The 57104-nt window shown below is 40.2% G+C and carries 55 protein-coding genes, 1 tRNA gene and 1 pseudogene (2 of these 57 running past the window's edge); 34 read left to right on the plus strand and 23 right to left on the minus strand.

Annotation, left to right across the window (positions count from 1 at the left end; all coding sequences use genetic code 11):
• Positions 1 to 1429, plus strand: the 3' portion of a protein-coding gene (locus AC07UV_RS13310) for an ABC transporter ATP-binding protein (protein ID WP_495184110.1). The gene continues 335 nt to the left of window position 1, outside the view; only the last 1429 of its 1764 coding nucleotides appear in the window; the start codon falls outside the window, past its left edge; its stop codon occupies positions 1427 to 1429.
• A 3-nt stretch (positions 1430 to 1432) separates the two neighbouring features.
• On the opposite strand, the gene AC07UV_RS13315 is transcribed toward AC07UV_RS13310, so the two are convergent.
• A complete protein-coding gene (locus AC07UV_RS13315; RefSeq protein ID WP_495184111.1) occupies positions 1433 to 1951 on the minus strand; it encodes a PglD-related sugar-binding protein in 519 nt (172 codons plus the stop codon).
• 282 nt (positions 1952 to 2233) lie between these two features.
• Between AC07UV_RS13315 and AC07UV_RS13320 the strand changes: the two genes are divergently transcribed.
• Together AC07UV_RS13320 and AC07UV_RS13325 are read left to right on the plus strand one after the other, a co-directional pair.
• A complete protein-coding gene (locus AC07UV_RS13320) occupies positions 2234 to 2716 on the plus strand; it encodes a DUF4293 domain-containing protein (RefSeq protein ID WP_120260439.1) in 483 nt (160 codons plus the stop codon).
• 66 nt (positions 2717 to 2782) lie between these two features.
• A complete protein-coding gene (locus AC07UV_RS13325) occupies positions 2783 to 3250 on the plus strand; it encodes a hypothetical protein (protein WP_495184112.1) in 468 nt (155 codons plus the stop codon).
• A gap of 85 nt (positions 3251 to 3335) precedes the next feature.
• Here AC07UV_RS13325 and AC07UV_RS13330 read toward each other — a convergent pair whose 3' ends face one another.
• On the minus strand, positions 3336 to 3875 hold the full coding sequence (locus AC07UV_RS13330; RefSeq protein WP_077437270.1) for a tetratricopeptide repeat protein: 540 nt from the start codon (positions 3873 to 3875) through the stop codon (positions 3336 to 3338).
• 232 nt (positions 3876 to 4107) lie between these two features.
• Between AC07UV_RS13330 and ung the strand changes: the two genes are divergently transcribed.
• Entirely contained in the window at positions 4108 to 4782 is a 675-nt protein-coding gene (gene ung, locus AC07UV_RS13335; protein ID WP_495184113.1) for a uracil-DNA glycosylase, read from the plus strand.
• Positions 4783 to 4903: 121 nt separating this feature from the next.
• Here the strand turns inward: ung and AC07UV_RS13340 are convergent, their stop codons facing one another.
• Positions 4904 to 5374 carry an Lrp/AsnC family transcriptional regulator gene (locus tag AC07UV_RS13340; protein ID WP_028071042.1) on the minus strand — a complete coding sequence of 157 codons (471 nt, stop codon included), beginning with the start codon at positions 5372 to 5374 and terminating at the stop codon, positions 4904 to 4906.
• Between the two features lie 333 nt (positions 5375 to 5707).
• Between AC07UV_RS13340 and sufB the strand changes: the two genes are divergently transcribed.
• From sufB to AC07UV_RS13360, 4 genes are all read left to right on the plus strand, one after another.
• Positions 5708 to 7159, plus strand: a complete 1452-nt coding sequence (gene sufB, locus AC07UV_RS13345) for a Fe-S cluster assembly protein SufB (RefSeq protein WP_259179594.1) — start codon at positions 5708 to 5710, stop codon at positions 7157 to 7159.
• Positions 7160 to 7222: 63 nt separating this feature from the next.
• Complete coding sequence (gene sufC, locus AC07UV_RS13350; RefSeq protein ID WP_104383566.1) at positions 7223 to 7981, plus strand: Fe-S cluster assembly ATPase SufC; 759 nt, start codon at positions 7223 to 7225, stop codon at positions 7979 to 7981.
• 60 nt (positions 7982 to 8041) lie between these two features.
• Positions 8042 to 9349 carry a Fe-S cluster assembly protein SufD gene (sufD, locus tag AC07UV_RS13355; RefSeq protein WP_120260434.1) on the plus strand — a complete coding sequence of 436 codons (1308 nt, stop codon included), beginning with the start codon at positions 8042 to 8044 and terminating at the stop codon, positions 9347 to 9349.
• 380 nt (positions 9350 to 9729) lie between these two features.
• The gene (locus tag AC07UV_RS13360) at positions 9730 to 10959 is read left to right on the plus strand and encodes an MFS transporter (RefSeq protein WP_495184114.1); all 1230 of its coding nucleotides are present in this window, start codon (positions 9730 to 9732) and stop codon (positions 10957 to 10959) included.
• Positions 10960 to 11005: 46 nt separating this feature from the next.
• Here AC07UV_RS13360 and AC07UV_RS13365 read toward each other — a convergent pair.
• Both AC07UV_RS13365 and AC07UV_RS13370 read right to left on the minus strand, forming a co-directional pair.
• Positions 11006 to 11081 (minus strand) — tRNA-Gly (locus AC07UV_RS13365).
• A gap of 59 nt (positions 11082 to 11140) precedes the next feature.
• Positions 11141 to 12685: an NAD(P)/FAD-dependent oxidoreductase gene (locus AC07UV_RS13370; protein WP_495184115.1), complete on the minus strand. Its 1545-nt coding sequence runs from the start codon at positions 12683 to 12685 to the stop codon at positions 11141 to 11143.
• A 166-nt stretch (positions 12686 to 12851) separates the two neighbouring features.
• On the opposite strand from AC07UV_RS13370, the gene AC07UV_RS13375 reads away from it, so the two are divergent.
• From AC07UV_RS13375 to AC07UV_RS13395, 5 genes are all read left to right on the plus strand, one after another.
• Positions 12852 to 13430, plus strand: coding sequence for a LemA family protein (locus tag AC07UV_RS13375; RefSeq protein WP_120260560.1), 579 nt, complete (start codon positions 12852 to 12854; stop codon positions 13428 to 13430).
• 158 nt (positions 13431 to 13588) lie between these two features.
• Positions 13589 to 14017: a TPM domain-containing protein gene (locus tag AC07UV_RS13380; RefSeq protein ID WP_310446286.1), complete on the plus strand. Its 429-nt coding sequence runs from the start codon at positions 13589 to 13591 to the stop codon at positions 14015 to 14017.
• A 20-nt stretch (positions 14018 to 14037) separates the two neighbouring features.
• Positions 14038 to 14829 (plus strand): TPM domain-containing protein, encoded by a 792-nt coding sequence (locus AC07UV_RS13385; protein WP_282251669.1) that lies wholly within the window; start codon positions 14038 to 14040, stop codon positions 14827 to 14829.
• A gap of 74 nt (positions 14830 to 14903) precedes the next feature.
• Positions 14904 to 16043 carry a redoxin domain-containing protein gene (locus AC07UV_RS13390; protein ID WP_495184116.1) on the plus strand — a complete coding sequence of 380 codons (1140 nt, stop codon included), beginning with the start codon at positions 14904 to 14906 and terminating at the stop codon, positions 16041 to 16043.
• Between the two features lie 375 nt (positions 16044 to 16418).
• Complete coding sequence (locus AC07UV_RS13395; RefSeq protein WP_495184117.1) at positions 16419 to 16865, plus strand: hypothetical protein; 447 nt, start codon at positions 16419 to 16421, stop codon at positions 16863 to 16865.
• Positions 16866 to 17082: 217 nt separating this feature from the next.
• Here the strand turns inward: AC07UV_RS13395 and pfkA are convergent, their stop codons facing one another.
• From pfkA to AC07UV_RS13415, 4 genes are all read right to left on the minus strand, one after another.
• Positions 17083 to 18057: a 6-phosphofructokinase gene (gene pfkA, locus AC07UV_RS13400; protein ID WP_120260428.1), complete on the minus strand. Its 975-nt coding sequence runs from the start codon at positions 18055 to 18057 to the stop codon at positions 17083 to 17085.
• A gap of 196 nt (positions 18058 to 18253) precedes the next feature.
• Entirely contained in the window at positions 18254 to 19960 is a 1707-nt protein-coding gene (locus AC07UV_RS13405) for a protein-disulfide reductase DsbD family protein (RefSeq protein WP_495184118.1), read from the minus strand.
• Between the two features lie 86 nt (positions 19961 to 20046).
• On the minus strand, positions 20047 to 20496 hold the full coding sequence (locus tag AC07UV_RS13410) for a protein-disulfide reductase DsbD domain-containing protein (RefSeq protein ID WP_259179608.1): 450 nt from the start codon (positions 20494 to 20496) through the stop codon (positions 20047 to 20049).
• Positions 20497 to 20619: 123 nt separating this feature from the next.
• Complete coding sequence (locus AC07UV_RS13415; RefSeq protein ID WP_495184119.1) at positions 20620 to 21390, minus strand: biotin--[acetyl-CoA-carboxylase] ligase; 771 nt, start codon at positions 21388 to 21390, stop codon at positions 20620 to 20622.
• Between the two features lie 47 nt (positions 21391 to 21437).
• On the opposite strand from AC07UV_RS13415, the gene rsfS reads away from it, so the two are divergent.
• Genes rsfS through AC07UV_RS13435 form a run of 4 tightly spaced genes read left to right on the plus strand, consistent with a single transcriptional unit; the run spans position 21438 to position 25276 of the window.
• A complete protein-coding gene (gene rsfS / locus AC07UV_RS13420; protein WP_104383576.1) occupies positions 21438 to 21812 on the plus strand; it encodes a ribosome silencing factor in 375 nt (124 codons plus the stop codon).
• 48 nt (positions 21813 to 21860) lie between these two features.
• On the plus strand, positions 21861 to 23945 hold the full coding sequence (ftsH, locus tag AC07UV_RS13425; RefSeq protein WP_495184120.1) for an ATP-dependent zinc metalloprotease FtsH: 2085 nt from the start codon (positions 21861 to 21863) through the stop codon (positions 23943 to 23945).
• Between the two features lie 57 nt (positions 23946 to 24002).
• Positions 24003 to 24650 (plus strand): LutC/YkgG family protein, encoded by a 648-nt coding sequence (locus tag AC07UV_RS13430; RefSeq protein WP_282251678.1) that lies wholly within the window; start codon positions 24003 to 24005, stop codon positions 24648 to 24650.
• A 2-nt stretch (positions 24651 to 24652) separates the two neighbouring features.
• A complete protein-coding gene (locus AC07UV_RS13435) occupies positions 24653 to 25276 on the plus strand; it encodes a rhomboid family intramembrane serine protease (protein WP_282251679.1) in 624 nt (207 codons plus the stop codon).
• Here the strand turns inward: AC07UV_RS13435 and AC07UV_RS13440 are convergent.
• Positions 25273 to 25797, minus strand: a complete 525-nt coding sequence (locus AC07UV_RS13440; protein ID WP_495184121.1) for a magnesium chelatase subunit ChlI family protein — start codon at positions 25795 to 25797, stop codon at positions 25273 to 25275. The genes AC07UV_RS13435 and AC07UV_RS13440 overlap by 4 nt on opposite strands.
• A 37-nt stretch (positions 25798 to 25834) precedes the next feature.
• Here AC07UV_RS13440 and AC07UV_RS13445 point away from each other — a divergent pair, with 37 nt between their 5' ends.
• Positions 25835 to 26041 carry a hypothetical protein gene (locus AC07UV_RS13445; protein ID WP_495184122.1) on the plus strand — a complete coding sequence of 69 codons (207 nt, stop codon included), beginning with the start codon at positions 25835 to 25837 and terminating at the stop codon, positions 26039 to 26041.
• 180 nt (positions 26042 to 26221) lie between these two features.
• Here the strand turns inward: AC07UV_RS13445 and AC07UV_RS13450 are convergent, their stop codons facing one another.
• Positions 26222 to 26890 (minus strand): hypothetical protein, encoded by a 669-nt coding sequence (locus tag AC07UV_RS13450; RefSeq protein WP_495184123.1) that lies wholly within the window; start codon positions 26888 to 26890, stop codon positions 26222 to 26224.
• 1 nt (position 26891) lies between these two features.
• Complete coding sequence (locus AC07UV_RS13455; protein WP_495184124.1) at positions 26892 to 29822, minus strand: HsdM family class I SAM-dependent methyltransferase; 2931 nt, start codon at positions 29820 to 29822, stop codon at positions 26892 to 26894.
• Between the two features lie 265 nt (positions 29823 to 30087).
• Between AC07UV_RS13455 and AC07UV_RS13460 the strand changes: the two genes are divergently transcribed.
• The 4 genes from AC07UV_RS13460 (at position 30088) to AC07UV_RS13475 (ending at position 33002) form a co-directional block, all read left to right on the plus strand.
• On the plus strand, positions 30088 to 30345 hold the full coding sequence (locus AC07UV_RS13460; protein ID WP_495184125.1) for a hypothetical protein: 258 nt from the start codon (positions 30088 to 30090) through the stop codon (positions 30343 to 30345).
• Positions 30346 to 30567: 222 nt separating this feature from the next.
• On the plus strand, positions 30568 to 31272 hold the full coding sequence (locus AC07UV_RS13465) for a DUF3800 domain-containing protein (RefSeq protein ID WP_495184126.1): 705 nt from the start codon (positions 30568 to 30570) through the stop codon (positions 31270 to 31272).
• Positions 31272 to 31772, plus strand: a complete 501-nt coding sequence (locus AC07UV_RS13470) for a hypothetical protein (RefSeq protein ID WP_495184127.1) — start codon at positions 31272 to 31274, stop codon at positions 31770 to 31772. Before AC07UV_RS13465 ends, AC07UV_RS13470 begins: the two co-directional genes overlap by 1 nt.
• A gap of 900 nt (positions 31773 to 32672) precedes the next feature.
• Positions 32673 to 33002: a ubiquitination-like system serine protease family protein gene (locus AC07UV_RS13475; protein WP_495184128.1), complete on the plus strand. Its 330-nt coding sequence runs from the start codon at positions 32673 to 32675 to the stop codon at positions 33000 to 33002.
• 301 nt (positions 33003 to 33303) lie between these two features.
• On the opposite strand, the gene AC07UV_RS13480 is transcribed toward AC07UV_RS13475, so the two are convergent.
• Complete coding sequence (locus AC07UV_RS13480; RefSeq protein WP_495184129.1) at positions 33304 to 33561, minus strand: helix-turn-helix domain-containing protein; 258 nt, start codon at positions 33559 to 33561, stop codon at positions 33304 to 33306.
• A gap of 722 nt (positions 33562 to 34283) precedes the next feature.
• Here AC07UV_RS13480 and AC07UV_RS13485 point away from each other — a divergent pair.
• From AC07UV_RS13485 to AC07UV_RS13495, 3 genes are read left to right on the plus strand one after another with little or no spacing between them, the layout of a single operon-like run.
• On the plus strand, positions 34284 to 35591 hold the full coding sequence (locus AC07UV_RS13485) for a TlpA family protein disulfide reductase (RefSeq protein WP_495184130.1): 1308 nt from the start codon (positions 34284 to 34286) through the stop codon (positions 35589 to 35591).
• Positions 35588 to 38674: a SusC/RagA family TonB-linked outer membrane protein gene (locus tag AC07UV_RS13490; protein ID WP_495184131.1), complete on the plus strand. Its 3087-nt coding sequence runs from the start codon at positions 35588 to 35590 to the stop codon at positions 38672 to 38674. The genes AC07UV_RS13485 and AC07UV_RS13490 overlap by 4 nt, the downstream gene beginning before the upstream one ends.
• Positions 38675 to 38702: 28 nt before the next feature.
• Positions 38703 to 40076: a RagB/SusD family nutrient uptake outer membrane protein gene (locus AC07UV_RS13495; protein ID WP_495184132.1), complete on the plus strand. Its 1374-nt coding sequence runs from the start codon at positions 38703 to 38705 to the stop codon at positions 40074 to 40076.
• A gap of 86 nt (positions 40077 to 40162) precedes the next feature.
• On the opposite strand, the gene AC07UV_RS13500 is transcribed toward AC07UV_RS13495, so the two are convergent.
• The 4 genes from AC07UV_RS13500 to AC07UV_RS13515 all read right to left on the minus strand — a co-directional run bounded on the left by AC07UV_RS13500 (position 40163) and on the right by AC07UV_RS13515 (position 43035).
• On the minus strand, positions 40163 to 40525 hold the full coding sequence (locus tag AC07UV_RS13500; RefSeq protein ID WP_495184133.1) for a hypothetical protein: 363 nt from the start codon (positions 40523 to 40525) through the stop codon (positions 40163 to 40165).
• A 194-nt stretch (positions 40526 to 40719) separates the two neighbouring features.
• A complete protein-coding gene (locus AC07UV_RS13505; protein WP_495184134.1) occupies positions 40720 to 41313 on the minus strand; it encodes a Crp/Fnr family transcriptional regulator in 594 nt (197 codons plus the stop codon).
• Between the two features lie 82 nt (positions 41314 to 41395).
• Positions 41396 to 42106 (minus strand): ATP/GTP-binding protein, encoded by a 711-nt coding sequence (locus AC07UV_RS13510; RefSeq protein ID WP_495184135.1) that lies wholly within the window; start codon positions 42104 to 42106, stop codon positions 41396 to 41398.
• Entirely contained in the window at positions 42103 to 43035 is a 933-nt protein-coding gene (locus AC07UV_RS13515) for an AvrD family protein (RefSeq protein WP_495184136.1), read from the minus strand. Before AC07UV_RS13515 ends, AC07UV_RS13510 begins: the two co-directional genes overlap by 4 nt.
• A gap of 283 nt (positions 43036 to 43318) precedes the next feature.
• Between AC07UV_RS13515 and AC07UV_RS13520 the strand changes: the two genes are divergently transcribed.
• From AC07UV_RS13520 to AC07UV_RS13540, 5 genes are all read left to right on the plus strand, one after another.
• The gene (locus AC07UV_RS13520) at positions 43319 to 44302 is read left to right on the plus strand and encodes a hypothetical protein (RefSeq protein ID WP_495184137.1); all 984 of its coding nucleotides are present in this window, start codon (positions 43319 to 43321) and stop codon (positions 44300 to 44302) included.
• Positions 44303 to 44433: 131 nt separating this feature from the next.
• Positions 44434 to 44829, plus strand: coding sequence for a hypothetical protein (locus AC07UV_RS13525; RefSeq protein ID WP_495184138.1), 396 nt, complete (start codon positions 44434 to 44436; stop codon positions 44827 to 44829).
• 483 nt (positions 44830 to 45312) lie between these two features.
• On the plus strand, positions 45313 to 46014 hold the full coding sequence (locus AC07UV_RS13530) for a fibronectin type III domain-containing protein (protein WP_495184139.1): 702 nt from the start codon (positions 45313 to 45315) through the stop codon (positions 46012 to 46014).
• Positions 46011 to 46457: a DUF5675 family protein gene (locus AC07UV_RS13535; RefSeq protein ID WP_495184140.1), complete on the plus strand. Its 447-nt coding sequence runs from the start codon at positions 46011 to 46013 to the stop codon at positions 46455 to 46457. The genes AC07UV_RS13530 and AC07UV_RS13535 overlap by 4 nt, the downstream gene beginning before the upstream one ends.
• An 11-nt stretch (positions 46458 to 46468) precedes the next feature.
• Positions 46469 to 46657 carry a hypothetical protein gene (locus AC07UV_RS13540; RefSeq protein ID WP_495184141.1) on the plus strand — a complete coding sequence of 63 codons (189 nt, stop codon included), beginning with the start codon at positions 46469 to 46471 and terminating at the stop codon, positions 46655 to 46657.
• Positions 46658 to 47039: 382 nt separating this feature from the next.
• Here AC07UV_RS13540 and AC07UV_RS13545 read toward each other — a convergent pair.
• The 4 genes and pseudogenes from AC07UV_RS13545 to AC07UV_RS13560 form a co-directional block, all read right to left on the minus strand.
• Positions 47040 to 47105, minus strand: a pseudogene (locus tag AC07UV_RS13545) (hypothetical protein); the annotation flags it as partial.
• A 262-nt stretch (positions 47106 to 47367) separates the two neighbouring features.
• Positions 47368 to 48816 (minus strand): fimbrillin family protein, encoded by a 1449-nt coding sequence (locus tag AC07UV_RS13550; RefSeq protein WP_495184142.1) that lies wholly within the window; start codon positions 48814 to 48816, stop codon positions 47368 to 47370.
• Between the two features lie 18 nt (positions 48817 to 48834).
• On the minus strand, positions 48835 to 50481 hold the full coding sequence (locus AC07UV_RS13555) for a fimbrillin family protein (protein ID WP_495184143.1): 1647 nt from the start codon (positions 50479 to 50481) through the stop codon (positions 48835 to 48837).
• A 480-nt stretch (positions 50482 to 50961) separates the two neighbouring features.
• Positions 50962 to 52506, minus strand: coding sequence for a YifB family Mg chelatase-like AAA ATPase (locus AC07UV_RS13560; RefSeq protein ID WP_495184144.1), 1545 nt, complete (start codon positions 52504 to 52506; stop codon positions 50962 to 50964).
• Positions 52507 to 52744: 238 nt separating this feature from the next.
• On the opposite strand from AC07UV_RS13560, the gene AC07UV_RS13565 reads away from it, so the two are divergent.
• From AC07UV_RS13565 to AC07UV_RS13575, 3 genes are all read left to right on the plus strand, one after another.
• The gene (locus AC07UV_RS13565; RefSeq protein WP_259179617.1) at positions 52745 to 53014 is read left to right on the plus strand and encodes a YtxH domain-containing protein; all 270 of its coding nucleotides are present in this window, start codon (positions 52745 to 52747) and stop codon (positions 53012 to 53014) included.
• Positions 53015 to 53144: 130 nt separating this feature from the next.
• Positions 53145 to 53564: a hypothetical protein gene (locus tag AC07UV_RS13570; RefSeq protein WP_495184145.1), complete on the plus strand. Its 420-nt coding sequence runs from the start codon at positions 53145 to 53147 to the stop codon at positions 53562 to 53564.
• Complete coding sequence (locus tag AC07UV_RS13575; RefSeq protein WP_282251681.1) at positions 53557 to 54060, plus strand: hypothetical protein; 504 nt, start codon at positions 53557 to 53559, stop codon at positions 54058 to 54060. Before AC07UV_RS13570 ends, AC07UV_RS13575 begins: the two co-directional genes overlap by 8 nt.
• Here the strand turns inward: AC07UV_RS13575 and fcl are convergent.
• Entirely contained in the window at positions 54057 to 54995 is a 939-nt protein-coding gene (gene fcl, locus AC07UV_RS13580) for a GDP-L-fucose synthase (RefSeq protein ID WP_495184146.1), read from the minus strand. The two genes, AC07UV_RS13575 and fcl, sit on opposite strands and share 4 nt — an antisense overlap.
• 57 nt (positions 54996 to 55052) lie before the next feature.
• On the opposite strand from fcl, the gene trmB reads away from it, so the two are divergent.
• The gene (gene trmB / locus AC07UV_RS13585) at positions 55053 to 55709 is read left to right on the plus strand and encodes a tRNA (guanosine(46)-N7)-methyltransferase TrmB (protein ID WP_104383585.1); all 657 of its coding nucleotides are present in this window, start codon (positions 55053 to 55055) and stop codon (positions 55707 to 55709) included.
• A gap of 80 nt (positions 55710 to 55789) precedes the next feature.
• Here the strand turns inward: trmB and AC07UV_RS13590 are convergent, their stop codons facing one another.
• Positions 55790 to 57104, minus strand: partial view of a beta-barrel domain-containing protein gene (locus tag AC07UV_RS13590; protein ID WP_495184147.1) — the 3' portion only. It continues 17 nt past the right edge of the window; the window shows 1315 of its 1332 coding nt (coding positions 18-1332); its start codon lies beyond the right edge, outside the window; it ends in the stop codon at positions 55790 to 55792.

Genomic DNA, 57104 nt, shown 5'->3' on the forward strand with positions numbered 1-57104 from the left:
GCAGTTGCGCCTTAAGTATTTTGATCGAACAGCCTTAGGGAAGCTGATTACACGGACGATATCCGATCTGGAAACACTTTCCAATATCTTCTCCGAGGGATTGATTCAGATTATTGGTGATCTATTGCAACTGGCTGTGATATTGGGGGTCATGTTCTATTCGGATTGGAAATTGACACTGATCGTGCTTATTCCAATGCCTTTGATGGTCGCCGCAACCTATGTATTTAAAGAAGCGATGAAAGCCGCCTTTATAGATGTCAGGAAATGGGTGTCTAATTTAAATACGTTTTTGCAGGAACATATCACAGGAGTTGGGATTATCCAATATTTTGCACGCGAAAAGCAGGAGATGGATAAATTTAAGGAGATCAATGCGCAGCATAGGAATGCTCATATCCGTACGAACTGGTACTTCTCTATCTTTTTCCCTGTTCTGGAAATCATCATGGCTATTTCACTTGGCCTGTTGGTCTGGTTTGGAGCCAAACAGATTATGGGTGACGTGATTTCACCGGGAGTGGTCGTCGCCTTTATCATGTATATCAACATGATTTTTAGGCCTATTCGTGAGCTTATCGATAAATTCAATACACTTCAAATGGGTATGGTTAGTGCTGAACGTATTTTTGAGGTTCTGGATACAGACGAGATGACGCCTAATCTGGGGACATTGAAGCCTGATCATATCAAAGGAGAAATTGCTTTTAAGCATGTTTGGTTTGCCTATAATGATGAGAGTTGGGTGTTAAGAGATGTGAATTTTAGCATACAACCTGGTGAAACATTGGCTTTAGTTGGAGCCACTGGAGCCGGAAAATCATCAACTATTAATATCCTAAGCCGATTTTACGAAGTCAATAAGGGTGAGATCTTACTAGATGGTGTAAATATTCGCGATTATGATCTTGATTATTTAAGAAATACCATTGCAACGGTGTTACAAGATGTGTTTCTGTTCTCAGATACTGTTATCAATAATATTACATTAGGTGATCCTTCAATTTCTAGGGAACAGGTCATCGAGGCAGCGAAAGAAGTGGGAGCACATGATTTTATTATGCGACTTCCTGGTGGATACGATTATGATGTCAGGGAAAGGGGAGCTACACTGTCAGCAGGGCAGGCGCAATTAATTTCCTTTATTCGGGCATTGGTGCATGATCCTAGAATTCTGGTCTTGGATGAAGCGACCTCTTCCGTTGATACTGAAACCGAGGAAATGATCCAGAGCGCAATTGACAATTTAATGCGGGGACGAACATCCATTGTCATTGCCCACCGCTTGTCCACCATTCAAAAGGCAGACAAGATCATCGTATTGGATAAAGGTGAAATTAAGGAAATCGGAACACATCAAGAGCTTTTGTCTTTTGATGGTTACTATAAAAAGCTATACGATCTACAGTTCCATTCCGCAGGAATTTAGTCGTTAAACGACACTCTCTTTGGGGATGGTTTCTTCGTCTTCAATATGTGTATTCGCTTTGATTTCTGATCCTCGACCTACGAGTACATTGGCCCCAATAGAGACGTTTGGCCCAACATTCACAAAGTCCTCAATGATGGTGTTGCTTTCAATGACCGCCGAACCCGAAATGATACAATGATTGCCAATCTGTACATCTGGGGCTATCGTTGCTCCAGGAAGAATGATACAGCCTTCGCCGATTTCAGCTCTTTTTGAAACATAGGCTTTAGGGTGGATTAAGGATTGAAAATTCCATGCTGGATTTTCAGAGACAATTCTTTCGCGGAGCCCAGGGTTTTTAACGGCAACAAAGAAATTTTCTGCAGCATCTTTAACCTGATGGTGGAGTTGGACCTCATAGTCAAATACATCCTCTATCAACAAAGATTTGTCAATAAGGCCACCGATTTCGATATCTAAATCCTCCGCAACATCTACCGCAGTTTTTGCATGTGCCGTTGCTCCATATATGTATAGCATGATCTTTTAATTTTGTGCAAAGATAGTGCTTTCTGAAAAGAACTCCATGAGCTAGCTCGTATCAATATTGGAATAGTGAATCGGGGCCAGTATTGGATTCGTGCACCGTATAGTGGGCATTCCGCTGCCACAAAGAATGAGTCTGGAGTAAATACAAGTGACTTAAAGATCAAAGGGCATGTTTTATCTACCAAAAGTTGCAACAAAATAGCCCTTTCGATTGTTCTGATTTCTAAATAGAAAGAAAGCTTATTATATTTGTTGATATACAAAAATTAAAATATGATTCAACGTATCCAAACTGTTTATTTATTAGTGGCAGGATTAGTTATATTCGGCTTGTTTTTATTCCCTTATGTAAATTACAGTGATTTAGTCGGTTTGGGAAAGAATGTGAAGGTGACAGGTGTTTATGGTGTTGCGGCCGGACAGCCGGTGCATGAAGGTGGTTTTGGTTATATCCTACAGACCATCGTGACAGCCCTATTGGGATTGCTCCCGATCTTCACGATCTTCAAATTTAAACAGCGTAAGGTACAGCTTCTGCTGATATGGGTAGAGATTGTTGCGATTATCTTTTTCGCGATTTGGCTCTATTCTTCGGCAAGTACACATCTCACTACTGTTAATCAATTTTTGGGAGCAGGTAATATTGGGGTAGGTTTCTTTTTGCTGCCGATATCAATTATTTTCTGTGCGCTAGCATTAGGTGGAGTGCGTCGGGATGAAAAATTGATTCGCTCAGCTGATCGTTTGCGTGCATAATTTTATTTAAATAGATTTTTAATATGGAAAGCCACGGTTAGCGTGGCTTTTTAAATAGTATAATATATGAAGGTATTTTTTCGTTGCGCTGCCACCCTGCTTTTTCTTTGCTTTGTGGGCGGTGCGGTAAAGGCCCAGTCGGCAGATTCATTGCTGGTGGTTGATGATATTCAGTTTGATGTAAAGGAATATCATGTCGATAAGACTACAAATGAACTGATTATTAATTTGTTCGCAATATCCTATAGTAAAGATCCTCGGGAGTTTAAAATGAATACATTCTCCACACAGATTTTAGATCAAAAGAAACATCCTCACTTTTTCTCTTCGATTCAGATGGGAAATGTCCAGATAAGATTTGAGGACAAACAGAACTATTTGCATTACTTGCTTGAGGAGGATAAACCTGTAGATATTCAGGTAATCGTGAAAGACTGGAAGAAAACGGATAAACCTGCTAGTATTAAGCTTGTTTTTGAGAGTAGCGAGGAGGAAGGTAAATTTTTGGATGTCCCTATCTTGCTGAATAAATAGTTGATCGGAACTGGGTAAAATAAAAAAGCGCTGTAATCTTCATAGATCACAGCGCTTTTTTTAGTCTTTAGCAATTTGCCTCAACCTATCGGTTGTATCGGATCTGTTGTTTGTCCAGCATGCCCATCTGATCTTTCATCATTTTGATCTGGTCAGCCAACAATTTATTCTTGTCTGCTTTTTTTGCTTCTTGAAGTAATTTTTCTGCTTCGCGCTTATTGCGTTTTGCCATGGCAACACCTGCTAAGCTCAATTTTGCCAATGCAATATTGTGGTCCATGTGGAGTCCTAGTGCCAGTGCTTTTTTGAAATATTTTTCGGATTGCATCGGAGCACGTTGAGACTCGATCAATCCAATCAACATATTGTAATAACCGTGTTGTTGTGGGATCAATTGTTTTTCATAATTCGTGATTTTCCTCAACCATTTTTCGGCGCTAGCCATATCTTGTTTGCGCATATACCATTGCGCGATGAGCATGTATTCATGAAAAAATACAGTGACAAAACCTAGGATAGTGATCAAGATGCCTAGAATTCCCCATCCCCAATTTCCAGTCCAAAATAAGGCAACTGTTCCAATCAGCAATGCACTGCAAATGATGATTCTAACGAGATTTGACATAAATCTTTGTTTAAAAAATATTTGTGTTCAATTTAATTCTGCAAATATCCGTTAATTTCGTCGTTTAAGCAACTCGTTCAAGTGGTTATTTTGTAAAATTATGTTTTTAACGTAGATGCTGACTACCAAAGATCCCTTATGGTAGCCGATCATGGTACCGTTATAAATGCTTTGTGAGCAGATGCAAGTGAAAAAATTTGTCATTACATACAACTTTATCTAAGTTTGGTTTATGGAAAAGCTATATGATGATTCTTGGGCATCGGTGCTGAAACCTTTGTTCAGCCATCCCTATATGAAACAATTGTCTGCCTTTGTGCAAGAGGAACGGCAGCGGACAAAGGTGTTTCCGCCTGCTGATCTGGTGATGAATGCTTTTAAGCTTACGCCGATCCAAGATGTTAAGGTTGTTATTCTGGGACAGGATCCATATCATAACGATGGTCAGGCACATGGTTTGTCTTTTTCTGTGCCAGAAGGGATTGCTTTACCTCCCTCGCTAAAAAATATTTTTAAGGAATTACAAGACGATATTGAAGGGTTTGTAGAACCTCGCTCTGGAGATCTGACGTCCTGGGCCAAACAGGGGGTATTATTACTCAATGCAACGTTGACTGTGCAGGCACATTTAGCCGGATCACATCAAAAAAGGGGTTGGGAAGTTTTTACTGATAGTATCATACATGCTATTTCGGAACAGTGTGAGCATGTGGTTTTTCTGCTTTGGGGGAGTTATGCGCAAAAGAAAAGCGTATTAATTGATGCCCGGAAACATCTTATTTTGACATCGGTGCATCCATCACCACTTTCTGTGTATAGGGGTTTTTTTGGGAGCAAACACTTTTCAAAGGCAAATAAATATTTGGTGGAACATGGTAAGGCTCCGATTGACTGGCGTTTGTCTTAGGGCTGTTATTATTTTTTAGAAAACATCATCCATATTTCGTTGATACGTATTGTGGCATCAACTTGGGTGAGTAAGACCGTGAGCCTTTGGTACCCGGATGATGTTTTCGTAAATATTTCTTTTAGTATTCCAATGGGATGATCGGTTCCTTTTTACTGGTAGACATGATCATCATTGTCTGGAATGTTTTTACAAATGGAATTTTGGCAATCTTCTCCATGATAACGCCCTCGTAGGCCTTTATGTCTTTCACGTAGACTTTGAGAATAAAATCACAATTGCCGGTGACGTGATGACATTCGGTGACCTCGGGGATCATTTTTACGGCAGCAACAAATTCGGGAATTGCATTGTGTGTATGGAAGTCCAGTGAGATCTGTATAAAGGATTTGATGCCAAGGCCTAGTTTTTCTTCGTCAACAAAAGCATGATAACTCTTGATGAAGCCCGAATTTTCAAGTTTTCTTACACGTTCCAATGTTGGTGCAGGAGAAAGTCCAATACTTGATGCTAATTGCAAATTGGTAATGCGGCCATTCTCTTGTAATAGCTTAAGAATTTTTAAATCTGTTTTGTCTGGTGCAAACGGCATATCTTAGAGTCTTAATAATCAATAGTATTTGTAAATATACAAAATTATATTTGGAAATTTAAAAATATACAAAATTATTGGTGATTAATAGATTTTAACTATACAATTGTTTTTCCTTTATAGATTTAATTGATTCAAAATCATTTGACTGTCATAATCGTTTGAAATGTGCGCATTTCAATGAAATGGAGTGATAAATGTCATTTTTTTATTAAAAATACCTGTTTGAGGGTACATAAAATGTATTTTATTGGCTTTGAAATTGTAACTTTGCAGTTCGATAGTTGCGGAGGCTAGACCCCTCCCGAATTATTTAAACCGTGAGAGCGCAATATGAGTACTAAAGACGACGATTTATTAAAAGAGCTGGAGCTCGAAGAATATAAATACGGGTTCACGACAGATATCGAAATGGAAATTGCAGCCAAAGGCCTTACAGAGGATACGGTGCGTTTTATTTCGGCAAAAAAGAATGAGCCTGAATGGTTATTGGAGTGGAGATTGAAAGCTTTTCGTCATTTTTTGACGTTAAAGATGCCTACTTGGCAAAATTTCAGAGCTCCAGAGATTGATTTTCAAGATCTATCTTATTATGCTGCCCCTAAAGCAAAACCACAAGTAAATTCCATGGATGAAGTTGATCCTGAATTGATTGCGACTTTTGAAAAGTTGGGTATTCCTTTGGATGAGCAAAAGATTTTGGCAGGTGTGGTTGCTGTCGATGCTGTTTTTGATTCTGTATCGGTAAAAACAACTTTTCGCGAGAAGCTGAAAGAACAAGGGGTGATCTTCTGTTCATTTGGTGAAGCTGTGCAAGAGCATCCTGATCTCGTCAAGAAATACTTGGGAACAGTAGTTCCTCAAACAGATAATATCTACGCGGCATTAAACTCTGCTGTTTTTTCGGATGGATCATTTGTTTATGTTCCAAAAGGAGTGCGGTGTCCAATGGAGTTATCAACTTACTTCCGTATTAATGCACAAAATACAGGTCAGTTCGAACGTACATTAATTGTTGCAGATGAAGGCGCTTATGTGTCCTATTTGGAAGGTTGTACTGCACCTATGCGTGATGAAAATCAACTGCACGCTGCTGTGGTGGAATTGATTGCTGAACGCGATGCGGAGATTAAATACTCTACCGTGCAGAACTGGTATCCTGGTGACAAAGATGGTAAAGGTGGTATTTTTAACTTTGTGACGAAACGTGGTATTTGTCGAGGGGATAACAGCAAGATTTCATGGACTCAGGTAGAGACTGGATCTGCAATTACCTGGAAGTATCCAGGTGTAATCCTAAAAGGAGATAATTCAATCGGTGAATTTTATTCGGTTGCAATGACCCGTAACTACCAAGTTGCTGATACGGGGACAAAAATGATCCACTTAGGTAAAAACACGAAGTCTAAAATTGTTTCAAAAGGAATTTCTGCTGGAAAAAGCCATAATAGCTACAGAGGTTTGGTGAAAATCGGACCTAATGCGGATAACTCCCGAAACTTTACCCAATGTGATTCCTTATTGATCGGTGATAGATGTGGTGCACATACTTTCCCATATATCGAAAACCGGAATAAGACCGCAAAATTAGAGCACGAAGCAACTACGTCAAAAATTGGTGAAGATCAGGTGTTTTATCTGAATCAACGTGGTATAGACTCTGAAAAAGCGGTGGGATTAATTGTTAATGGTTATGCCAAAGAGGTGTTAAATCAGCTGCCAATGGAATTTGCTGTTGAGGCACAGAAATTATTGGCGATTTCTTTAGAAGGTTCAGTAGGATAGATAAAAAATAATTGAGCAAGCTAGCTAATACTGGCCTATCGTTCAATACTCAATAAGAATAAAATGTTAAGCATTAAAAATTTACATGCGTCTGTAGAAGACAAACAAATATTAAAGGGATTAAACCTAGAAGTTAAAGCAGGGGAAGTCCACGCTATTATGGGACCTAATGGAGCTGGAAAAAGTACTTTAGGTAATGTATTGGCTGGACGTGAATCATACGAAGTGAGTGAAGGTTCTGCTTTATTGGATGGAGTAGATCTATTGGATCTTTCTCCAGAAGACCGTGCTCGTGAGGGTTTGTTCCTAGCGTTCCAATATCCTGTTGAAATCCCTGGTGTATCGAATATCAATTTCCTGAAGACAGCAGTGAATGATATCCGTGAATATAAAGGTTTACCTCCGATGGAAGCGAAAGAGTTCTTACAAATGGTAAAAGACAAGCAAAAGCTGGTTGAATTTTCAGCCAACTTAGCTAACCGTTCGCTGAATGAAGGATTTTCTGGTGGTGAGAAAAAACGTAACGAGATTTTTCAGCTGGCGATGTTAAATCCTAAATTGTCAATTTTGGATGAGACAGATTCAGGCTTGGATATCGATGCACTTCGCATTGTCGCAAATGGTGTGAATGAGTTGCGTTCTAAAGACAATGCTTTTATTGTCATCACACACTACCAACGTTTATTGGATTATATCGTTCCAGATTTTGTTCACGTATTATACAATGGTCGTATCGTGAAATCAGGCCCTAAAGAATTAGCTTTAGAGCTAGAAGAAAAAGGATACGATTGGTTAAAAGAATATGATACACAAAACGCCTAATCTTTTACACCGGTAAAATAGGAGTGGAAGAGAATTTTGGCGATTTGATTAAAAAATAACATGAGTACATTAGTTTCAGAATCATTACTTCAACAAGTGTTGGGAGCTTTTAAAGAGCAAGGTGTTTCAGACGAACCTGCTTTCTTTACAGAGGCACGTCAACAAGCATTCGAACGTTTCGAAGCAGCAGGCTTTCCCACAGTTAAGAATGAAGAATGGAAATATACAAACATCCACAGTATTATCAATAAGCCCTATGCGCTTGATGTAGATGTGGATATCGAGGGCTTGGATTTTAGTGCGGGAGAGATTCCAAATTTGGATGCGTACCGTATTATTCTGGTTAATGGCCAGTACGTATTGGCGGTGAGTGAGCTGGAAAAGGTAAAAGGACTTGTTGTTATTCCAATGGATGACGCTGTTGCTGAACCTGCATTTCAAGCGCATTTTGCGAAGTACGCTGATAAATCTGATAATATCATGGTGGCGCTTAACACAGCTGCTTTTACCAATGGTGTATTCATACATTTGAAAAAAGGTGTTGTACTTGATAAGCCTATACAGATTATTCACGTCGCTACAGGAACAGAAGATTTCTTTGCGCAAACACGGAATTTGGTTGTTGTTGAAGCTAACGCTGAACTTGAATTGATCGAAAGCTTTATCACTGCAGATGGTGCCGCAAGCAATGTGCATAATAAAGTTTCAGAGATTGTCGTAAAAGAGAATGCTAAAGTTCAACATTACTATCTTCAAGTGGCTCAATCTGTAAGCCGTTACTTTAATCATACGGAAGTATACCAAGAGAAATACAGTCTTTATAATAACTACAACTGTAATTTCCCAGGTGCATCTTTTATCCGTAACAATATTAATGTGCGTCTGGATGCAGAAAATGTAGAAAGTCATTTGTACGGTATTAACCTGACCGCAGGAGATCAATTGGTCGATAATCACACTGTCGTAGATCATCTTAAACCACATTGTGAATCATACGAATGGTATAAAAATATCACGCAAGATAAATCTACAGCTGTTTTCAACGGAAAAATCTTTGTTCGGGAGGATGCACAAAAAACTAATGCTTTCCAACAGAACAATAATATGTTGATGTCCGATAGTTCAGCGGTTTATACAAAGCCCCAACTGGAGATTTTTGCAGATGATGTGAAATGTTCACACGGATGTACGATCGGTCAGTTTGATAATGAAGCTTTGTTTTATTTGAGAGCACGCGGAATTGGTGAGGAGTCAGCACGTATTCTTCTTGTGCATGCTTTCGCATTTGACGTAACAACTCGTTTTTCAAATGAGGTTGTTCGGAGATATGTGGAAGAATTGGTCGAAGAAAGTTTAAGAACGAACTAAACTAAATCACACAAACTATAAATAGGATAAGGCGTTTACTGATTCGGTAAACGCCTTATTTTTTTGATAAAGATTCCTTTTTTGGTCTTTTTCTTTTACTTTTGTAGTGCTATGTACAAGTCTTTATATACAACTTACGCTTATAAACCTTGGGTTTTATAGCTCATTTACGTTTTTAAAATCTTAATAGAACGCATCCGTTCACGAAACGAATGGCTTGTTTCATACTGAGATATCAAAAAGCCAGCTTTAACTGATTTGATATTCGGGAAAGAGCTTCCTTCTATTTTCCTTCGTTGGTTCGGCGTGCGTAATAACGTTTTATTTCAATGTGTTGGTCATTCTTGATCATACACCTGTTGTATTTTATATAAAATTTTATGGGAAAAAATAACTGGTTTCGCACCTATAGTTATATATGGACTGGGCAATTTATCTCTTTGCTGTCTAGTTCAGCTGTCAACTTTTCGATCATGATATGGTTGAGTTTAACGCACAAGTCTGCTGAAGTATTGGCTTTTGCTGCTATCGCAGGCTTATTGCCACAAGCGATCATCGGGCCATTTGCTGGTGTCTATATTGATCGATGGGATAGAAAGAAAGTCATGATCTTTGCAGATGGCTTTATTGCACTCTGTACATTAGGTATGACCTTTGTACTCAAAAGTGATGGTGCCAATATGTTTCTGATTTATCTGTTAATGGCCTGTCGTTCGATCGGTTCAGCATTTCACTCGCCAGCCATGCAGGCAATTGCGCCACTTCTCGTTCCGGAAGATAAATTATTGCGTGTTTCAGGTATTAATCAGATGCTACAGTCGGTAAGTAGTATTGCAGGTCCCGCATTGGGAACATTGGCTATTAGCTATTTTCCTATTTCGAGTGTCTTGTATCTGGATGTTATCGGTGCCGCAGTAGCTATTACATCTTTGCTCTTTGTGACTATCCCACACTTGTCCCGTTCTGATGTGAAACCTACTATTGCTGCCGTTTTGGATGATCTTAAACAGGGAATGCGTGCTATCTATCATAATAAAGGGCTGAAAATGTTGTTTCTATATGCCATGGTGGCGACTTTCTGTATTATGCCTGTTGCCATTATGTTTCCTTTGCTGACGATTGGTCATTATAGCGGTGGCAAGTGGGAGATGAGTATTATTGAGATTATTTGGGGAATAGGTATGCTTATTGGAGGCAGTTTTTTGGGACTTGCAAAAGTGTCTCTATCAAAAGTAGTATTAGTAAACAGCATGCATATTGTATTGGGGATAACCTTTGCGCTATCGGGTTGGTTTCCTTCGACCTGGTTTATTCCATTTGTCATCATGACGGGTTTAGGCGGAGTCTCCATGTCTATCTTCTCGGCATCATTTATGACAATTATTCAAGAGCAGGTTCCAGTAGAAATGTTGGGGCGTGTTTTCTCGCTTTATTTTAGCATAGCAATATTACCGAGTATGATAGGACTTCTTTTTACAGGCTTTATCGCAGACGCAATCGGAGTGGCAACAGCTTTTATTATTGCAGGTCTTATTGTTGTATTGGTGGGCTTGTTGTCTTTTTTCAACAGCTCAATTATGAGCTTGGGGGAAGGGCGTAAATTAAGCTAAAAGAATAAATAAAAAAAGCTTCCAAATTTTGGAAGCTTTTTTTATTTGGAGCGAAAGACGAGATTCGAACTCGCGACCCCAACCTTGGCAAGGTTGTGCTCTACCAACTGAGCTACTTTCGCATTGATGCTACAAAAGTAAGGCATTTCTTCTTATTCTGCAAGAGAAAAAGTAAAAAATCTTAACATAAATCAATTGCATCGACACAATTAATTCCATCTATAGCCGCCGAAATAATACCCCCTGCATAGCCTGCTCCCTCCCCGCAAGGGTAAAGTCCTTTGACCTGAGGATGTTGCAGATTTTCTTTGTTTCGAGGTATACGTATGGGTGAAGATGTCCTCGATTCTACACCGACCAAAATCGCATCATTTGTATAATACCCTTTCATCTTTTTTCCAAATATTGGTAAGGCACCACGAAGAGCTTCATGCACAAAAGCTGGTAAAACCTCCCTCAAGTCTGCCGAAGATGTCCCTGGTTTGTACGAATTCTCGGGTAGGTCCATCGAGACCCTTCCCTCCACGAAGTCAACCATTCGTTGTGCGGGGGCAACAAGACTTCCTCCACCAACCTCGAAAGCTTTGCGTTCAATTTGCTTCTGAAAATCAAGTAAAGCAAAGGGATCATTTAGTGCATTAGGTACATCTTCGAGATTGATCTGAATAACGGTGCCTGAATTGGCATGTGGATTATTACGTTTGGAAGGAGACCATCCGTTGACCACGATTTCATTACGGTCTGTTGCACAAGGAGCGATAACGCCACCAGGGCACATACAGAATGAGAATACACCACGATCATTAACCTGTTCGACCAGACTATAATAGGCTGGGGGTAAATGCACACTTCTGACCTGGCAATGGTATTGTGCCTGATCGATAATAGCCTGTGGGTGTTCTATGCGGACGCCTAGCGCAAAGGCTTTTGCTTCGATCAGCCAGTTGTTGCGATGAAACAGTTCAAAAATATCCCTTGCGGAGTGGCCTGTCGCCACGATAACATGATCAGCTTTGATTTCCTCCCCACTGGCTAATTTTACACCACGGACCTGACCAAAGGATTCCAAAATATTATCTACACGTTTGTCGAAAAGAAATTCCCCGCCAAATTCGACCACACTTTCCCGCATCGCCTCAATAATATGAGGAAGCTTGTTTGTGCCGATATGGGGGCGGGCATTTACTAAGATGTCTGTTGTCGCTCCATGAGATACAAAAAGCTTAAGAACTTTGTCTACGTCCCCCCGTTTATTGGAGCGGGTATAAAGCTTCCCGTCTGAATAAGTTCCTGCACCACCTTCTCCAAAACAGTAGTTTGATTCAGGGTTTACAATACCTTCGCGGTTCAGTTTCGCAAGGTCACGTCTTCGGTCCTGTACTTTTTTTCCTCTTTCGATGACAATCGGTCTGAGCCCACGTTCAATACAACGAATTGCCGCAAATAAGCCAGCAGGGCCAGCACCAACGATAATGACCGGTTTGCCATCCTGTACAGATTTAAAGTGGTTTTCATAAATCTCGGGTAGCGGGAGCTCGTCGATATAATAAATGACCCTTGCTCGATAGACCACCTGTTTACTGCGGGCATCGATAGAACGTTTACGGATTTTATAACCTTTGACCTGTTGTGGTTTCAGACGTAAGGCTTTTACGCCTTGTTGTAGAATATATTGCTCATCTTCGATTTTTTCGGGAAGGATAGCAATCTCAATTTCTTTTTGCATAAAATAAAGGGCTGGGTTTTTATCCCAAAACCGCGACAAAGTTACGGAATATTGGCTGTTTGCCGATTTGGAAATAAAAATATTCTTATCTTAGTAAGAGCTTGGTATATGCTTTGATAGTATAACCGTATAATTTGAATAGTATTTAATTCTTTGAACAATGAAAATGAAAAGATTTTTAGTAGCCCTATGCGGTTTATTTGCATTAGTATCATTAAACTCATGTGGTTACAATACGATGGTTTCTCAAGATGAGAACGTCAAAGGGAAATGGGCACAGGTTGAAAATGCTTACCAGCGCCGCGCTGATTTGGTGCCAAACTTGGTGAATACTGTCAAAGGTGCAGCAAAACACGAAGAGAGCACATTGACGGCAGTGGTTGAAGCGAGAGCTAAGGCAACATCTGTTACAATTAATGCAGATGACTTAACAGAAGAGAATATTGCGAAGTTTCAAAAAGTCCAAGATCAATTCAGTGGTTCTTTGAGCCGTCTATTGGCTTCGGTAGAGGCATATCCAGACTTGAAGGCAAATCAAAACTTCTTGGAATTACAGGCTCAATTGGAAGGTACAGAAAACCGTATCTCGACCGAACGCAGATCATATAACGAGGCTGTACAGCAATTTAATACGACTGTACGTAGCTTCCCAAATAATTTAATGGCTGGTATGTTTGGATTTAAAGCTAAGGGAACATTTACTGCTGCTCCCGGCTCAGACAAAGCACCAACCGTATCATTCTAATAATACCCTTGTTAGAAATACACGATATAATGGATGATGCGGCTTGCGTATGGGCCCTTCATCCATTTTTTATACAGAATGTTTTATAGGTAAGTGTTTGCCAGATGGCTTAGTCAGACAGACGAATGTGCTAGTGCGAACATAAATGAAGATATATTATGGCTTTAAATGCTGAGGAACAAGAAAGAGTCGTCCATGCCATCAATGTGGCTGAAAACGAGACATCGGGAGAAATTCGTGTTGTGATAGAAAATCATTGTCCCGATGAGGTTCACGATCGTGCAACGTACTATTTTTCCAAATTGGGCATGCATAAAACCGTGCTAAAAAATGGCGTGCTTATTTACATCGCATTGGAGGATCATAAATTTTCTATTATTGGTGATAAAGGTATCAACCAACGGGTGGAAAGCGACTTTTGGAATTGTACGAAAGATCTTATGGTCGAAGAATTCCGTATGGATAAAATTGTTGAAGGCCTAGTGAAGGGAATTGAACATGCGGGCAAACAATTAGCGAAATTTTTTCCCAGGGAACATGATGATATCAATGAACTTCCAAATGATATTGTTTTCGGTGATCGCTAGTCAATAAAAAAATATAACTTATGTCGAAATTATTTTCTCGGGTTCGGATTCCAGTCATGGTGATGGTGCTGTGGGCACTGACCCTCATGACTGCAATAGGGCAGGATTTTCCAGAGACACCCAATAAACTTGTCAACGATTATACAAACACATTGACAGCCAGTCAAAAACAGCAACTGGAGCAAAAATTGTTGGCATTTGAGGATTCTACTTCTACACAGATAGCTGTTGTTGTGATGAACTCTACCGGAGGTTATGATATCTCAGATTATGCGGTCCGGCTGGCGAAGAAGTGGGGTGTCGGTAATAAAAAATACAGTAATGGTATTTTATTATTAGCGGCATTGGGCGACCGGGCTGTTACCATTCAGACTGGTTACGGGATTGAAGGAGCTGTCCCAGATGCGATAGCCTATCGTATTATTGAAAATGATATCAAGCCAGCGTTTCGTCAGGGTGATTATTATGGTGGAGTTGACAAAGCGACGAATTCCCTGATTTCGTATGCAAAAGGAGAATATAAAGCTGATCCTAAACAGCCTAGTGGTGGTGGATCGGGATCAATTATATTTGTCATCATTGTCGTAATATTTCTTGTTGTGCTATTTTCAAATCGAGGTGGAGGAGGAAAGGGCGGTGGTCGTGTGATGAATGGTCGTGGCTCGTCCGATATTTTCTGGTGGACCTTGCTTAATGGTCTTGGTGGTGGCGGCCGAGGCGGTGACGGCGGATTCGGTGGTGGATCTGGAGGTGGATTCGGTGGATTTGGCGGCGGCGATTTCGGAGGCGGTGGTGCTTCAGGACGTTGGTAACAACTTTGCTAAATAATGTTAAATAGCATGTCAGTGCAAAGGAAATGTTTTACATTTATGGGAAGTATATAATTATGAAAAAGGGAATATTAATGGGTTTAAGCTTTTTACCAGCCTTATTGATGGCACAAGAAAGCTATACGGTAACAGGAAAAGTGAATGCAGCTTCTGACAAAGCCAAAGTATTTTTGCAGTATCCTAATAATGGTACACGTCAGTTGGATTCAGCAGCTGTCGTTAAAGGTGAATTTAAATTCAACGGTCAGGTAGCTTCACCAACTAAAGGTGTAATGATTTATTCTCCTGATGGACTTTCTTTTGGAGAACTAAGAGGTGCTCAAAAGCAACCTGAAACAGCACAATTGTATTTATCTAAAGGTGTGATCAAAGTTGATGCATCCAAAGGATTTAAAGATGCTTCGGTAACAGGTACAGCAATCAATGATGATTTTACCCAATACAAAACTTTTGTAAAACCTCATACAGATGCATACGAGGCATTAAACCAACAATATTTTGCGGCATCTGAAGTTCAGAAACAAGATCCAAAATTTATTGAGGGATTGCAAAAGCAAGCTGGTGAGATTTCTGAAAAGATGGAAAAAGCTGACGCAGAATTTATCAATAAGAACCCAAAAAGCTGGTATACATTGGATCTATTGGCGGAAAATGTAAGTGGTGAAAATGTGAATGAATATGTGGCTTCTTTTGAGAAATTGACTCCTGAGCTGAAAAATTCGGAGAAAGGTAAAGAACTTGCTGAACGTATTCAAAAATTGAAAGCAGTTGCTGTTGGTTCGCTAGCGCCAGATTTTACATTGCCTGATACGACCGGTAATAATGTTTCTTTATCTTCATTGAGAGGAAAGTATGTGTTGTTGGATTTCTGGGCAAGCTGGTGTGGACCTTGTCGTCATGAAAACCCGAATGTTGTTGCAGCATTCAATAAATTTAAAGACAAAGGATTTACAGTTTTTGGTGTTTCCTTAGACAATCCAGGTAAGAAAGATGCATGGGTGAAAGCGATCCATGATGATAATTTGCAGCAATGGCCGCATGTATCCGATTTACAAGGTTGGAAATCTGCTCCTGTTAAGTTATATGAGGTGCGTGGAATTCCGCAAAACTTCTTAATTGATCCTTCAGGCAAAATTGTCGCTTCAAATCTAAGAGGAGAAGCTTTGGAAGCTAAATTAGCAGAATTGTTGAAATAGTCTGATTTTACAGTCTAAGACTGCGCTATTCAAAAACACTTATTTAAAATCTTTTATTTATGAGAGATTTTAAATAAGTGTTTTTTGTTAAGGGTTTGCCTACATATCTTTTCTTTAACTTTGTTTAAGAAATTGATTTGGGCTTCTCCCCTTTAAGCTGTTGAGGGGCGAATGGATGCTTTGGAGGGAACCGATCAAGTAAGAGACAAGAGGGATGATTTTTTTGCGATTGTCGATTTACATCTGTCAGGCGATCGAATTTGGGTGATTTGTAGGGATGAAATCGAGCAGGAAATAATCTTGACCCGAGAATAACTACTCAGGTCTTCATAAGTAATCAAACCGGGTGTAGTAGTACACTCAGACAATAATAAAATGAGAAAGAAACTGACTGTGGTGATGGCTTTGGCTATATGTGCTGTTGCCTGTAATTCGAAGAAAGAAAATGGCGTCCCTGTGGTTAACCTGGAAGCGCTCAGTGCAATTCCATTAGATCATTCTATTGATACACTGGCTAAAGGAACAGCATTTATAGATGTGACATTACCCCCCAATGCACGTATAGATGAGTTGTCGCAACAGGAACTAGGCTTGTTGAAGGCTGCTGCCTATCGCTTCTATCATCATGTAACGTTAACGGACAACCAGTATAAGGTTAATATCAAAGACTCGAAATCCTTACATATTTCCGATCAGGTTGTCAAAGCCTATGAGCAGGCAATTCTAAATACCAATCATTTTGCCGATTCAATGGCTAAGGTTGGACAGACCATTCAATTACCTGTTGTAAATGAAGAATATCTAAATAATTTGCTGAAATAGTTGTCTCAAAAGAAGATAAAAAAGATATTGAGACGGGAGTATAGTACTAAGAATTCATAAAAAAACGGTGTATCCAAGCTTGTTGGACACACCGTTTTTTTCTTTAGTTTTATTTGTATCTCCTACAGTTGGTTTTCAGATATTCAACTTTTACAGGAAGTACTTCTATTTTTTTGCAGCTTCGTTTTCTTATATCCCAATTTGGAAACCTGTCTTTTTATAGCGATAGAATCTCAATGATACGGAGTAGATCCTCATTAAGTTTGACGTTATGTTTAATAGCGCTCTTAAAGGGAGTGAATCTGATTTCACTACAGATTAGTCCAGCCATTTCACCTCTACGGCCTGCGACAAGCGCTTCTACTGCGGCAACACCAAGTCTGCTTGCCAGTACACGGTCCATACATGTTGGGCTACCACCACGTTGGATGTGACCTAAAATAGAAAGCCTTACATCATAATGCGGGAAATTTTCTTTTATTTTTTCCGAAACGATCATTCCACCTTCTTTGTCCCCTTCAGCAACGATAATAATACGCGAAGATTTGTTCTTACGGCTCTTATCCAATCTTTTCATGATTGCATCGTAATCTACCTCAAATTCAGGAACCAATACCGCTTCGGCTCCGGTACTTATACCAGAACGGATGGCGATCAAGCCAGAGTCACGTCCCATAACCTCTATAATAAAAACACGATCGTGAGATTCCGCAGTGTCACGGATCTTATCTACCGCTTGAATAACGGTGTTTATTGCTGTATCATAGCCAATGGTAAAATCAGTTCCGGCCAGATCATTGTCGATTGTACCTGGTAGACCGATAATTGGGAAGTCAAACTCGTCAATGAATTTTGATGCACCTGTAAATGTTCCGTCACCACCGATGACCACCATAGCATCAATTTCATGGCTACGTAAGTTATCATAAGCTTGTTTACGGCCTTCTATAGTCTTGAAAGCCTCACTGCGCGCAGTTTTTAGGATTGTGCCGCCGCGTTGTATGATATTGGCCACGGATTTGGCATCCATAGGGAAAATTTCTCCATTTACCAAACCATCATAGCCCCTGCGTACACCAAATACCTCAAGATTGTTAAAGATACCCGCTCTTACTACAGCGCGAATACCGGCATTCATTCCTGGAGCATCTCCTCCAGATGTCAAAACAGCAATTTTTTTAATGTTACTCATACGTACTCAAACTTAGCTATTTTTGTGCTTATATACAATTATATTTCCGTTATAAAAAGTTCTGAATAGCTTAAAAGTGCTTAGATTAATTGCCTTCTGCTGTGCAATTAATCTAAGCGAGTAGCAAACTTCATGTAAACTTTACAATAGCCTTTTACATTTAAATGAGCTATTTCCAGTTGTTATGTCAGCGAGCTTATTTTTTAGCTTTAAAAGTGTCAATTCCGCTTTGTAAAAAGGCCTTGTATTGTTCAATATTATAGTTAGCACCAGTTTGTGGTACTAATACCTTACCAGAGGCGTCTACAATGACATATAAAGGCTGCGAGTTGCTATTGAACGTCGATGCCTGAAAATCGCTGTTTTTATTGCCGATTGTTTTAATTTTCTTGCCGCTATACTTTGAAATGGATTGTTCGTTTGCAGGTAATTCTGTTTTATCATCAACAAATAGCTCGGCCATAACAAATTCCTCTTTCAATAACTTCGCAACAGCAGGATCCGTCCATACATTTGCCTCCATTTTTCGGCAATTGACACAGTTCCATCCTGTAAAATCTATTAATACAGGTTTGTTCAGCTCTTTTGCAGCTTCCAATGCTTGATCATAGTCGTAGTATGGATCAAATCCTTTTGGAGTACCACGCTCATGGAAGATTTCCGCATATTTTTTTACTTTGCCATCACTGTGAGCTGCTGTGCTTGCGACTCCAGCCGAAAGGTCGAAGTCCTGTGTCGCAGAAGGCGGTAAGAAAGCGGAGATCGATTTCAATGGTGCCCCCCATAGACCTGGAACCATATAAACGACAAAGGAGAATACAATGATTGCCAGTAAAGTTCGCGGTACAGAAAGGAATTTCAGTTCACTATCATGCGAAAACTTGATCTTCCCAATAAGATACAGGCCCATGAGGCCAAATATGGCAATCCACAAGGATAGGAATACTTCACGATCCAACCAATTCCAGTGATAAGCCAGGTCTACATTGGACAAAAACTTTAAGGCCAAGGCAAGCTCTAAAAATCCAAGAACTACTTTGACCGAATTGAGCCATCCACCCGATTTGGGCAATGACTTTAACATGGAAGGAAACATCGCGAATAGACCGAAAGGAATCGCTAATGCAATAGAAAAACCCAACATACCGATGGCTGGGCCTAAACGTTCACCTTTTGATGCGGCCTCAACAAGCAAGGTGCCGATGATCGGACCTGTACAGGAAAAGGATACAAGCGATAGGCTGAATGCCATAAAGAAAAGTCCAATAAGGCCCCCTTTATCTGATTTGGCATCCATTTTATTAACAAAAGAACTTGGTAATGTGATTTCGAAAGCACCAAAGAATGATGCCGCAAAAACGACGAGCAATAGAAAAAATAGGAAATTGAATATCCCATTGGTCGATAAGGCGTTAAGCGCATCCGAGCCAAAAGCAATTGTGATAATCATTCCGAGCGCCACATAGATCACAATGATAAAAAGACCATAGAGTAGCGCTTTGCTAATACCGCTCGCGCGAGTACCGGATTGTTTGGTGAAGTAGCTCACTGTCAGCGGTAACATCGGGAATATACATGGCATCAGGAGTGCGGCAAAACCGCCAATTAATCCTGCGATAAAAATACTCCAAAGAGATTTTTTTCCAGTATCTGAATTACCGGATGGAATATTTGTTACTGCCTTATCCAATTTGCTGCTATCTTGACTCAGGGTTGTATCTGGAGCATCTGAAAAAGCCAGGTCGTCAGGTACAGCCTCCACTGTAGGTGTAGTATCAGGTGAAGATTCAAATTGAAGCCCTTCTGTACTCGTTAGACTGTCTTGTTGAAATGCAAAAGCCGTCGTTGTAAGCGAGAGGCTGAAAAAAGCAATTAAAAGTAGAATAAATGTGTTTTTTAACATGCGTATCTGTTTCTGATGTCAGTTTCAAAAATAAAAAAAGGCGATGAGAATCGCCTTATTATTTTATCCGTGTATGATCATTTTTACTATTTGATTGTCACAGCAAAAGCATATTCGTCAGGAGGAAGACATTGTGATGCATCACAAGCTTGCCATTCGACGGTACCTTTGACTGTTGCTGTACCTTTATTCAATTTTACTTTTTGTTGAAAGATCACTTCATTTGTAAAGTAACCAACGTCCATTTTAAACACTTCCTCGTGCTTTACTTTTGGTTTTGGCTCAGCAGTTTTACCAACTAATGCGTATTCAGCAGCTTTTGTGAAATTGAAAGAAGTTGGAATAGGTCCACCATCTTTTACATTTTGAGAATAAATGTGCCAACCGTTTTGGATTGTTCCTTTGACATAGACAACAGCTTCGTTGTTGTTCAGTTTCTTGCTGGCTACAGTCCATTTTACAGGTTTGTGAATTTGAGCGAAGGCTCCAGTAACTGCAAAAATCACCGCAGTTATTAACAATACTAATTTTTTCATTTTCCTAAATAATTATTGCAGTTCGTTATACACCTTTGATCACTAAAGTTGATAAAGGTTTAATTTATCCACTTTACAAAAGTAGCATATTCTAAAATGGTTTATCTGTATTTAGTGTAAAGATTAGGATATAAGGTGACTTATCTCTTTGATGTTAAACTTCTGCAACTTGTTGTCAATAAGCACTTGTAATTGACCATCAATTCCCACTGCTTTAATTATCCCAGTTTTTTTCTCACCTGCAACTAAAAATGGGCGTTCCTGATTTCTCCAAAATAGTGACTCATTGTAACGGTCTAATATAGGCTGCCAGGAATGGGTGAAGAGGTTGTTGTATTCCTTTTGGATACTTTCAAAAAGCTCGACGGCCAGGTCCTTTATGACATAATCGGCTTTGTTTGTAAGAACAGCTAAGGAAGTAATTGTTGTTGCTGTGTCAAAATTGACCTGATTAATATTAATGCCGATTCCGACAATAGACGCTTCAATTTTATTTCCCTTTAATTTATTTTCAATAAGGATGCCTACTATTTTTTTGTTTCCGACATAAATGTCATTTGGCCATTTTACGGTCACATCCTGCTCAGTCTTGCGTTTAAGCCAGTTGACTACAGCGATTGCAACTGTCGCTGAGAGCGCAAATTGTTGTACTATTGATAAGAAATGCGGTTTTAAAAGAATTGATGTGGTCAGGTTTTTCCCTGGTTCGCTGACCCAGGTGCTCCCTCGTTGCCCTTTTCCCTGAAACTGTTCTCCTGCTAAAATGGCAGTGCCCTCTGCGAGTGGCTTGAAATTTGACAATAAATCTCTTAAATAATCGTTTGTAGAGGCAACTTTGTCAAGATATATTGTATTTTGACCGATGATAAGTCCCGAAATATTGTTATTTTGCAAACTGAAAGTATTAAATAAATATTAAGTCAAAACTATCATATTTTTTAATGAGTAAAAATAAAAGTTCAGAATTGTCGCAACGTCTATCAGAAATTATCGTTCATGGTATGCAGGAAAAGAAAGCAAACGAGATTGTTCGTTTGGATTTAAGAGATCTTCACAGTTCTGTTTCTGATTATTTTGTGATTTGCCATGCCGACTCCAACATTCAGGTTAACGCTATTGCCAAGAGTGTAGAGGAGGAAGTCTATAAGGCTTTTGGTCAAGAACCCCAATATAAAGAAGGACAATCAAACGGAGAGTGGTTGATTTTGGATTTTGTGGATGTGGTTGTGCATATCTTTAAGACCGAAAAAAGAGCGCATTATGCAATCGAGGATTTGTGGGGAGATGCACAAGTTCAGCATTTCCAAAGTGCTTAATAACAGCCTCAATTCAATAATTTATACAGAAAATATAATTACGATATAATGAAAAAAATCCCAAGTAGTAAGGTAAGCCCGAAACCGCCAAAATTCAATTTTGTGTGGCTTATGATTGCCATGTTTTTAGGTTTTTTTGCCTTGCAATATGTTTTTGGAGAAAACCCGGCTAAGGAAATTAGCTATAGTGATTTTGAAACACGCATGTTAAAAACCGGCGCTGTTGAGCGTCTGGAAGCATATAAGAAAAATGATCTTGTCGAGGTAGAAGTCTATCTAAAGAAGGGCTGGAAAGATAATCCCAATTTTAAAGACGTAACCAAGAGTAATGATCCAATTCCAAGTCTTGCTGGTCAAGAGGAAACAGGTCCGCAGTATATCTTCAAGGATGCCTCAGCAGAGGTTCTAGAAAAGAAATTAGCTGCATCCCAGGCTGAACTGGCGCCAGGAACACCTAAAGTGCAATTAAAATATGCCGATCGTTCTAATCCTTGGGCGAGCTGGTTTGTGACATTTATGTTGCCGTTGTTAGTATTGGCAGCAATCTGGATCTTCTTGATGCGCCGTATGGGCGGTGGTGCTGGTGGTGGCGGTGGTGCGATATTTAATATCGGCAAATCCAAAGCACAGTTATTCGATAAAGAATCACAAATCAATATCACCTTTAATGATGTCGCAGGTTTAGAAGAAGCAAAACAAGAGGTAATGGAAATTGTGGATTTCTTGAAAAATCCGCGTAAGTACACGAATTTAGGGGGTAAAATCCCAAAAGGAGCATTACTGGTAGGCCCTCCGGGAACAGGTAAGACCTTATTGGCAAAAGCTGTTGCAGGTGAAGCACAGGTGCCTTTTTTCTCACTATCTGGTTCAGACTTCGTAGAGATGTTTGTCGGTGTGGGCGCTTCACGTGTCCGTGATTTGTTCAAACAAGCCAAAGAAAAAGCTCCATGTATTATTTTTATTGACGAGATCGATGCGATCGGTCGTGCCCGTGGTAAAAATTCGATGATGGGTGGCAATGACGAACGTGAAAATACATTGAACCAGTTATTGGTGGAAATGGATGGTTTCGGTACGGATTCAGGTGTTATTATTTTAGCAGCGACAAACCGTATTGATGTATTGGACACAGCATTATTGCGTCCAGGACGTTTCGACCGCCAGATTTCTATTGATAAGCCAGATTTGATAGGTCGTGAGCATATTTTTAAAGTGCATTTAAAACCATTGAAGTTATCAGCGGAGGTGGATGCAAAAAAATTATCGGCACAGACCCCAGGTTTTGCTGGTGCAGAGATCGCCAATGTTTGTAATGAAGCGGCGCTGATCGCTGCACGTAAAAACAAATCTGAGATAGATATGCAAGATTTTCAGGATGCCGTGGATCGTGTGATCGGTGGTCTTGAGAAAAAGAATAAAATCATTTCTCCTGAAGAGAAGCGAATCGTTGCTTATCACGAGGCGGGACACGCTATTGCTGGTTGGTATTTGGAACATGCAGATCCTTTGGTAAAAGTTTCTATCGTTCCGCGTGGAGTAGCAGCTTTGGGATATGCACAATATCTTCCTCGTGAACAGTTTTTATATACAACAGAACAACTGGTAGACAGTTTATGTATGACTATGGGTGGACGTGTGGCAGAAGATATTACTTTCGGGAGAATTTCCACAGGAGCTCAGAATGACCTGGAACGTATCACGCAACTTTCTTATGCAATGATTGCCATTTATGGTATGAATGATAAGGTAGGAAATGTGTCTTTCCGTGATAGCTCAGAGGCTTCTTTTCAAAAACCATACTCTGACAAAACGGCAGAGCTGATTGATGCCGAAGTTCGTAATCTGATTACAGATGTCTATGCACGTACAAAACAACTTTTGTTGGACAAACGTGAGGGGCTGATTAAGATTGCAGAAAAGCTATTGGAAAAAGAGATCCTTTTCCAATCTGATCTTGAAGAGATATTAGGTAAGCGTCCTTTCGATACCAAGACAACTTATGATGAGTTTGTCAACGGTGCTGACGGTGGCGGTGTGCCTCAGACCGATTTACCATTGGATGTTCACCCCGAGGAGGCAACTTCAAAAGATGAACAGCGATTGGATAATCCATCACCGAATAGTTTAAACTAATTTAGATTTTACAGCGCTAGAAAAACTCTAGCGCTGTATTTATATTGCTATTGAGCCATGAACGTGAAGAACGCGACAGCGAAGGAGGTAATGTTAAAACGTATACGTCAGGCATTACTTCAAAAAAACGATAATCCACATCCTAATTTCAAAGAAACACCCCTTTATAAAGAAGAGGATGAATTGGTTGATCTTGTTTTTGTTCGTGAACTGACAGCCGCTGGTGGCAAGTTTCTTTATTGCGACGGTGAGATTGGCCTCATCGAAAATTTGATTACATTAACAGAGGTAAACAATATAAAAAATATCTATGCTTGGGAGCAGGGAATCCAAAATCTGCTGACTCCCTATGGTTTCCCTTTTTTCAAAACAGAGAAAGACTTCGAGTCTGCTAATGCGAGTATTACCTCCTGTGAAGCGTTAATTGCGCGTAATGGAAGTATTATGGTTAGTAATGCAAATGCTTCCGGACGTCGCCTAAGTATCTACCCTCCAATTCACATCGTTGTCGCCAAAGCTTCTCAATTGGTGTGGGATGTGAAAGATGCCTTAGCTTATATGCAGAAACGTTATGGCCAGGAAATTCCGACGATGATATCAACCATTACAGGCCCGTCACGTACTGCAGATATTGAGAAAAGGCTGGTTTTGGGAGCTCATGGCCCCAAAGAGTTATATGTTTTACTTTTAGAAGACCGTTTCTAGCAATGCTTACTTTTTACTTACAACAAACTCCCGTAGCAAGTGTTATTTTCTTTTTTACGCTTGTAACGAGTATCTATACCTTTTCTCACGAGCAGCTTTATGGAAAGTTAATGCTTCATCCATACAGTATCGCCCGCAAGCAGCGCTTGTATACAATATTAACCAGTGGTTTTATCCATAAAGACTGGGGGCACCTGCTGTTCAATATGATCACTTTTTATTATTTCGCATTTGGTTTGGAACAGATGCTGGCGCAGGCAAGTCCCTATGGACATCTTCTCTTTGCTGTCATTTACTTAGGTAGTCTGGTGCTGAGTGATATTCCGACGATTATCCAACAGAAAAATAATTACGGTTATTACAGTCTGGGTGCTTCGGGCGCTATCTGTGCCGTTTTATTTAGTTATATCCTTTTTAACCCGAAGATGACTATTGGAGTCATGATGATTATCCCAATGCCGGCTTATTTATTCGCCTTTCTGTTTTTGGGTTATTGTATCTGGGCTTCTAAAAAAGCGCAGGACGGAGTTAACCATGATGCACATTTCTTTGGTGCATTATCCGGATTGATCTTGACTATTATCTGTTTCCCTTGGGTCATAAAGCATTGTCTTGCACAGTTCTAAAATTTTCCGCCCCAAGTTTCCCTATCCAAATTTCTGTACTGGATCGCTTCAGCGAGATGGTGGTTTTCGATCGTAGGACTATTTTCCATGTCTGCGATGGTGCGGGCGACTTTTAATATTCGATCGTAAGCCCTAGCGGAAAGATTTAGACGATCAATAGCTGTCTTTAGTAATTTCTTTTGCGGTTCACCGATCTGACAGATATCTCTGGTTAACTTGGTGCTCATGTGTGCATTACAATGAACATCTGGATAGGATTCGAATCGTTGTTTTTGAATTAGTCTCGTTTGGATGACACGATTGCGGACTGTCAGGCTATTTTCAGAAGAACCTGCGCCACTCAGCTCATCGAAGAGTACAGGTGTGACTTCCACATGGAGGTCAATCCGATCTAATAACGGGCCCGATATTTTACTTAAATACCGTTGAACGGTATTACTACCGAAGATACATTCCTTTTCGGGATGGTTAAAGTACCCGCATGGACATTCCTGCGTTGCCTTGTTTCGTTTTAAGGGCATCCAAGTCTCTTATTTGATTGCCAGTTCTATTGCTTTTATGTACAATAATAAAAATGCTAAACATTCCAAATTTGTTGAACAGATCCAAGACTTTAGGTTACTGAACCTATCCAATTATTTTACCGTATGGCCAAATCAGCTCGTAACCTCAAAAGACCTTGGAATGAATAAAGGTAAGGGACAGAATCCGTTGGATTTTCTTGCTGCCATAATGTATGAAAATGGGAAACAAGATAAAATATGAGTCTTCTAAATAATTCGCGTGCAAAAGAAACTCTCGAAATTTGTTGAGTCGCCTGCTTATTTTTCGTGAAATAATTCTTAGAATTATATCCGTTTGTTTTGGAAACCTTTTATAATTTAAGATGTCAAACTTTTTTCAGCAATTGCTGAGTACCAATATTCTAATAGTTTTTAAAATAAATTAATTAGTTGAGAATTTGAGAAAATAATGATAAACAGAATTACCGTTCTTGTGATGGGATATATACTCAGTATCCAAATAGGGTGGATTTTCCTCAGTTTTTTTGATCACTTCATCATGTCTGGAAGAATTTTCCAAAACAACATTTAAGTTGTCAATAATGGAGACCATTGTTCCTTCTACTACATAACCAAGCATACAACCGTTTACCGGATACTCACCTGAAACAAAATTGTCTATGCCTGTTGAAATGTAACGAGTTTGTATCCTTTTTGCATTTAAAAAAGATTTCCGATTTGATTTTTTACAGTTATTTTCAATAAGGTTTTTAGCCTCTATATAAAAGCTGACTCTCTTTTTGCCCTCGATCCAATTTGTTGCTAACTTCAAATCTATACGGGGAGCGGATTTTGCTTTCTTTTTGTTCTTTAAGATCGCTTGATTATATATTCGACATTCGTCGGAGACAGAAATGTTCCAACATATAGCTTTTTCACTTTCGTCAATGTGCGTAAAAATATTCGCAGATATAGTTTCTTCATCCCAATCGACAGAAACTTCTCCATTTACCTTCAACCAATTGTAGGCTTCTCCTATCAAAAGCAGACAGTTGTTGCGAAAACATGCTTCAAAATCATTAATTAAAGTAATATCTAGTTGCCCTATCATATCATTTTTTAGCCATGTTAACAATATCAGCTACCAATGAAGATGCATCTTCCATAGCTTGGGTTCTCGACCAGAATCTTCTCTGGTTTGGCTTGATCAAATAAACAGAATTGCCATCATAATATTTTATATGCTTCTGTACATAAATGCTCTGCGCTTTCTTTTGAATAATGTATTGGTCTAATTCTCGAAACCCTTTCCGCAGTTCCGTAATATCTTTTACCTCAACGCCTTTCTGTTCTTCACCGGTATAAAAGTGTAGAACTACCATATTTAGAGGATCCTTAATCTGTACATCAAAAATGGTGACCTTTGCTTTGGCTTTTGAGGAATGAAGAAAAAGATTTAAATCGCCATATAATACTTCAGCATAAGTTTCGTTTTCACGACGTGTTGTTCTTTGAAACCCTTCTGATGCATGACCGTCCTTAAACAAACCTAAATTAAATATCATGGTGTCTTCGATCAAAGCTATATCTTTAGCTTTTAAACAGAAAAGCTTTGCAAATTCATAGAAGATAACTCGTTCGCACTTTTTAATTTCCATTTCGTTATTCAATATCCTATTTTGAAGAACTACTATTTCATCAAAAGCACTTACGACACTCGCTTTAATTTCTTCGTGGTTTAAAAGAAAGGGAGAAGGCAGTTCAATAAGTTCGTTAAGTAATACACGTTCTCTTTCTATTCCCCAAGAAGATGCTGTTAAAAATAGTATATACTTGACCAAGTCGGAATTTAGATACGCAACGAGGAATTTTTTTTCTTCAATTGCGGTCTGAGTATTGTTAATAATAAAAGCACCTGTAGTACAATAACATTTTTCATAAAACAAGGAAGATGCGATTTCCGTTTGACGTTGGCCTTCCTTAAACAAGACAAACGGAGGATCAAATAACTGTTCGTTATTTTTTCGATAATACTTCGTGTTTGATTGGGTAGATGACTTTGGATTGGTATAGTACCTGTCAGTCTTTATTATTGATTCCGGTATAAAATCAGGGTTCTCACTATCAGCATTTAGCCCTCTTCCATAAATCCAATTGCTGTGCTCAGCAAAATAACTTTTCAGCGTTTTTTTTCCTAACCTTTGTAACAACTTTAACCCTTGGAAATTACCCCACAAAGCTACTTTCCAAATTTTAGAGGTTGGGTCTTGGCAGTCAACTCTCGGTAAATACTTTATGTCACTGCTGTCAATAAGTACTCCATCGACCAAGTTTGACTTTACATAAGTTTTAGGGGCCCAGTACTGAATGGTGTCGGAAGGCGTTTGAGGTATGACAGGGGAGAAATAAACGATACTAACAGGACCAACAGCCGAGTTAAACAATTGGCCGCCAAAATTCTTTGGCACTTTTCGAAATATTGAAAGATTATAAACTTTCTCCACGTGATTACCATTGAAAAGCCATTTCCTAAAATTTTGATATGGTCTTTGTGTGTTTGTGAGAACTTTTGAATTAAAAATTAAGGCAATATCACCTCCATTTGTCAACTTCGTTGATTTGTGTAAAAACGGCAACACATATTCTTTCGCGAATTTATATCGAGAACAGTAGTCTCTAATTGTTTTGGGAAGCTCTTTTGTCCCAAAAGGGGGATTTCCAACTATTAAGTCTACCTTCGGAAAAGAGTCGGTATCTATTTCTCCAATTGTATCCCTTCTCCATAAATTATATCCCTGATTCACTATTTTCGTATCATCGGGATCAAAAATTAGGTAAGGAAGTTGGTAACTGTTTTCTATCCAAAGCGTCTTTGGGTCCAATTCATCGATTAAAGCTATATATAAGCTGAATGCAGCTACTCTTATAGCTGTTTTATCAATCTCAATCCCAAATATGTTATTAATTAGTAAAGATTTTAAGTCTTCAAAACTAATCTTATCCGTCTCATTTGTCCTTTTCCACCTCTTAATTAGACGCTTATAACTCTCCACTAAGAAAATCCCGGAACCACATGCAGGATCAAGAATCTTTTTATTGTGACTACCTTTATCGATAGGGAGCTTATCGGACAAAATGAGTTCTACTAAATTATGTGGTGTGTAAAACTGTCCTCGTTCGCGCCTTAATTCTCCAAGAAAGTTCTCGTATATTTCACTTAATAATTCTACTTGAATAATCTCAAAATTGAATAGACGCCAATCTTTGAATAACTTATCATTGCCGGTTATATCTCCATCTATAAAACATCTTTGGATTAATTTAAGATGTTTTTCGCTAACTATTTCTATTTCATTTGGTAAAACCGGTGATACGTTCCCATTAAAATGCAGCTGAAGCTCATCAAAAAGTCTGTACACAGCGTCTTTGTCATCAAGAATGTCAAAGTAACTATTGCATCCCGCTTTTATATTTTGATATAAACCTGCTTCATTTGCTGCTCCCTTATCTTCTAAAAATAAAATGAATAAAGATCGCATTAACAAACCGTGAATAATCGACCTGTCCTGGATATCTTTTTCCAAAGCTTTTGTCGTTTCAAACAGGCATTTTACAAGATATTCATCGATTCTATTTCTTAGATCAATCTTGTGCCTTATTTCAGGTTGTACTGTCCATAAAAGCCCGTTATCAATTCCTACCCTTGAAAAAACTTCAAGAAGAATGTCGAGAACTTGCTTGTCTTTAAGCTCAACTTCGTATTTTAGTAGCTCTGCAGCAGCTAATTCCTTATTTAGGTCTTCCTCATTTTTGATATATATTGGCTTTGCATAGCAGTTATACACCCTGATTTCTGTATCGCATAGTGCGAAAAGCAATATGATTTTTCGATAGTTCCAAGCTCTGTGCTGGACATGAGATATACGCCTTAATCCATTTATGTCAAACCCTTCAACCTCAAGAAATAATACAGCGGGATGATCACCTGAAAAGTAAATCTTATCGGCACCAATCTTGGTTAAATCGGCATGGTCAGGATACATTACTTTGTTTTAGTTTGTTAAATTACTGACGAATATCCATGCGTTGCTGTAAGCTCATATCCTAAATCAGATCTTTCAAAATATCTGAAAAATCCGAGTACCATCGGGGAGCATATGAGAAAGAAAAGAATGAATAAAAGTTTGTCTCATAATGCTCTTGGCCTAATGTGTTCCAGTCTGTTGAACATGAATATATTAGCCCATGTAGAAAAATAATCATTAACTTTATCACTCAAAATAATTCATAACTTTTTAAATTGAAAATATGAGATATCTGTATTCGGCATTGACGAAGACGTCGGCGATTATCGAAATTATACCAGTAACAGAGGAAGAAATTGCTTTGGTCAGAATGTTGGACATTCAAAATCCAGATCATGAAATGACGATTCATTTTCATTTTCAAAAAGGCTTGGAACTTAATAATGCCTCTGCAGTCTTGCTTGGCATTGATAGATTTATTAAAGTGCCATCTAAGGCAGTGGTATCGTTTGAGGTAGCCATCGGTTTTGGCGGTGATTGATCACAGGCATTTATCAATCTTATATCGTCGTTTATCGTACTAAAACGATATTCAATTTCTATTTCTTAGTTTCAAATGGCTATGTTTTTTCCACATTAACTATTTTATATTAAAAATTGAGGTATTTTTACAACAACTGATGTATCGTTCTTCTAATTAAGACTATAATGATACTGCTCATATGCAATTATCATTGGTACATTACAAAAAGTAAATTAATGTATGAGCAGTTTTAATATATATTGCGATGAAAGTTGCCATCTGGAAAATGATGGAATAAAAGTTATGGGATTAGGGGCGGTGTGGTTTCCAAAGCATAAAAAAGACGAGATATTTGATCGCATAAGAGAAATCAAGGTCAAACATAATCTCCCACCTTATTTTGAAATAAAGTGGCATAAAGTTTCGCCTGCTCAGGAGGAATTCTATCTGGATCTCATAGATTATTTCTTTGATGATGATGACCTACATTTTAGATGTTTGATAGTCTCAGACAAAGATACCTTAGATCATAAGGCTTACAATCAAACACATGATGATTTCTATTATAAAATGTATTTTGATCTTATCAAAATCATTTTAACTCCAGAATGCTCGCATCACATCTATTTGGACATCAAAGATACAAAGAGCCAGGATAAAATTGTAAAGCTTCAAGAGTACCTACGCAAAACACACTATGATTTTGAGAAAAAAATAATTAGAAAACTTCAGCACATACGCTCTCATGAAGCCCAGGCACTTCAGCTAGTGGATCTTCTATTAGGTGCGATTACATATTTTCATAGAGGACTTCAAACAAGTGAGAGTAAGCTCAAAATTATCAAAAAAATAAAGCATCGATCTGGATACAGTCTCAACCAAAATACCTTGCCAAAAGAAAATAAACTGAACTTATTTATCTGGAAAGGGACAGGAGGATATTAATGGCTGATCTAAATTTGCCAGGACTGGTTAGCCTCAATGATTTCGGTGGAGATTGGGGGGGCTATTATGAGTACAGTTACAAATGTTTCCAAGAGGATTTTATTATTAACCCCTTAAAGACGTTTCAAGGTAAACGAGTCAATCTCAAACGCCACCCATTGAGGGATGATAAAGAAGCCACGTTCTATCACTTAACCCACGAAGGGCAGGATGAAGAGAATAGGGAGCCTGATATGCGCCGCATGGAACGGCTTAGATGGGTTAAACATATGATGGCCAATGCTGATCACAGTGATCTGAAAGTTTGGAGAAATAAGCGAGGAAATAATGAGAACATTATTATTTACCATGAAAAGGAAGGTTACGTAGTAGTACTTGCTGATAGAGGCGATTACGTTCTACCTTGGACAGCCTATCCAGTTGAATTTGATTCAAGACGACGTAAATTATTAAAGGAGTATGAAGCCTATATAAACGCTGAAGCCGCTAAGAAAACTTAACGGCTTCGTTTCTCCTTTGACATCATGGTCAATGAGATAGTACAAAGATATCAATTACTTTTGATATATACAATTTATAATAATTCTAATTTTTTAAAAAGCAGTTATAATCAACTAACAGTCAGGGTGGTGAATTGTTTTATTCAAGCTGAGTTAATACTAAAAGTAAACATTTGCATGAATAAAACAAAAATTAAAAATATGACCTATTCTATGCCTTTGAACGGTATTAGCTATTGAATCCCGGTCAAATCATCAACGTCAAGGACTATCGAAATAGCTTTATGTCCAAGAAAATATGCTGTTTTTGTTCGATGGCGGCCGTCTATAAATGCGATTTTATTCTTATATCTGTCTGGGGGATCGACAAATTTGCCATTAGTTCATCGGTTTAGAATTTGAGCAACCCTAGAATTATTTAAAGACCAATCATTGAATAGCCGTTGTATATCAACCTATTCAAAGTCACATAGCCAACAAACTCTTTAACGTCAAGCCATACTACTTTATACTTTCCAACACTTGAAGACATTCCTATTTTTTAGAATTCCATTCTTTTGTTATAAAATAATTACCGATAGCTTTTTCCATCAGGCTATTAATAATAATTTGATATATTTTACCTTCTGGTATTTTATTTGCATCTCCAAGCATGGGTTCGAAAGGGGTAAAATTGTCTAGCCAAATTCTCTACCCGTAAATCAGATATTCCGTGCAATTCTGCATCATTATTTGTAACAAAAGGAACCAATTTATAAAAATCATCACTGTATGAATAGGGATATCTAATGGAGTGTCTTATTTATATGGAAGAAGTGAGTAAGCCATGTTCTTTCTTTTGTAAATACACCAATTAAGGTGATACATTTCATTTATTGGGCCTGATAGGACTTTCTCAACATGTTTCAGAAGTTATTTAACTGGTTTAAAAGGGTTTTTCTAAGAGAAAAGCCCTTTAAATATAATTTCACTCAAGATGTGCCTGATAAATTTAGGCAAAGAGTGGTATATATTGTAGGTGAGGAAGGATTCTATTGGCAACTAGTAATGTTGTGTCCTTGTAGATGTGGAGCTATTTTGTATATGAGCTTATTAGAGGAAGAATTTCCATCTTGGTCATTTTCACTTAGCGACAAAAGTAAAATTAGTATTCATCCTTCGATAAATAGATTTGTTGGATGTAAAAGTCATTTTTTTCTTCGGCAAGGAAAAGTAGAATGGGCGAGATAGTAGAAATTTCTGTAAGTGTCTCGCCAAGTATGTAAAATAAAAAACGGAGTTCAGTTATGTTTGTTATAGCTGGACTCTATTTTTAAATAATGTTAATAACTGATTTAGGATAATGTCGAATAGGAATTGTCAATATACTCTATTAAAATCGACAATGTTTCATAAATGCTTGATCATGCGAATTATTCAGGAGATTTTTAGAAGGTTTCATAGTTACTTATCTTGTTTTTTTTGAAAAATCCTTAACCCTTCTTTAGAAAAATTAAAAATTTAATACTTATTGTTGTGGCTTAAGACTCTTTCAGGCCTTATTTTGATTGTCAAGGTTTTCTCCAAAATCATAATCCAGTAACTTTGAAGGGTGTTCGTCAAGTCCTTTTGCTAATTCAATTATTGTCGAAAGCTGGACATTGTATTTCCCATTTTCGATTTTAGAAATATTACTATCATCAAGATCACATTTGGATGCGACTTTTCTTAGAGAATATTTTTTACTATCTCTTAGCTTTCTCACATGATTTCCGAAGTCTGCTTTTAGTTTGGTATAGTCTTTTTCCATCTTATTTCTAATTTTTAGAAATAAAAGAATTTTGATAAAACTAATTGCGGTTGTATATCACCGCAATTAGTTTTATTTTTGTATCTTAGTAATGTAAAATGAAATCCCAAATAAGAAATTGTTAAGGATAGTATATTTTACGGCATTTGACTAGAATAACTTGTGTAAGGAAATGTAGGAAATTTCAGAGCACGCGAGTTGCAGGAGTCTGGTGCCCATTTCGTATTTTTGTGAAATTCAAGAAACGATGGGCCCCTCTTGTGCATGCGCTCGCCCTCCTACAGGCTCCTTGCATGTTACAAGAGGGATCCCCCATCACCAATATATTGGGGTGATTCTTTTTAAAGAAAATAATTTAAAAAGAATATGAATCAAACGAATCCTTTCAAAAACAAAATTAGACCTGCCGAGTAGCTCAGCTGGACTTGCCAATTTCAATTTGGCTCTTTAGCCATGGACAACGTGACGTCAATTATATAACCTAGTGAAATACCATTCAAACGTTCGTCTGGCTCTCCGATCAATCAATTTATTATTTACGTGACCTGAGCCAGGCTTTGGAAAGGTAAGATCCGATCACGGTCGGATAGGAAAGATATCGTGCTGAGGTCACTCCTTTAAACACCTAAAAAATGAATGTTTTTTTTAGGGCGGGAGAGCTCTTGCCCAATTTCAGAATACAATTAACATATAGTGCCCTACTATCTGTCCTATGTTTTTCTATGTTTAGTTTATCAGCCCAGACGCCCCGCAAGGACAGCGGGGCTGATGTGTTAAACGACATCACTGCCTTAAAGATCGGGGATACCATTCCCGAAGCTTTGTGGAATAGGCCGCTACAGGTCATTAACCATCCGTCGGGTAAAGATGAGATTACCCTTAATGACTATCGTGATAGAAAACTGATTATCCTGGATTATTGGGCCACCTGGTGTGGTCCCTGTTTAAAAAGCTTTCCAAAACTGGATTCTTTGCAAGTTGACTTTAAAGATGATCTGGCTATTCTTCTGGTTAATAGCAGCGGATCAAGGGATACACCTGAGCGGATCAAAAATGTGCTGACCAAAAGAGTTGTTCCGGTTCAGATGCCCTCTATTATTAACGATACGATATTGACAAAATTATTTCCTCCTCAGTCATTGACACACTCGGTCTGGATCAGGGACGGCAAAGTGTTTGGCCTGACACTGAGCGATAAAATAACCAAAAATAGCCTTGCAGGTGCAATGGCTGGTATATCTGACAGCATAACACACGGCGCTGATGCAGCTGCTCTCTCGGAGCGGAACCTATTTGCTCCAGATCAATCTGAACATGATTCCAGCTATATATACCGCTCACTTCTGCGGGGCTATACTGAAGGGCTGACGCGCAGATCCATTGTCATCCAAGATAGCAGCGGGAATGTGAACCGGATTTTCTTTACCAATAGCCCTATTTTGGACTTCTATAAACTGGCCTATTATCCCGCCCTTGCATCCTATGGTCCTGCAAGAACCATATTAAATGTTGCAGATCCTGGTCGTTTACATGTTCCCACTGATCTGACAGTCGCCAAGGGATGGATGGAACAGAATACATTTAATTATCTGGCGACTTTCCCGGCTCGTTCAAACGAGGAGGCTATGAAGCTCTTCAATGCCGATATAGACCGTTATTTCGGATATCGGGTGGAGTTCACGGAAAAGGAAATCAGCTGCTGGATCATCACAGCCATCTATCCAAGGAAAATTACCGAGTTTCCTGCGGATCTGCCCAAGGAAACTAATTTATCGGACGATACTGGTCTGCCCATCTTCGTGCAGAATTATCCCTTTAATTCTTTTGTAGGTCAGCTTGAACGGATGTACGAAATACCCTTTATCGATGAGACGCAGATCAGCAAACCGGTATGTATGAAACTCCCTGTTGATCTAAGGGATATAGAGCATCTAAAATTGTCATTTGAAAAGCAGGGGCTGCGACTTAGTAAAGAAAACAGGAAAATCAAAGTAGCTATTATTACTGACCATAAAGCAAACAACCAATGAAACATATTTTATACCTAATGATTTTATCCCTAGTCCCGGCGACCGTATTGGGACAGGTGATAAGTGGTCTGGTAACAGATACGAAGAAAAAACCGATACCGGCCGTATCGGTACTATTGGGAGGAACACGTGTAATGACCACCACCGACAGCCAAGGAAAATTTAACATAACCATCGATGCGGCGCTAAAGGATGCAAAATTGCATTTTACGTCAATGGGCTTTCAGCCACAGATGGTATCTGTAAATGATCGTATCAATTTAACAGTTGTACTAGTAGCAAGTACAAGCGTACTGGATGAAGTACAGGTGATCGCCTATGGCACTACTTCGCAGCGCTTTAATGTGGGGTCTGTAGTCAAAGTAAAAGCAGAGGACATCGCGCGGCAACCAATTTCCAATCCACTCGAAGCCCTGCAGGGAAGGGTGGCCGGGCTGGTGGTCAATGCATCGAGCGGGCTGCCGGGAGCCTCATTTAAAATTCAGGTCAGGGGACAGAATACCCTGCCCAAAGCAACCGCGGTATTCGGTTCGCCGGCACCAATGGACAACCCTTTGATCGTTATCGACGGGATCCCTTTTGCCCCGCAGAATGAAAATATCAATCAGTTTGGGTCCTTGGCATCGCCGGGCAATATCGCGCTGCTCAATAACCAGCTAGGCGGTTTCAGCCCGCTCAATAGCCTAAACCCATCCGATATCGAAAGTATCGAAGTGCTCAAAGATGCCGATGCTACAGCTATCTATGGCTCCCGGGGTGGAAACGGTGTGATCCTGATCACGACCAAAAAGGGGTCGGGCGGAAGGACGCAGTTTGACATGGATGTCCGGCAGGGTGTTTCCTTTATGGGTAAAACCATGCGGATGATGGATACGCAGGAGTACCTGACGATGCGCAGCGAAGCCATCAGTAACGATGGGCTCTCCCCGAATCTGACGCTATGGGATAACGCATTTGCACCTGACCTATTGGCTTTTGACCCTAATAAGTATACGGACTGGAAGGATTATTTCCTTGGAAAATCCGCTGGCAACACGGCGTTCACCGCTGCGGTAAGCGGGGGATCTCAAAATACAAATTTTAGGCTGGGGATAGGGCTCAACAGGACGTCCTATATCTTTCCGGGTGATTTTGCTGATAAAAGGGCATCATTTTCTTCAAACCTGCACCACAATTCTGAAAATAAGAAGTTCAGTCTGGACCTCACGACAACTTATTCTTATGGAAAGAACAATTCTGCGGGCAATGCCAACCTGCTTACGGCCTATCGGCTGGACCCGAATTTTCCGGACCTGACCGATGCAGACGGGAAGCTCAGGTGGGACTATAAGGGCATACAACTAGGAATGGGGATTCCGGACAATCCGATTTCGTATCTGCTTAATACTTACCAGATGAAGAATACCCTGCTCAACAGTAATCTGCTACTGGCTTATAAGCTTACAGAAGAACTGACCCTGCGGTCGAGTCTTGGATATAATACGTTTCAAGGGGATGAATATGTGGGCAATCCCTTTTTGGCACAGAATCCTTACCTGAGCCCGGAGGCAACATCCTCGTTTGGCAAGAACAGCTACGGGACGCTGATCGCCGAGCCGCAGCTGGAATTCAAAAAGGCCATTAAAAGAAATGCTTTTGAGGTCCTGCTTGGCGGTTCTTACCAATATAACACCAACGATCGGGAGCAGATTACAGGCCGGGGGTATATTCATGATGGACTGATCATATCTATCAATGGCGCCACCAACCGTTATGCGACGGATGCCTATAGCGAATATAAGTATGTTGGCGCATTTGGCAGGCTCAACTATAAATACCATAATAGGTATATTGCCAATTTGAGCGTTCGCAGGGATGGCTCCAGCAGGTTCGGGCCGGGAAAACGGTTTGGCAATTTCGGGTCTGTGGGCCTGGGTTGGATCTTTTCGGAGGAGAATTTTGTGAAGAACGGGCTCGGCTTGTTGAGTTATGGTAAGATAAGGGCAAGCTATGGTATAGCGGGAAGTGATGCCACAGGAGATTATCAGTATATTTCCCGATGGGGTACTTCAAGCTATCCTTATGAAGGGGTGGTAGGCCTGCAGCCGTTAAACCTATTTAATGCCGGTCTGAGCTGGGCCTCAACAAAAAAGCTTGAGCTTGGGCTTGAGCTGGGATTTATGGAAGATAGGCTGCTTTTGAGTTCATCTTATTATCGGAACCGCTCAAGCAACCAGCTGCTCAGCTACTACCTGCCGTCACAGACGGGTTTTTCAAGCGTGGCTGAAAACTGGGATGCAACAGTCCAAAATTCAGGACTGGAGATCACGCTGCAGAGCAAGAATATCGCAGGGGGTAATTTCTCCTGGAATACCTCTTTCAATCTTAGCCTGCCCAAAAACAGGTTGCTGGCCTTTCCGGGGCTGGAGACTTCCAGCTATGCAACACGGTATATGATCGGAAAGCCACTGAATGCCATTTACGCATTCCGGTATAGCGGTGTCAATCCAGGCACGGGGCTATTCGAGTTCAGGAATGCGGGGGGAGAACTGACCAGTAACCCACAGCGGCCTTCGGGGACAAATTTTAATGATTTTGGCTATATAGGTACCATCGATCCGGTTTATTTTGGTGGGCTCCAGAATACGTTAACCTATAAAAATTTTCAGCTGGACCTCTTTGTTGAATTCAAAAAGCAGACAGGCTCCAATTATCTTAAGCAGGTCTATAATGGGGCTGTAGGCCAGGAGTACAATCTCCCGGCAACGATGCTGGACCGGTGGCAACAGCCCGGTGACCGGGCAGAATTCCAGCGGTATACCACTACTTTTGGCGGCGATGTGTTTAGGGCGGGGCAAAATTATGCACTTTCTGATGCGGTGTATTCGGACGCATCTTACATCCGCTTTAAAACGCTCAATGTCTCCTACATCCTGGATAAGAAAATAGCAACAGTGCTCCGGGTTAAGGCATTACGTGTCTATGGCTCCGCACAGAATTTATTTACGGTAACGAACTATCGGGGAAATGATCCGGAGACCCAAGGGCTCTACACAGTTCCCGTGTTGAAGACCTTCGTACTCGGGCTACAATTGTCCCTTTAAATATTATACACGCAATAAATAGTTTATCATGATGAAAAAATATTTAATAATCGTTCTATTCTATGCGCAGACGACGCTGGTGCTCCTGTGCTCCTGCGAAAAGATGATCGAGATCCAGCTGCCCCGGAATGAACTGACGGAAGAAAAGGTGTTTGGCGACAGTATTTCTGCAAATGCTGCGCTTATTGGTGTCTATGCTAGGATCCAGAGCGGGCTTAGCTTCTTATCAGGTTCGATGACGATTTATCCCGGCATGTCTGCCGATGAACTCATGCAGCAGACTAATAATGAAAATACGCAGTTTCAGCAGAATACGCTAGTTGCGGATAACGGTACCATCGATGTCCTTTGGTCATCAGCGTATGCATATATTTATAGCTTAAATGCCTGTATTGAAGGGCTGGACAAGAGCTCCAGTCTAAGCAAAGACCTCAGGACAAAGTTAATGGCCGAGGCACTATGTTTGCGATCGTTGCTCTATTTTTATTTGGTTAATCTCTATGGACCTGTGCCCTTGGTGCTGACGACGGACTATAGTACCAATAGGACGCTTCCGCGAAGTTCGGAAGCGATTATCTATAACCGGATTATCGAAGACCTACAACTGGCAAAGGCTGCATTGCCTGGTGTCGGCGCTTCAAATCTGCGGGCCAATCGATATTTTGCTTCTGCATTGCTTGCCCGGGTATTCCTTTTTACGGAGAGGTATCAGCAGGCCGCTGATGAAGCGACAGCACTTATTGAAAATGGGCCATTTGAATTGGCGGAAACCCCGGATAACGTTTTCGTCGAAGGCAGTAAGGAGCTTATTGCCGTATTTTCTTCCATCTATCCCGGCAGGGCAACATGGGAGGGTTTTACCTTTAACCCTTCTTCGGTATCGAGTGTGCCAACCTACATGATCAACGGGGCACTTCTGGCTGCCTTTGATAAAAATGACCTGCGCGGTCAGCAATGGATCCGTTACAATGAAATACAGGGGAACAGGTATGCCTACCCCTATAAGTATCAGATCAGGGACCTGAACAGCGGTGCCCGTGCAGAGCAGTATGTAGTGCTGCGGATTGCAGAACAATATCTGATCAGGGCAGAAGCGAACCTTAAACTGGGTAATAAGAAAGAGGCTTTTGATGATCTGGACCTGATTAGAAAACGCGCCGGACTGGGGGAATTAGCGCGTGATATAAATATGGAAAAGCTGCTTTTGGAAGTGGAGCGCCAAAAAAGGCTTGAGTTTTTTTGCGAATGGGGGCACCGGTGGTTTGATCTCAAAAGGACGGGAAGAGCTGGTGCAGTAATGTCAACCTTAAAACCTCAATGGAGTTCCGACGCAGTTTTGTATCCTATTCCGCGGACGCAGATTGAACGAAATTCTTTCTTGACCCAAAATAAAGGCTATTAGTTTTATGGTGGAAGAGTGCTCTAAAAGAGAACCGGCAATTTTCAGATCGAAAATTGCCGGTTCTTCACCTTGTCAAAATGCTACGATTAGTTTTTAGTAATATGGGGCGCAGATGGATTGGGCGTCTGTGAGGATCCAGATAATACAAAGCTACCGCCACTTGCATTTGTCTGACTTGGCAAGAAGCCTGAAACGCACTGCTTATTGCTGCCGGTCGGACAGTCGTCCGATGGTGGAGTAGCAGAAGTCCCTAAGTAAACAGCATCACTCGATGAAACGGGATTACCGGGTGAGTAATTACTGGTAATCCGGAACCATCGATATTGAGTTTGTTTCGGCGCTTTATCTGCTCCATCTTTTTTCCCCATTGCATCTGCAATGAAGAAACTCCCTAATAATAGTGTTAATGCTGATACACCAGCAATAATTTTTGATTTTAATGTTTTCATGATTTTTGTTTTAAAAAGTTTTTTTTCTATGCTTTTATTTGCATCCTGTTTTACCTCATGTATGCATGTGAGGGATCCTGTATGATGACCGGCCAGCTTCCTGGAAGCCAGCCGAGCGGGTTATTTCCTGTTGTCATTATCGTTATTACAAATTTAGATCAGGCATCTTTCCCAAACTTGTGCCATTGATACAACTATTCACTTTTTTTTAGATTTTTTTCCATATAGCGTTTGGCCCTGTAGTATTCCCTGTTATTTGTAATGCCGAGAAATGCTTTTTTCTGGTCTACGGTCAATAGCTTGATCAATGTAGGCCGGTACAGGTATAGGTCATGGAGGCGCTCTTCGGCGCGAAGGGCATGGACGGTATGCTGGTGACGGAAAGCGTGGTTTAACTTGTGCTGGGTAAGGATATGGTAGACCGCTTTTAAACCCGAGAATGTTTCGACCATATCCTGAAAGTATTGGTTGCGGATTTCAAAGAGTGTCGTATCCTGAAGGAAATGGATGGCAATAGGCTCGCTCGATCTGGAAAAGAGATGCTTGGTGCCTGTGAAATAGGCTCCCGGCTCGCAGATCCGTTCTATAACAAGCTGTTCGGCCGAATTGATATGTTCCTTGGATACAAGTCCCTCCAGGACAAAACACCATTTCTCTATGGGTTCATACTCCTGTTTAAAAAAATCCCCCTTTCTGTACCTGCGTATTCTGCCGAAGTGCTGCAGGAGTTCCTTGAGCTCATGGGCCAGTGTATTGTATTTTTCAAAGCGTGCATACATTCTTTCCATAATAGCTGGCTTAAAATAATGGCTAAATAAATCCCCCTCTCGGCCACGCTCCAACCTAAAGGGAGATTAGCACAAGGGGAGATTAGGTATCTTGACCGGATTCCAGCTGTATGCTGTCAAACCGCGTTTTTGTAATTGCTATAGCCTGCTCGATGCAGGCATCAATAGGCTGAATGGTTTTTATTTCCAGCTGTGTTAAAAGCTGTCGTAAGCGTTCAGCTAGGGAACCCGAAATTTTATGTACGGGCAAGTCTAATTCTTTATAGGTCGCCAATAGTCTATGCTCTGACACTGTCCGGAATGATTCGGAAGTAGGCCGATGCCCATCGGGAACGAAATCAAATTCGACAGGCAGATGAAAAAATAGATCGTAATGGGTGCTGGCATACGCTTTTGCCATTTTCTCAAATCCCTGTAGCAGCTTTTTAAAATCACGATAGGATCGCCAGTTCCAGAGCCGCTTGAGCATGAGCTTCCAGGGTAGCTCGTCCGGGTAGGCTCCGGTGAGGAGCCGTGTACTTCCATAGAGCCATTCTTGCAATGTACAACCATCCGAGATAAACCCGCCCGTCAATTTTGATTCGGCCTGGATACGCTCCTCAAATCTCCGCATGCCCAAGTGGATAAGCTCAGCATAATCGCACCCACGCAATGTCTTGCCCGGGTAGAGCTCAGGCAGGATCTCCCGCATGGTGAGGGCATGGGTAGCCGGGATACCTGTTGCCAATGAAAGTGCCTGGGTAAGCGTGGTCTTAGCGGTGCAGTAAGTGCCACTGATTACAATTCTTTTCATCGCATGACCCCCACTTCGAAGTTGCCAATAAAATTGCCGACAGTACCAGCGAGCTCAATCAGTTGCCAGCGATGTCCCTGATGCTGGATCTCCCTGATCCGATGAAATTGGACCGAGGCCTGTACCTCGCTGTCAAGCAACGGCCTGTCGGAACACAGTTCCATTTTGCGGAGCCAGATATTGGGACACTGAATCCTGTCTGTCCCCTCCGCAGCATAGAGCAGTACCTGGGTAAGCTGGCCAAATACGCGTACAGCGTCTGTACTTAGCAACGCCATGCTGGCACTTCCGATCCCGTCCAGCGTCTCACCGCTGGCAGGGTGCTTATGTTGTACTGCTGCTGTGATGTACAGTTTCTTTATATCTAGATCAATCTGCCCGATCTCGAGTGTGCTCTGCTTATAGCCTGTGTTATGCAGCTGTGGGCGATCGTAGGCGATAATCTCCCGTGCGGGAAGGCTACCGAAGCGTGCACCGCCACGATGGTCCAGTTCGAGCAAGGCTATATTGCTGCCGATATTGATCTCAAATAGGCTCCGGCTGCCTTGTAGGCTACCGATATTCGCTTCGCTGCTGCACATCCGACAATAAAAGGGAATTGTCATGATCTTGAGCACCTTTTTGGCTTTGAGGCTGTAATTGCTTAAAAATGCACGGTTGGTATCGGCAATACCAAGTTTGCCGAGCTGGTTCAGTCCATAAGTGCCCAGCCGCATGGCTAATGCCAAAAATTCAACCGATCCCAAATGTACCTCTTCATTCCGCGGACGGCTACCGCCAAGATACCGGCTATGGATAAGCCCGCTGATTTCCCGATCGCTTACCGAAAGGACGTTCAGGTCGAAATAGAAGGTGCGAAATCCGTCACCAAAATACCGGCTTTCCGGTGCTCCCAAAAAATAATCAATGTTTTCGTGCTGTGTTTTCATAGTATTCAGTTTAAATGATGAGAACTAAATTAGCAGCGAACGTCATGTGATAAAATACCGGTTGTATACCCTTTTTGCCCACAAAAATGAGGTGGACGAGGGAATATAGTTCCCTAGATAAGTTAGATAAGGGAAATATGCTACCCAAATACTATAGGATAGGTGATTATTAGGGAAACTTTGTTTCAATTACTGAAACAAAAAAGTTCTAGTATTTCTTTGTTTTGCTTTATTGTTTAAAATTTTTTAAATTCAATGATTTGAGACCAAGTCTTAGCCTGATATGATAAACAAATATGAACTGATCGCACTGATCTGCTCGCGCTACCGATCCAAAGAAGAAGCAAAGCGAGCAATCTGTGATAAACTGGATGTAAACCCTGAGACCGTGCACAAATGGATTTATGGTGAACGTGGAATTCCCATGGACCGCTATCCTGAACTGGTGGAGAAATTTAATATATCACCCCTTGAAGTGTTTGATGGGCAACCTGGCCTGGTCTGTTTCGGGTATCGTTTTCTGGCGGGAGAGGACATCAATACCTATATCGAATATATGACTGGGCTGGCCCTGATGCTGGAGAAAATTGCGGATGATCCGCATAGTTCGATTACATTCAATGCCGATGAGATTCCTATTTTTCATTTTATGCCATTCAGGATGCTGACCTATTTTAAACTGTACTGCTATAGTTATGAGATGCAAAAGGGAAATGTATTCCAGGGGATCAAGTTTGAAGATTTTGTAAAGGAACTTGACAGGTATGATCTGGACAGCATCTTTGACCGTATCGCCGCTGCTTATTCCAAGATCGAAAGTCGGGAGATCTGGTATGATGAACTGCTGCTTTCGATCCTGTATAATCTGAGGTTTATGGATAGCCTGCTCCGGTTTGGTGAAAAAGATACATTAGGCCTTTTGCTGTACCAATTGAATGCATTGGTAGAGAGTTTTCAGCGGCAGGCTGTTCAGGGGAAAAAGACTAGTGGCAAAAAGTTTGACTTTTTTAGAAAGCCATTTCCGGGCGGGATCGGAGGGATGCTCGTGTATACAGGTAAGCAAAAAATAGTTAGTATCAAAGTGGGCACCATCAATAGCATGACCACTAGGGACCGGGTCTTTGTAGAAGGATTTGAATATGTGCTCAACGGTATTATCAATCAGTCTTCCATATTGGGGGTCGGTTCCGAAATTGAGCGGACCCGTTTTTTCAGCCGACTTTTTGACAGTATAGCTTTGCTGCGGAAAGAATTGCTCGAAAGCTGATGAATAGGCAATGTCTCAGCAAGGGAGATTAAGGTTGATTCATTAGATCTATTTATCGGCTTTCAGACCCGAACTGCGGGAGGAATCCCGCATGCTCCAGGGACGGTTGTGAAGCACAACCTGTTATTCTCATGGAAAATTTCCTTCAACAACTGGTGGAGCAGTCGTCCAAGTCAAACGAACTGCTCGAAAGACAGACCCTAATTATCCAGCAGCAGCAGCACATGCTGCATGTGCAGTCGGAATCGTTAAATCTGTTGCAGCAGCATCTTGAAAGCATAGCTGACCTGCAGCTTCGGATCGCAGACCTGCTGGACAGCGAACTGCATAAACTGTGGGATCAGCCTATCCTCTTTAAAGCTGATGTCATGAAAAAACTGGAAATCCAGGATACAGCTTACCGCAGTTATGTGAGGGAGCTAAAACTATCGCCTATGTCGTTTGGCAAGATCGACTGGTTTTTCCAACGCGATGTGGTCAAAGCCTTGCTGGCCAGTAAAGGCAAATATCGCCGCTGGAAATCCTAGTGCAGACATCTATGTAAGGCTCAGACTGCTATACGTCTGTTATGGACAGTAAGCAGTCTGTCCCTGATCCCCTGTCAATAATGACATACTGCCATTACTATTGAGTAAACTATCATGGGTCTGCGGCATATTCCCTACAGTTTGTTGCAAACTGTAGGGAATATCTACTAGCCTTTAAGTAGTCTGAAGTAAACTGTTATGAACGGAAGGTAAATTATTGGCTGTTTAAAATAAACTGTTGTGAACCTATGATAAAGAAGGGGCAGTAAACCGTACACTGTCTATACTTTTGGATAAGCGACCCCGATTATGTGATAAAAAGCTTGGCGTTTAGATCAGACTGTTCAGCGCCTGTATCAAAGTGCTGGCAGTCTGAGACAGGTCTGTTCAACCTCAAAAAACGCGAAACACAAAAAACATTCTATTTTTTTCTTTATCCGTCTTTATCCGTCGCTTATTCCATTTTGGGGTAATGGCTGGGCTATGTTTGTGCTGTTCATTGACTTGGCCAGGAAAGCAAAATTGATGAACAAGGTCTTATTAATTTATCACATTATGGCAACAAAAATGAAAGCGCTCATCGGCTTTGGACAGATGAAAGAAGATGAGCTACTGATCGCGGCAACAACGATCGTTGCGGCAATGACGGGAAACAGCAATTTCCCAACACCGACACCTGAACTGACGGAGATAAAGACACTGCTGGATGATTTTTCCTCCAAGCTGGCAATATCCCGTAAGCGAGGCTCACCGGAGGATACCGCACGCAAGGATGAAAGCATTCCGCCGCTGGTATCGGTATTGCAAAAGCTGGGGTACTACGTCAATTCGGTAGCAGACGGTCACTTATCTACCTTGTTGAGCTCGGGATTCCCGACCAATGCGCTGGCCTCTGCCAGTAACGTACCTTCTCTTGTGGACAATGTACGGCTCTCCGATGGAAAGCAGTCCGGGCAGATGCGGCTGGACTTTGCCAAGCAGGGCAAAGTATTGCTCTATGAATACTGCTACCGCAAGGTGGAATCGCCTGAGCTGGAATGGAGCGACCGATTTACGACAACGTCGTCTAGGTTGAATATTATTGCCCCGTTGGAGGTGGGGCAGTATTATGAAGTACGGGTTAGGGCGGTCAATACCAAGGGGGCAGGCGACTGGAGCCAGACAGCTAGATTGCTGGTGCGATGATCCTGACATTAAAACGCATCAGACGGGGGAAGAACAGTACCCTGTCTAGGCTTTATGTCGATGGTGAGTTTTGCTGTTTTGGCCTTGAGGATCTGGTTAGAGAAGAAAAGATTAGGGGGGGTACAGCTATTCCGGCAGGAAGTTATAGGCTGGGACTGAATATCTATGGAGCCATGAATGCACGCTACAAACGACGGTTCCCGGGTATGCATCGGGGTATGCTGGAAATCTTGTCAATTCCTAATTTTTCGTATGTGTACATCCATATCGGCAACTATTATTCGGACACATCAGGCTGCTTGCTGGTAGGAGACTATTACAAATTTCCACATTGCCAGGACTATGCAGTATTTGATTCGACAAAAGCCTATAAGCACCTTTATCAGCAGATATTGCCAGATGTAAAGGCGGGTACTGCAAGGCTGGATATTTTGGACATTTAAGTTATAGAAAGATGAAAAAAATAATTAATAAAATCGGAAGGGCACTTCAAGTGATCTTGTTGGCACCTGTGAAATTGCCGGGGAAGGCAATGGATATTTTAAAATACCTCGCTATTGGTATAGGTATTATTGAATCGGTGATCGACGAGAAGGAGCAGGTCGCAAAGGAGAAGACCGATCGGGAAGAAGGAGGGGCGTAGAATGAAATTCAATGATATCCGCTTGTGCATGTTAGGAGGCACTATTTGTTCAGTGTGGGCTAGTATTTCTTTGGGTGATATCCTGCAAATCCTACTAACAGCAGTGCTGGGAACACTGGTCAGTTTCTTAACAGGGCAGTTGCTTGGAAAATGGATTAAGCGGAAGAAGTAAGAGGGGAAGGGACAATTGCAATGTTCAACCATCTATATTCATAATAGCAGCAGAGGCCGTGCAGAATCTAAAATTCTCACGGCCTTATTTTTTGAAACTATAACAGGATCTGTCGAATTCCTTAGTTTGTTTTTAATAAAATGTGGGATTTTAATATGTGCTACCACGCTAAAATTTTCCACCCCAGGTTTCCCGATCCAAACCCCTGTATTATATTGCTTCAGCAAGATGGTGGTTTTCGATCGTTGGACTATTTTCCATGTCTGCGATAGTGCGGGCGACTTATTAATGATTTCTACCTGCGAGCAGATTGCGAGCACAATTGAAAATTTCAAAATTTATCATGGTTATTCTTGAATTTGGAAATCTTTTAAAATCAGGAGAGTACTTGACCTGATAAAAACAAGGGAATAATGACCATGTTCGGAAGAAAAAAGCCTGGAATAGCTAAGGGCAGAATGATTTTGTCGAAATTATTTCACAATAAAGGGTTCTATCAATTTGTATGATAAAACCCTTTTTGTACAAATGGATATAACTATTTATTTGTACCTGTAATAATGACGTTGTCTAAACGAAGACCCAATGCATTGGTCGCTGCTGATCCATAAAACTCAATTGTATTATTGGCTAATGCAGGTATAGTACCCAAGACTTCCAATGTATAAAATTTATTCCCATCCCCGGATCCCGCTATCGGCTGATCAGTTACAGCATATTCAACACTATTAACCTTTACTTTAAGCGTATTTAAATTGCCCGTATTTGCTCCGGAAATATTCGCGGCGGCATCAAATTCAATTTTCAATTTAGCGTAGCCAGAAACAGAAATCCCAGCAATTGTTAATGATGCATCTTTGAAAGCCGGTAACCAAACGTGTGCATTTGTACCTTCTCCATAGGTAGAAATTGTCCGCAGATCCGCAGTTCCAAAATTATCGTTAAAGCTCAATGTCTTATTATCAAAATTGGTATAGACTGCAATTTTTGGTCTTGCATTACTTGCGATGGTCCCCGTACCAAAAGTCTCTGTAACCAGTACTTTGTCCTCACCGGCAGGAGGTGTCACATCATCGTCTTCGGTAACGGTGTAAGAGCCAGATGGAACATTATCCCAATCGGTGATTGTAGCCGTTATCGCAACAGCCTGAGGAACTGCAGTTCCATCTTTTTTCAGTTCAATTTCGTAAGTGTATTTTTTACCTTGTTCAAATTTTGAAGCCACAGGAAGTGTTAACTTGAAAATACCTGTAGGTAACCTGAAGGTCACAACTTTACCTGAGGCATCTGCGATTGGTAAAACAATAGCTTCTGAAATGACTGCACTACCGACCATGCTTGTTTTTGCTATGATATCAGCGACATCAGTTTGACCGCCTAATGTACCAGCAGCAAGATCAAAATTAGCTTTTGTATTTAAGCCTGCAATTACTGTGCTCAATCCTGTCAGGTCAGTAATACCGGTACCCGCTTTGACGGTGAATTCAATTTTGGCTAATTGGTGTATAAAATTGAGGTTAGCGGCAGTATTTGTTTTACTGAGGCCAGTCGCGTTGTCGCTGTATAATAAATCTATCGCGCTCTGGCTATTTTGATTGCTTACATCAACAGCATAAACAGGATTGGGAAGATTCTGTTTAAATGGATAGTAAGCAATAAAATCTACATTGCTGCCATTCTCAGGATAATAGAGCGTCTGATCTGAGGATGCCGCCGTGAATTGCCCATCTCCTACAGTAACGTATTTTTTGTTGCTTGCGAGGATATTGCTTAGACCCGTCCCCGTTTTCATGTAGACACCGATAGCGTCGTTTGTTTCCCAACCGGCATTTGCGGCTTTCGTTTTGATCGGACTGTTGATACTTGAAGCAAATTTTACAGCCATATTTGTTTCGGCTCCTGGCTCAGTGGACTGGTCTTTTTTACAGGAACCGAACAGTACAAACAGCATTATTGCTGTTGTAAATAAAATATTTTGATTTTTCATATCGTTAATAAATAGTTTTTATTTCCAGATGGTATTGTCTATTGTCTCCTTTACGTTGGCGGCCAATTTTGGAAAGAATGTATATCCTGTTTCTTTCTCTAGATCACTGACGCTCACACGATAAGAATTATAGCTGCTGCTTGACGGAATAATTTGATTATTGATGCGGAAACCTATGGTGTAATATGCATCACCTTTTTTCATTGCTAGTACTTTATAATAATATTTTGGGATGGCTGATCCTTTTAAGTATGTTATATTCTGATCGTTTGCGGTTGTAATACTAGCTCCAGTAACAACGTAGAGGGTGTCACTTTGGGTAGTCCAGATTCTCACTTGCTGTTCTAAATTATTCCAGATCCCCTGATTCATAGATGAAATTTGGGCAGTCATGTTGGTATAATAAAAAGTGGTTGCATTGAGCTCTCTGCTTGCCGTCCGGTCTCCACTGGGTATCTGATGGCCGCGATCGTAACCGTTTCCAAAAGAACTGCTCAGATCCACTTGAAAATTTGCCGCAAGAGCAGGATCAAAAGCCCAAGCATCTGAACGTCCTGAACCGCCTATGTAGGAAGAATGCATGGGATAGGCAACCCAATAAGCTATTTTATACCTTTTGTCGTATAACATAGCGTAATTACGCACACCTGATTTTCCTGGATAATTATGCGTAATATAAGCGATATTATCATCCGTTTTTACAACTGGTGTTTCCATATAGCCAAAACCTATCGGCGGATTGACTTCTATTTCCTGTTCAAGGCTATAACTTCCGGATGGCACAGTATTCCAGTTTACAATTGAAGCCTTAAGCGCAACAGCAGTACCTATAACACCTGTTCCTTTAAGTTCTATGTCGTAACTGTATTTTTTTCCTTTCTCGAACTTCGTACCTGCCGGCAACGTCCAGGTATAGGTCTTCCCGTTAACGGCGAAGACAATTTTGGTATTTGCTTCATCGGTGGTAGGGATTAAGATTGCTTCGGAAACAGCTGCGGTGGTAGAAACTGTGGTTTTCGCCAGGATCGTTGCTGTCGGCCCATTGACATGGAGAAGACCGGTCGCTAAATCAAAATTGGCTTTGGATTTTACGCCAATAATGTTTGTTGTTAGCCCATTGAGGTTTGTAGCCCCCGTACTGTTCTTGATCTTAAGTTCAATCTTCGCCAATTGGTGGGAGAAAATTAAATTTGCATTTTTATTTGCCTTGCTCAGGCCAGTGGCATTGGCTGTATACATCAGATCAATTGCAGCCTGATTGCTTTGATCTTCGATAGCTACGGCATAGGTATTATTAACTAATTGCTGTTTAAATGGATAATAGGCAATAAAGTCTACCGTACGCCCATCTTCAGGGTAAAAAAGTGTCTGATCCGCTGCTGATGGGTTAAATATGCCATCACCTGCAGTACTGTATTTTTTATTAGCGGCAAGTACATTGCTTAGGCCGTTCCCGGTTTTCATATAGATACCAATGGTATCGTTGGCTTCCCATTGGTTTCCTGTAGCTTTCGTTGTGATGTCTCCATCGATTGACGAAGAAAATCGAACAGAACTGCGACTGTCTACACCAATTTCTGGACCGATTGCATTCTCCTTTTTACAGGCTGTCGCAACAAGAAAGAGTGCAACAATTGATGCAAAATGTAGATTTCTAATGCTCATTATTTTTATTATTATGTTAAAAATTGATCGTTTTAATGCAACTAGCTATTAGGCTTTGGAGATGTCCTATGTAGATTAAATTTATTAACATACGGGCATCTATATAGGAATAATTGCTTAATACAATAGCAAAGTAAGGTCTTTAGTGCATACTCAGAGTTAAGGATTGAATAATTTTATATTAATAATATAAGTTAAAATAGTGTGGTAATAACCTTAAGTTAACAAGTGTCTTAGGTTACTCATTTTCAAATGAATCAAAACCACTATCTTTTGCCTATTGGAGCGTATTGTAGTACGGATGTATCTATTTATTGCTTTCGCCTAGGAGATAGCGGGATAGTCTTGAAAGCTTTGAAATTAGCTTTCCTAGCAATTAGGTGTATGACTTTTCTACTATTAGATGCCTCGGAAACCAGGTTAAACAAAGAAACGAGGCTCTTTCTAAATTAAATTTTACTGGAAATTTTGTGAGATACTTTATAATCTCCCGCCCCAAGTTTCTCGATCTAAACTCCTGTACTGGATCGCTTCTGCGAGATGGTGGTTTTCGATCGTAGGACTATTTTCCATGTCTGCGATGGTGCGGGCGACTTTTAATATTCGATCGTAAGCCCTAGCGGAAAGATTTAGACGATCAATAGCTGTCTTTAGTAGTTTCTTTTGCGGTTCACCGATCTGACAGATATCTCTGGTTAACTTGGTGCTCATGTGTGCATTACAATGAACATCTGGATAGGATTCGAATCGTTGTTTTTGAATCAGCCTCGTTTGGATAACACGATTGCGGACCGTCAGGCTATTTTCAGAAGGACCAGAGGCGCTCAGCTCGTCGAAGAGTACGGGAGTGACTTCTACATGAAGGTCAATCCGGTCTAATAAAGGTCCCGATATTTTACTTAAATACCGTTGAACGGTATTACTGCCGCAGATGCATTCCTTTTCGGGATGGTTAAAGTATCCACAAGGACAAGGGTTCATCGCTGCGATCAACATAAAGCTAGCTGGATAATCTATGGTTAATTTTGCTCGTGATATGGTGATACTCCGGGATTCGAGTGGTTGTCGCATGACTTCAAGGACACTTCGCTTAAATTCAGGAAGTTCATCGAGAAATAGTACACCATGATGTGATAGTGAAATCTCGCCGGGTTGCGGATTGGAGCCTCCGCCCACCATGGCTACATCAGAGATTGTATGGTGAGGAGCGCGAAATGGCCGTATCGTTAGTAACGCGTCTTTGGCTTTAAGATTTCCTGAAACAGAATGAATTTTGGTTGTTTCCAGCGATTCGATCATATTGAGGGGCGGTAATACCGTTGGTAATCTTTTCGCTAACATGGTCTTCCCCGCGCCTGGGGGGCCTATTAGAATAACATTATGCCCTCCGGCTGCGACTATTTCTAATGCTCTTTTGATATTTTCCTGTCCCCGAACATCCGCAAAATCAACATCATACTTATTTGTTTCAGTGTGAAAGAAAGATTGGATATCGACTTTGGTCGGAATGATATTTTTTGAGTTATTAAGAAACTGTACTACCTCTGTCAGGTTTTCGACGGCAATTACATCGATACCAGCCACAATGGCGGCTTCCTGTGCATTTTGTAGCGGAAGTATAATTCCCTTAAACCCGTCATTTAATGCCTGTAGGGCAATTGGTAATACACCTCTGATAGGTTTTATGCTGCCATCCAGGGATAGTTCGCCCAAGATCAGATACTGCTCTAATAACTCATTTATAAGCTGTCCTGAGGAAGCAAGTATGCCAATGGCGATCGATAAATCATAACTAGAACCTTCTTTTCTGATGTCAGCTGGTGCCAAGTTGACCACAATTTTCTGTCGTGGCATGTGAAGTTGACAGGAAGTAATGGCGCTTTCAATACGTCTGAGGCTTTCTTTGACAGCATTGTCAGGAAGCCCGACTATATAATAATGCAGCCCAGTAGAAACAACTACCTCAACTGTTATGGTACATGCTTCAATACCATAGACGGCACTACAATAGGTCTTGTTTAACATAAATTTTATAATCGGTTGATTTAAAGATACTAAATATTAAATCATAAATAATAATGCTTTAGTGAATTATTGTAAATCGATAGCGAATTGTTGAAAAATGACTATATTGTAATTATATAGATTCTAGTAAATAATGGATAATTGCGGTATTTGGCAAACGATTTGCTTTATAAATTGTATTATTATCGAAGACTAGATTCATCGTATAATAGAATTAGAACTTTAAAACGAAAAAGAAATGAATGACACAAGTAAAGTAGCTTTGGCGTTATTGGCAGGTCTTGCTGCAGGTGCAGCTTTGGGAGTTTTATTTGCTCCGGACAAAGGATCAGATACGAGAGATAAGATCAATGATTCATTAAGCGATTTGAGTGATGCTATTCGTGAGAGAGCTGAAGAACAATTCGATCAATTGAATGATTTTAAAGAGAAAATTGTCTCCACCTTGAAAGGTAAAATAAACCAAGCCGAGGAAATTGTAGACGATGATATCATCGAGCATGCATAAAAGACAAATTGTCCTTAAGGGCAATTTGGGGAGATACATAGAATTATGGGCTATTTCAAAAGGCTGAATATAAATAATCTATAGAAATTCGTATAAGACTTTTGAGATAGCCTAAATAAATTTAAGATGCATGGAAGAGGAAAAATTTTCACTTAGTGGTACTTTTCAGAAAACAAAGGAGTACATAGATTCCCAGTTTAAGCTAGTTAAGTTGAAGACAATTGAGCGTTCATCGCGCCTGATTGCCAGTTTGGTGGTGGATGCGACCAAATTGATATTCACTTTGTTCGTTGTCTTTTTCTTATGTCTAGCTTTGGGTTTTTGGCTTGGTGAATTGCTGGGAAGCTATTCATTGGGTTTTTTGGCAACAGCAGGTATTTTTATAGTTATTATTGTGATTATACGAGTTTTCGAACCTGCATTGGAATCTAAGTTTATGGATCTTTCTATCCGTCGCTTTTTAGCCAAATGGAATGACGAAATCGAGGAAGAGGAGGAAGAGTTCAAAAAAAAGGAAAAATTTGATAGAGAAGGGACTACAAATGAATAATAAGCAAACGAAAATACGCAATTTACAGGAGCTTAAAACTGAAATCGCTCGTTTAAAGGAACTCAAAAATGAACAAGAGGCTTACCTGAAAACACAGTTTACTTTATTTAATAACAAGATCGAAGCTCCGATTCGCTTTTTCAATTCATTAAAAAATAATATTCCCGGAGTCAATATCATTCAGCAATTATTTGCGAAAAGTAGTAATCCGGATTCGGATTGGTTGACAAAAACCTTGCGCATAGGTGTTCCTTTTGTGATGAATAGACTGTTTCTGAAAAACTCAGGAATGCTGAAGAAAGCGTTAATGTTGCTTTTATCAGAGCGTGCTGTCGGCCAGATCAATCAGGATAAAATCAGTGGATTGATAGGTAAACTCACCAATTTTATCCGACCCAAAAAGAAGAAAAAGAAAGGCTCACAAATTGAAGGAGAGGTTCCGCTAAAAGATGAAGTTAACGAATATGGTATTCCTTCCTATAGTGAAACCTACTAGGAGGCTGCTTCCTCTTTTTTCAAAAAATCTTCGTAAGCTAATTTAATTCCCTCACGAAGATTGATTTTATGTTTCCAGCCTAATGCATGTAATTTGGAAACGTCCATTAATTTGCGTGGCGTTCCGTCGGGTTTACTCGTATCAAATGAGATTTTACCATTATATCCGACCACTTCTTTAATAAGGGCCGCAAGATTCTTTATGCTTAAATCTTCACCGATGCCGATATTGACGAACTGTTTCTCATTATAGGTATTCATCAAAAATACACAGGCATCCGCTAGGTCATCCGAGAAAAGAAACTCCCTTAAAGGTGTGCCCGTACCCCAAATTACCACTTCATCCAGGTTATTTACCTTTGCCTCGTGAAATCTACGGATCAGGGCTGGTAAAACATGCGAGTTTTGTGGATGATAATTATCGTTGATACCATACAGATTGGTTGGCATAACTGATATATAGTTACAGCCATATTGATCACGAAAAGCTTCTGCCATTTTTATACCAGCTATTTTGGCGATAGCATAAGGCTCATTGGTCGGTTCTAAGGTACCTGTCAACAATAGGTCTTCGCTTAAAGGTTGTGGCGCCATTTTGGGATAGATGCAGCTTGAACCTAAAAACATCAACTTTGTAACCTCATTGTCGTAAGAGGATTTAATCACATTATTCTGTATCGCCATATTTTCGTAAATGAAATCTGCGCGATAGGTGTTGTTCGCCATAATCCCACCAACCTTAGCGGCTGCAAGGAAAACATAATCAGGTTTCTCTTCGTTGAAAAAGTCAGCAACTGCTTGTTGATTACGCAGATCTAATTCTTGAGAGGTACGAGTCACGATGTTGTTGTATCCCAGTTCTGTTAATTTGCGATATATTGCCGATCCGACCATTCCTCGATGGCCTGCTACGTAAATTTTAGCGTCTTTTTCCACGATAAGTTATTGATTCCTGCAAATATAAGGTTATTTTTGCGGGATATTAATTAAAAAATGGGAAAGGATAAACTACGTAAATTTGCCGAAGTAGCGACTTTTGAGAATGTCATCCAGCTCGATGCCGGCAAAGAATATAAAGGAAAATGGGCTGAGAAGCAATTTGGAAATACAAACCCGGTTGTTTTGGAACTTGCCTGCGGTAAAGGAGAGTATACAGTTAATTTGGCGCGATTGTTTCCGGAAAAGAACTTTATCGGGATTGATTTTAAGGGCAACCGTATCTGGCGCGGCGCAAAAACTGCGTTGGAAGATGGTATTAAAAATGTCGCATTTTTACGCATACAGATTGAAACACTTCTTGAGCACTTTGCTGAGAATGAAATTGATGAAATTTGGATTACCTTTCCAGATCCACAGCCGCAGGACAGTCGCGAAAAGAAACGCTTGACAGGTCCTAAATTTTTGGACCGTTACAAGATTGTCATGAAGCCAGAAGGGATGATGAATCTAAAGACAGATAACGATGGTTTCTATGCGTATACCCTGGAGCAAATAGAGCTACAGAACCTAAAAAAATATAAAGAGACAACAGATCTGTACCGCTCTGACTTGGTCGATAATGTTTTATCAATCAAAACATACTATGAGAAAAAGTATCTTGCTGACGATAAGAATATAAACTATGTGAAATGGAGCTTTGAGAAACGCTAACATCAAAGTTTTTATAATAAAGGAAAGCTCAAACGAAAGTTTGGGCTTTCCTTTTGTTTTAGAGGATATTGTTGAATCCTCTACCTGGCATTTTTTTCAGTGAGCATATATTTAAGGTTGTCAAAGACACGTTCAATCAATCTTCGATCCTTGGTTATTATCTCGGCGGTACCTTTAAGTTCAAATTTGAAAGGAAGTTGTTGGTCGTAGTTCGTGCGGAGTCCATTAGGGAGTTCAACTTGTACAAGATAGTTTTCGATGTTTCCCTGATTAGTTTCCTGTGTGTTGGTTACAAGTGAGATATCCTTTACTATACCATGTAGTGACCCATATTCATTATATGGATAGTTATCTAGTTTGATGACTACTTCTTGCCCATTTTCCACTTTTCCCGCTCCGGAATTGGGTAAATGAACCTGTGCTATAATTCTACTATCAATGGGTACAATAGAAAAAACGGATTCTCCAGCTCGAACAAAGAAATTATTATTCCAAAAATTCAGATACTGTAAAGCGCCGTTTTGCGGACTTTTGAAGATATAGCTTTCTTCAAAGGCTTTTAGGGCCATTGAAAATTCATGATACGTAGAATTTAGATTGAGGTACAGTGATTTTTCAATTTCATCCTTTTTGATTTGGGTTTCAGTAATGGCATTCTGTGTCCGGAAAAGTTCTAGCATCACTTGAGAAGATTCATTCTTATTATTTACATTGTTGTATTCGGCATTCAGATAGCTGATCTTGTTTCGTTCAAATTCGGCCATACTAATCACTTTTTTTGCAAGCAAAATTGAGTCGCGTTCTGCAAATTTGTTCATCACGGATAAGCTATTGTTTGACAATTGAGATTTCTGTTTTGATGTCGCTAAAATATTCTTTTGTTCATGTAATAGCTCGTTGTAAGTTTTTAATTGTTGATCATAAGTATGATTGATATGGTAATTTTTAAATTGTTGAAGCGCGTCTAAGAATGCATAGTATTTATTATTAATCGAACCGAGATAGATCCTTTTGGGAAGGATATCTAATCCCAATAATGACTGAATATTGTTGATGTCAATAATCTCAATCAGAGATTTGATGGATATGATATCATCCATGTTTGCGGGGTTTTCGATATAAGCGATCATTTCGCCTTTAGTAACTTGCTCTTGGTTTTTTTTTGTTAGAATAATTTTGCCAGATGTCGTACTAATTACTTTAACGGCTGGGTTTTCGGTGTTAATTGACACCGTTCCCATTTGTACATCAGGATACGAAATTAGGAAGCCAAATAATAGTAATAGAAAAATCCCTATCATGACAATGATAGTGATTTGGATCCCAAATTTTTTTGGCATTCTGTTTACGATATGATCAATTTCTTCTGACTTTTTTATCTGTTTTAAATCCTTC

This window comes from Sphingobacterium sp. GW821-FHT03E03 (assembly GCF_059420745.1).

Excerpts from the sequence above, each read along its gene's own strand:
- AC07UV_RS13470 (WP_495184127.1), top strand. The coding sequence starts at position 31,272 with ATGGCTGATCTAAATTTGCCAGGACTGGTTAGCCTCAATGATTTCGGT.
- AC07UV_RS13430 (WP_282251678.1), top strand. The coding sequence starts at position 24,003 with ATGAACGTGAAGAACGCGACAGCGAAGGAGGTAATGTTAAAACGTATA.
- ftsH (WP_495184120.1), top strand. The coding sequence starts at position 21,861 with ATGAAAAAAATCCCAAGTAGTAAGGTAAGCCCGAAACCGCCAAAATTC.
- AC07UV_RS13380 (WP_310446286.1), top strand. The coding sequence starts at position 13,589 with ATGGCTTTAAATGCTGAGGAACAAGAAAGAGTCGTCCATGCCATCAAT.
- sufD (WP_120260434.1), top strand. The coding sequence starts at position 8,042 with ATGAGTACATTAGTTTCAGAATCATTACTTCAACAAGTGTTGGGAGCT.
- AC07UV_RS13450 (WP_495184123.1), bottom strand. The coding sequence starts at position 26,890 with ATGATAGGGCAACTAGATATTACTTTAATTAATGATTTTGAAGCATGT.
- AC07UV_RS13370 (WP_495184115.1), bottom strand. The coding sequence starts at position 12,685 with ATGCAAAAAGAAATTGAGATTGCTATCCTTCCCGAAAAAATCGAAGAT.
- AC07UV_RS13560 (WP_495184144.1), bottom strand. The coding sequence starts at position 52,506 with ATGTTAAACAAGACCTATTGTAGTGCCGTCTATGGTATTGAAGCATGT.
- AC07UV_RS13485 (WP_495184130.1), top strand. The coding sequence starts at position 34,284 with ATGTTTAGTTTATCAGCCCAGACGCCCCGCAAGGACAGCGGGGCTGAT.
- AC07UV_RS13410 (WP_259179608.1), bottom strand. The coding sequence starts at position 20,496 with ATGAAAAAATTAGTATTGTTAATAACTGCGGTGATTTTTGCAGTTACT.
- AC07UV_RS13330 (WP_077437270.1), bottom strand. The coding sequence starts at position 3,875 with ATGTCAAATCTCGTTAGAATCATCATTTGCAGTGCATTGCTGATTGGA.
- AC07UV_RS13570 (WP_495184145.1), top strand. The coding sequence starts at position 53,145 with ATGGAAGAGGAAAAATTTTCACTTAGTGGTACTTTTCAGAAAACAAAG.
- AC07UV_RS13550 (WP_495184142.1), bottom strand. The coding sequence starts at position 48,816 with ATGAAAAATCAAAATATTTTATTTACAACAGCAATAATGCTGTTTGTA.
- trmB (WP_104383585.1), top strand. The coding sequence starts at position 55,053 with ATGGGAAAGGATAAACTACGTAAATTTGCCGAAGTAGCGACTTTTGAG.
- AC07UV_RS13480 (WP_495184129.1), bottom strand. The coding sequence starts at position 33,561 with ATGGAAAAAGACTATACCAAACTAAAAGCAGACTTCGGAAATCATGTG.
- AC07UV_RS13530 (WP_495184139.1), top strand. The coding sequence starts at position 45,313 with ATGTTTGTGCTGTTCATTGACTTGGCCAGGAAAGCAAAATTGATGAAC.
- AC07UV_RS13540 (WP_495184141.1), top strand. The coding sequence starts at position 46,469 with ATGAAAAAAATAATTAATAAAATCGGAAGGGCACTTCAAGTGATCTTG.
- AC07UV_RS13495 (WP_495184132.1), top strand. The coding sequence starts at position 38,703 with ATGATGAAAAAATATTTAATAATCGTTCTATTCTATGCGCAGACGACG.
- AC07UV_RS13455 (WP_495184124.1), bottom strand. The coding sequence starts at position 29,822 with ATGTATCCTGACCATGCCGATTTAACCAAGATTGGTGCCGATAAGATT.
- AC07UV_RS13475 (WP_495184128.1), top strand. The coding sequence starts at position 32,673 with ATGTTTCAGAAGTTATTTAACTGGTTTAAAAGGGTTTTTCTAAGAGAA.
- AC07UV_RS13440 (WP_495184121.1), bottom strand. The coding sequence starts at position 25,797 with ATGCCCTTAAAACGAAACAAGGCAACGCAGGAATGTCCATGCGGGTAC.
- pfkA (WP_120260428.1), bottom strand. The coding sequence starts at position 18,057 with ATGAGTAACATTAAAAAAATTGCTGTTTTGACATCTGGAGGAGATGCT.
- AC07UV_RS13325 (WP_495184112.1), top strand. The coding sequence starts at position 2,783 with ATGAAGGTATTTTTTCGTTGCGCTGCCACCCTGCTTTTTCTTTGCTTT.
- AC07UV_RS13405 (WP_495184118.1), bottom strand. The coding sequence starts at position 19,960 with ATGTTAAAAAACACATTTATTCTACTTTTAATTGCTTTTTTCAGCCTC.
- AC07UV_RS13515 (WP_495184136.1), bottom strand. The coding sequence starts at position 43,035 with ATGAAAACACAGCACGAAAACATTGATTATTTTTTGGGAGCACCGGAA.
- AC07UV_RS13320 (WP_120260439.1), top strand. The coding sequence starts at position 2,234 with ATGATTCAACGTATCCAAACTGTTTATTTATTAGTGGCAGGATTAGTT.
- AC07UV_RS13360 (WP_495184114.1), top strand. The coding sequence starts at position 9,730 with ATGGGAAAAAATAACTGGTTTCGCACCTATAGTTATATATGGACTGGG.
- AC07UV_RS13535 (WP_495184140.1), top strand. The coding sequence starts at position 46,011 with ATGATCCTGACATTAAAACGCATCAGACGGGGGAAGAACAGTACCCTG.
- AC07UV_RS13445 (WP_495184122.1), top strand. The coding sequence starts at position 25,835 with ATGTACAATAATAAAAATGCTAAACATTCCAAATTTGTTGAACAGATC.
- AC07UV_RS13565 (WP_259179617.1), top strand. The coding sequence starts at position 52,745 with ATGAATGACACAAGTAAAGTAGCTTTGGCGTTATTGGCAGGTCTTGCT.
- sufB (WP_259179594.1), top strand. The coding sequence starts at position 5,708 with ATGAGTACTAAAGACGACGATTTATTAAAAGAGCTGGAGCTCGAAGAA.
- AC07UV_RS13465 (WP_495184126.1), top strand. The coding sequence starts at position 30,568 with ATGAGCAGTTTTAATATATATTGCGATGAAAGTTGCCATCTGGAAAAT.
- AC07UV_RS13395 (WP_495184117.1), top strand. The coding sequence starts at position 16,419 with ATGAGAAAGAAACTGACTGTGGTGATGGCTTTGGCTATATGTGCTGTT.
- AC07UV_RS13555 (WP_495184143.1), bottom strand. The coding sequence starts at position 50,481 with ATGAGCATTAGAAATCTACATTTTGCATCAATTGTTGCACTCTTTCTT.
- AC07UV_RS13510 (WP_495184135.1), bottom strand. The coding sequence starts at position 42,106 with ATGAAAAGAATTGTAATCAGTGGCACTTACTGCACCGCTAAGACCACG.
- AC07UV_RS13375 (WP_120260560.1), top strand. The coding sequence starts at position 12,852 with ATGAAAAGATTTTTAGTAGCCCTATGCGGTTTATTTGCATTAGTATCA.
- AC07UV_RS13490 (WP_495184131.1), top strand. The coding sequence starts at position 35,588 with ATGAAACATATTTTATACCTAATGATTTTATCCCTAGTCCCGGCGACC.
- AC07UV_RS13575 (WP_282251681.1), top strand. The coding sequence starts at position 53,557 with ATGAATAATAAGCAAACGAAAATACGCAATTTACAGGAGCTTAAAACT.
- AC07UV_RS13520 (WP_495184137.1), top strand. The coding sequence starts at position 43,319 with ATGATAAACAAATATGAACTGATCGCACTGATCTGCTCGCGCTACCGA.
- AC07UV_RS13385 (WP_282251669.1), top strand. The coding sequence starts at position 14,038 with ATGTCGAAATTATTTTCTCGGGTTCGGATTCCAGTCATGGTGATGGTG.
- AC07UV_RS13435 (WP_282251679.1), top strand. The coding sequence starts at position 24,653 with ATGCTTACTTTTTACTTACAACAAACTCCCGTAGCAAGTGTTATTTTC.
- AC07UV_RS13390 (WP_495184116.1), top strand. The coding sequence starts at position 14,904 with ATGAAAAAGGGAATATTAATGGGTTTAAGCTTTTTACCAGCCTTATTG.
- AC07UV_RS13460 (WP_495184125.1), top strand. The coding sequence starts at position 30,088 with ATGAGATATCTGTATTCGGCATTGACGAAGACGTCGGCGATTATCGAA.
- ung (WP_495184113.1), top strand. The coding sequence starts at position 4,108 with ATGGAAAAGCTATATGATGATTCTTGGGCATCGGTGCTGAAACCTTTG.
- AC07UV_RS13340 (WP_028071042.1), bottom strand. The coding sequence starts at position 5,374 with ATGCCGTTTGCACCAGACAAAACAGATTTAAAAATTCTTAAGCTATTA.
- AC07UV_RS13500 (WP_495184133.1), bottom strand. The coding sequence starts at position 40,525 with ATGAAAACATTAAAATCAAAAATTATTGCTGGTGTATCAGCATTAACA.
- AC07UV_RS13315 (WP_495184111.1), bottom strand. The coding sequence starts at position 1,951 with ATGCTATACATATATGGAGCAACGGCACATGCAAAAACTGCGGTAGAT.
- AC07UV_RS13505 (WP_495184134.1), bottom strand. The coding sequence starts at position 41,313 with ATGGAAAGAATGTATGCACGCTTTGAAAAATACAATACACTGGCCCAT.
- rsfS (WP_104383576.1), top strand. The coding sequence starts at position 21,438 with ATGAGTAAAAATAAAAGTTCAGAATTGTCGCAACGTCTATCAGAAATT.
- sufC (WP_104383566.1), top strand. The coding sequence starts at position 7,223 with ATGTTAAGCATTAAAAATTTACATGCGTCTGTAGAAGACAAACAAATA.
- AC07UV_RS13525 (WP_495184138.1), top strand. The coding sequence starts at position 44,434 with ATGGAAAATTTCCTTCAACAACTGGTGGAGCAGTCGTCCAAGTCAAAC.